The sequence below is a fragment of the Streptomyces sp. NPDC111520 genome, assembly GCF_055635295.1.
On sequence record NZ_JBVKBW010000023.1, the window covers coordinates 1 to 54,470 of the forward strand.

General features: G+C 72.1%; 59 protein-coding genes and 1 rRNA gene (1 of these 60 running past the window's edge). 32 read left to right on the forward strand and 28 right to left on the reverse strand.

The features are described 5' to 3' along the window. Both rrf and ACZ7MY_RS36500 read left to right on the forward strand, forming a co-directional pair. Positions 1–91, forward strand: a 5S ribosomal RNA gene (rrf, locus tag ACZ7MY_RS36495); the annotation flags it as partial. Positions 92–159: 68 nt separating this feature from the next. Continuing rightward, a complete protein-coding gene (locus ACZ7MY_RS36500; protein WP_499608874.1) occupies positions 160–669 on the forward strand; it encodes a GNAT family N-acetyltransferase in 510 nt (169 codons plus the stop codon). Positions 670–677: 8 nt separating this feature from the next. Here the strand turns inward: ACZ7MY_RS36500 and ACZ7MY_RS36505 are convergent, their stop codons facing one another. The 6 genes from ACZ7MY_RS36505 to ACZ7MY_RS36530 all read right to left on the reverse strand — a co-directional run bounded on the left by ACZ7MY_RS36505 (position 678) and on the right by ACZ7MY_RS36530 (position 7,914). Continuing rightward, positions 678–2,276 carry a type IV secretory system conjugative DNA transfer family protein gene (locus ACZ7MY_RS36505; RefSeq protein ID WP_499608877.1) on the reverse strand — a complete coding sequence of 533 codons (1,599 nt, stop codon included), beginning with the start codon at positions 2,274–2,276 and terminating at the stop codon, positions 678–680. Between the two features lie 14 nt (positions 2,277–2,290). After that, entirely contained in the window at positions 2,291–3,676 is a 1,386-nt protein-coding gene (locus ACZ7MY_RS36510; RefSeq protein ID WP_499609086.1) for an ATP-binding protein, read from the reverse strand. A gap of 157 nt (positions 3,677–3,833) precedes the next feature. Continuing rightward, a complete protein-coding gene (locus tag ACZ7MY_RS36515) occupies positions 3,834–5,384 on the reverse strand; it encodes an SCO6880 family protein (protein ID WP_499608879.1) in 1,551 nt (516 codons plus the stop codon). Then, on the reverse strand, positions 5,381–6,664 hold the full coding sequence (locus ACZ7MY_RS36520) for a hypothetical protein (RefSeq protein ID WP_499608881.1): 1,284 nt from the start codon (positions 6,662–6,664) through the stop codon (positions 5,381–5,383). Before ACZ7MY_RS36520 ends, ACZ7MY_RS36515 begins: the two co-directional genes overlap by 4 nt. After that, entirely contained in the window at positions 6,654–7,475 is an 822-nt protein-coding gene (locus ACZ7MY_RS36525; protein WP_499608882.1) for a DUF8175 domain-containg protein, read from the reverse strand. The genes ACZ7MY_RS36520 and ACZ7MY_RS36525 overlap by 11 nt, the downstream gene beginning before the upstream one ends. Before the next feature lie 130 nt (positions 7,476–7,605). Next, positions 7,606–7,914, reverse strand: coding sequence for a DUF8827 family protein (locus ACZ7MY_RS36530; protein WP_018559685.1), 309 nt, complete (start codon positions 7,912–7,914; stop codon positions 7,606–7,608). Between the two features lie 391 nt (positions 7,915–8,305). Here ACZ7MY_RS36530 and ACZ7MY_RS36535 point away from each other — a divergent pair, with 391 nt between their 5' ends. Both ACZ7MY_RS36535 and ACZ7MY_RS36540 read left to right on the forward strand, forming a co-directional pair. Next, positions 8,306–9,244, forward strand: coding sequence for a C40 family peptidase (locus tag ACZ7MY_RS36535; RefSeq protein WP_499609089.1), 939 nt, complete (start codon positions 8,306–8,308; stop codon positions 9,242–9,244). Between the two features lie 200 nt (positions 9,245–9,444). Next, positions 9,445–10,134 carry a phosphatase PAP2 family protein gene (locus ACZ7MY_RS36540; protein ID WP_499608883.1) on the forward strand — a complete coding sequence of 230 codons (690 nt, stop codon included), beginning with the start codon at positions 9,445–9,447 and terminating at the stop codon, positions 10,132–10,134. Positions 10,135–10,158: 24 nt separating this feature from the next. Here ACZ7MY_RS36540 and ACZ7MY_RS36545 read toward each other — a convergent pair whose 3' ends face one another. After that, complete coding sequence (locus ACZ7MY_RS36545) at positions 10,159–11,718, reverse strand: FAD-binding oxidoreductase (RefSeq protein ID WP_499608885.1); 1,560 nt, start codon at positions 11,716–11,718, stop codon at positions 10,159–10,161. A 133-nt stretch (positions 11,719–11,851) separates the two neighbouring features. Beyond that, positions 11,852–12,007: a hypothetical protein gene (locus tag ACZ7MY_RS36550; RefSeq protein WP_499608888.1), complete on the reverse strand. Its 156-nt coding sequence runs from the start codon at positions 12,005–12,007 to the stop codon at positions 11,852–11,854. A gap of 93 nt (positions 12,008–12,100) precedes the next feature. Here ACZ7MY_RS36550 and ACZ7MY_RS36555 point away from each other — a divergent pair, with 93 nt between their 5' ends. Further along, positions 12,101–12,955, forward strand: coding sequence for an SCO4651 family lipoprotein (locus ACZ7MY_RS36555; RefSeq protein WP_499609092.1), 855 nt, complete (start codon positions 12,101–12,103; stop codon positions 12,953–12,955). 70 nt (positions 12,956–13,025) lie between these two features. Next, positions 13,026–13,232 (forward strand): hypothetical protein, encoded by a 207-nt coding sequence (locus ACZ7MY_RS36560; RefSeq protein WP_499608890.1) that lies wholly within the window; start codon positions 13,026–13,028, stop codon positions 13,230–13,232. Here ACZ7MY_RS36560 and ACZ7MY_RS36565 read toward each other — a convergent pair. Then, on the reverse strand, positions 13,229–13,639 hold the full coding sequence (locus ACZ7MY_RS36565; protein WP_499608892.1) for a metal-sensitive transcriptional regulator: 411 nt from the start codon (positions 13,637–13,639) through the stop codon (positions 13,229–13,231). The two genes, ACZ7MY_RS36560 and ACZ7MY_RS36565, sit on opposite strands and share 4 nt — an antisense overlap. A gap of 194 nt (positions 13,640–13,833) precedes the next feature. Between ACZ7MY_RS36565 and ACZ7MY_RS36570 the strand changes: the two genes are divergently transcribed. Further along, positions 13,834–14,454 carry a DUF47 domain-containing protein gene (locus ACZ7MY_RS36570; RefSeq protein WP_026251102.1) on the forward strand — a complete coding sequence of 207 codons (621 nt, stop codon included), beginning with the start codon at positions 13,834–13,836 and terminating at the stop codon, positions 14,452–14,454. Positions 14,455–14,459: 5 nt separating this feature from the next. After that, a complete protein-coding gene (locus ACZ7MY_RS36575) occupies positions 14,460–15,458 on the forward strand; it encodes an inorganic phosphate transporter (RefSeq protein ID WP_499608894.1) in 999 nt (332 codons plus the stop codon). Between the two features lie 193 nt (positions 15,459–15,651). Here the strand turns inward: ACZ7MY_RS36575 and pstB are convergent, their stop codons facing one another. From pstB to ACZ7MY_RS36620, 9 genes are all read right to left on the reverse strand, one after another. Continuing rightward, the gene (pstB, locus tag ACZ7MY_RS36580) at positions 15,652–16,428 is read right to left on the reverse strand and encodes a phosphate ABC transporter ATP-binding protein PstB (RefSeq protein ID WP_499608896.1); all 777 of its coding nucleotides are present in this window, start codon (positions 16,426–16,428) and stop codon (positions 15,652–15,654) included. Between the two features lie 43 nt (positions 16,429–16,471). Continuing rightward, a complete protein-coding gene (gene pstA, locus ACZ7MY_RS36585; RefSeq protein WP_499608898.1) occupies positions 16,472–17,545 on the reverse strand; it encodes a phosphate ABC transporter permease PstA in 1,074 nt (357 codons plus the stop codon). Beyond that, positions 17,542–18,531 (reverse strand): phosphate ABC transporter permease subunit PstC, encoded by a 990-nt coding sequence (pstC, locus tag ACZ7MY_RS36590; protein WP_499608900.1) that lies wholly within the window; start codon positions 18,529–18,531, stop codon positions 17,542–17,544. Before pstC ends, pstA begins: the two co-directional genes overlap by 4 nt. A gap of 101 nt (positions 18,532–18,632) precedes the next feature. Continuing rightward, positions 18,633–19,775, reverse strand: coding sequence for a phosphate ABC transporter substrate-binding protein PstS (gene pstS / locus ACZ7MY_RS36595; RefSeq protein ID WP_499608902.1), 1,143 nt, complete (start codon positions 19,773–19,775; stop codon positions 18,633–18,635). 213 nt (positions 19,776–19,988) lie between these two features. Beyond that, the gene (locus ACZ7MY_RS36600) at positions 19,989–20,366 is read right to left on the reverse strand and encodes an NUDIX hydrolase (protein WP_499608904.1); all 378 of its coding nucleotides are present in this window, start codon (positions 20,364–20,366) and stop codon (positions 19,989–19,991) included. A gap of 112 nt (positions 20,367–20,478) precedes the next feature. Beyond that, a complete protein-coding gene (locus tag ACZ7MY_RS36605; protein WP_499608907.1) occupies positions 20,479–21,753 on the reverse strand; it encodes a CHAD domain-containing protein in 1,275 nt (424 codons plus the stop codon). Further along, a complete protein-coding gene (locus ACZ7MY_RS36610) occupies positions 21,716–24,022 on the reverse strand; it encodes an RNA degradosome polyphosphate kinase (protein ID WP_499608909.1) in 2,307 nt (768 codons plus the stop codon). Before ACZ7MY_RS36610 ends, ACZ7MY_RS36605 begins: the two co-directional genes overlap by 38 nt. Positions 24,023–24,385: 363 nt before the next feature. Beyond that, positions 24,386–25,330 (reverse strand): mycothiol synthase, encoded by a 945-nt coding sequence (gene mshD / locus ACZ7MY_RS36615; RefSeq protein WP_499608911.1) that lies wholly within the window; start codon positions 25,328–25,330, stop codon positions 24,386–24,388. Continuing rightward, positions 25,327–26,523, reverse strand: coding sequence for an MFS transporter (locus ACZ7MY_RS36620; protein ID WP_499608913.1), 1,197 nt, complete (start codon positions 26,521–26,523; stop codon positions 25,327–25,329). Before ACZ7MY_RS36620 ends, mshD begins: the two co-directional genes overlap by 4 nt. 259 nt (positions 26,524–26,782) lie before the next feature. On the opposite strand from ACZ7MY_RS36620, the gene ACZ7MY_RS36625 reads away from it, so the two are divergent. The 4 genes from ACZ7MY_RS36625 (at position 26,783) to ACZ7MY_RS36640 (ending at position 32,032) form a co-directional block, all read left to right on the forward strand. After that, positions 26,783–28,582, forward strand: a complete 1,800-nt coding sequence (locus ACZ7MY_RS36625; RefSeq protein ID WP_499608915.1) for a bifunctional metallophosphatase/5'-nucleotidase — start codon at positions 26,783–26,785, stop codon at positions 28,580–28,582. A gap of 154 nt (positions 28,583–28,736) precedes the next feature. After that, entirely contained in the window at positions 28,737–29,033 is a 297-nt protein-coding gene (locus tag ACZ7MY_RS36630; protein WP_499608916.1) for a hypothetical protein, read from the forward strand. Next, entirely contained in the window at positions 29,033–30,217 is a 1,185-nt protein-coding gene (locus tag ACZ7MY_RS36635) for a glutathionylspermidine synthase family protein (RefSeq protein ID WP_499608918.1), read from the forward strand. Before ACZ7MY_RS36630 ends, ACZ7MY_RS36635 begins: the two co-directional genes overlap by 1 nt. 171 nt (positions 30,218–30,388) lie before the next feature. Continuing rightward, the gene (locus ACZ7MY_RS36640) at positions 30,389–32,032 is read left to right on the forward strand and encodes a ricin-type beta-trefoil lectin domain protein (protein WP_499608921.1); all 1,644 of its coding nucleotides are present in this window, start codon (positions 30,389–30,391) and stop codon (positions 32,030–32,032) included. Here the strand turns inward: ACZ7MY_RS36640 and ACZ7MY_RS36645 are convergent. The 6 genes from ACZ7MY_RS36645 to ACZ7MY_RS36670 all read right to left on the reverse strand — a co-directional run bounded on the left by ACZ7MY_RS36645 (position 32,029) and on the right by ACZ7MY_RS36670 (position 37,567). Beyond that, positions 32,029–33,492, reverse strand: coding sequence for a sensor histidine kinase (locus ACZ7MY_RS36645; protein WP_499608924.1), 1,464 nt, complete (start codon positions 33,490–33,492; stop codon positions 32,029–32,031). The genes ACZ7MY_RS36640 and ACZ7MY_RS36645 overlap by 4 nt on opposite strands. Then, positions 33,492–34,229 (reverse strand): response regulator transcription factor, encoded by a 738-nt coding sequence (locus ACZ7MY_RS36650; protein WP_499608926.1) that lies wholly within the window; start codon positions 34,227–34,229, stop codon positions 33,492–33,494. The genes ACZ7MY_RS36645 and ACZ7MY_RS36650 overlap by 1 nt, the downstream gene beginning before the upstream one ends. Before the next feature lie 70 nt (positions 34,230–34,299). After that, positions 34,300–34,485, reverse strand: a complete 186-nt coding sequence (locus ACZ7MY_RS36655) for a hypothetical protein (protein WP_089227694.1) — start codon at positions 34,483–34,485, stop codon at positions 34,300–34,302. A gap of 29 nt (positions 34,486–34,514) precedes the next feature. Then, positions 34,515–35,540: a S1C family serine protease gene (locus ACZ7MY_RS36660; RefSeq protein WP_499608928.1), complete on the reverse strand. Its 1,026-nt coding sequence runs from the start codon at positions 35,538–35,540 to the stop codon at positions 34,515–34,517. Between the two features lie 176 nt (positions 35,541–35,716). After that, on the reverse strand, positions 35,717–36,739 hold the full coding sequence (locus ACZ7MY_RS36665) for a LacI family DNA-binding transcriptional regulator (RefSeq protein ID WP_499608930.1): 1,023 nt from the start codon (positions 36,737–36,739) through the stop codon (positions 35,717–35,719). Between the two features lie 66 nt (positions 36,740–36,805). Continuing rightward, entirely contained in the window at positions 36,806–37,567 is a 762-nt protein-coding gene (locus tag ACZ7MY_RS36670; RefSeq protein WP_499608932.1) for a response regulator transcription factor, read from the reverse strand. A 177-nt stretch (positions 37,568–37,744) separates the two neighbouring features. On the opposite strand from ACZ7MY_RS36670, the gene ACZ7MY_RS36675 reads away from it, so the two are divergent. The 8 genes from ACZ7MY_RS36675 (at position 37,745) to ACZ7MY_RS36710 (ending at position 42,549) form a co-directional block, all read left to right on the forward strand. Next, a complete protein-coding gene (locus ACZ7MY_RS36675; RefSeq protein WP_499608934.1) occupies positions 37,745–38,587 on the forward strand; it encodes an alpha/beta hydrolase in 843 nt (280 codons plus the stop codon). Positions 38,588–38,720: 133 nt separating this feature from the next. Next, positions 38,721–38,984, forward strand: a complete 264-nt coding sequence (locus ACZ7MY_RS36680) for a MoaD/ThiS family protein (protein ID WP_018559654.1) — start codon at positions 38,721–38,723, stop codon at positions 38,982–38,984. Between the two features lie 4 nt (positions 38,985–38,988). Beyond that, entirely contained in the window at positions 38,989–39,870 is an 882-nt protein-coding gene (locus tag ACZ7MY_RS36685; RefSeq protein ID WP_499608937.1) for a hypothetical protein, read from the forward strand. A gap of 45 nt (positions 39,871–39,915) precedes the next feature. Then, positions 39,916–40,629 (forward strand): LmeA family phospholipid-binding protein, encoded by a 714-nt coding sequence (locus ACZ7MY_RS36690; protein ID WP_499608939.1) that lies wholly within the window; start codon positions 39,916–39,918, stop codon positions 40,627–40,629. A 160-nt stretch (positions 40,630–40,789) separates the two neighbouring features. Further along, entirely contained in the window at positions 40,790–40,870 is an 81-nt protein-coding gene (locus ACZ7MY_RS36695) for a putative leader peptide (RefSeq protein WP_354797803.1), read from the forward strand. Positions 40,871–41,015: 145 nt separating this feature from the next. Then, entirely contained in the window at positions 41,016–41,861 is an 846-nt protein-coding gene (locus tag ACZ7MY_RS36700; protein ID WP_499608941.1) for a sulfurtransferase, read from the forward strand. Positions 41,862–41,901: 40 nt separating this feature from the next. Next, positions 41,902–42,192: a DUF1416 domain-containing protein gene (locus tag ACZ7MY_RS36705; protein ID WP_499608943.1), complete on the forward strand. Its 291-nt coding sequence runs from the start codon at positions 41,902–41,904 to the stop codon at positions 42,190–42,192. Between the two features lie 123 nt (positions 42,193–42,315). Next, on the forward strand, positions 42,316–42,549 hold the full coding sequence (locus ACZ7MY_RS36710; protein ID WP_499609096.1) for a hypothetical protein: 234 nt from the start codon (positions 42,316–42,318) through the stop codon (positions 42,547–42,549). Positions 42,550–42,607: 58 nt separating this feature from the next. On the opposite strand, the gene ACZ7MY_RS36715 is transcribed toward ACZ7MY_RS36710, so the two are convergent. Next, a complete protein-coding gene (locus ACZ7MY_RS36715; RefSeq protein WP_499608945.1) occupies positions 42,608–42,970 on the reverse strand; it encodes a DsrE family protein in 363 nt (120 codons plus the stop codon). Positions 42,971–43,360: 390 nt separating this feature from the next. On the opposite strand from ACZ7MY_RS36715, the gene ACZ7MY_RS36720 reads away from it, so the two are divergent. The 7 genes from ACZ7MY_RS36720 (at position 43,361) to ygfZ (ending at position 49,146) form a co-directional block, all read left to right on the forward strand. Next, positions 43,361–43,849 (forward strand): hypothetical protein, encoded by a 489-nt coding sequence (locus tag ACZ7MY_RS36720; RefSeq protein ID WP_499608947.1) that lies wholly within the window; start codon positions 43,361–43,363, stop codon positions 43,847–43,849. Between the two features lie 83 nt (positions 43,850–43,932). Next, positions 43,933–44,727, forward strand: a complete 795-nt coding sequence (locus tag ACZ7MY_RS36725) for a hypothetical protein (RefSeq protein ID WP_499608949.1) — start codon at positions 43,933–43,935, stop codon at positions 44,725–44,727. Beyond that, a complete protein-coding gene (locus ACZ7MY_RS36730) occupies positions 44,724–45,665 on the forward strand; it encodes a hypothetical protein (RefSeq protein WP_499608951.1) in 942 nt (313 codons plus the stop codon). The genes ACZ7MY_RS36725 and ACZ7MY_RS36730 overlap by 4 nt, the downstream gene beginning before the upstream one ends. Beyond that, positions 45,662–46,816: a hypothetical protein gene (locus ACZ7MY_RS36735; RefSeq protein ID WP_499608953.1), complete on the forward strand. Its 1,155-nt coding sequence runs from the start codon at positions 45,662–45,664 to the stop codon at positions 46,814–46,816. Before ACZ7MY_RS36730 ends, ACZ7MY_RS36735 begins: the two co-directional genes overlap by 4 nt. Before the next feature lie 249 nt (positions 46,817–47,065). After that, the gene (locus ACZ7MY_RS36740; protein ID WP_499608956.1) at positions 47,066–47,629 is read left to right on the forward strand and encodes a heme-binding beta-barrel domain-containing protein; all 564 of its coding nucleotides are present in this window, start codon (positions 47,066–47,068) and stop codon (positions 47,627–47,629) included. 73 nt (positions 47,630–47,702) lie between these two features. After that, the gene (locus ACZ7MY_RS36745; RefSeq protein WP_499608958.1) at positions 47,703–48,155 is read left to right on the forward strand and encodes a Fur family transcriptional regulator; all 453 of its coding nucleotides are present in this window, start codon (positions 47,703–47,705) and stop codon (positions 48,153–48,155) included. Positions 48,156–48,165: 10 nt separating this feature from the next. Beyond that, positions 48,166–49,146 (forward strand): CAF17-like 4Fe-4S cluster assembly/insertion protein YgfZ, encoded by a 981-nt coding sequence (gene ygfZ / locus ACZ7MY_RS36750; protein WP_499608960.1) that lies wholly within the window; start codon positions 48,166–48,168, stop codon positions 49,144–49,146. A gap of 43 nt (positions 49,147–49,189) precedes the next feature. Here the strand turns inward: ygfZ and dtd are convergent, their stop codons facing one another. After that, the gene (gene dtd, locus ACZ7MY_RS36755) at positions 49,190–49,615 is read right to left on the reverse strand and encodes a D-aminoacyl-tRNA deacylase (RefSeq protein WP_499608962.1); all 426 of its coding nucleotides are present in this window, start codon (positions 49,613–49,615) and stop codon (positions 49,190–49,192) included. Positions 49,616–49,828: 213 nt separating this feature from the next. On the opposite strand from dtd, the gene ACZ7MY_RS36760 reads away from it, so the two are divergent. Together ACZ7MY_RS36760 and ACZ7MY_RS36765 are read left to right on the forward strand one after the other, a co-directional pair. After that, entirely contained in the window at positions 49,829–50,359 is a 531-nt protein-coding gene (locus ACZ7MY_RS36760) for an RsiG family protein (RefSeq protein WP_499609098.1), read from the forward strand. Between the two features lie 58 nt (positions 50,360–50,417). After that, a complete protein-coding gene (locus tag ACZ7MY_RS36765; protein WP_499608964.1) occupies positions 50,418–51,659 on the forward strand; it encodes a GNAT family N-acetyltransferase in 1,242 nt (413 codons plus the stop codon). Between the two features lie 6 nt (positions 51,660–51,665). Here ACZ7MY_RS36765 and ACZ7MY_RS36770 read toward each other — a convergent pair whose 3' ends face one another. Together ACZ7MY_RS36770 and ACZ7MY_RS36775 are read right to left on the reverse strand one after the other, a co-directional pair. Then, positions 51,666–51,845 carry a hypothetical protein gene (locus ACZ7MY_RS36770; protein ID WP_499608966.1) on the reverse strand — a complete coding sequence of 60 codons (180 nt, stop codon included), beginning with the start codon at positions 51,843–51,845 and terminating at the stop codon, positions 51,666–51,668. Positions 51,846–51,903: 58 nt separating this feature from the next. Beyond that, positions 51,904–52,071, reverse strand: coding sequence for a hypothetical protein (locus tag ACZ7MY_RS36775; protein WP_179280085.1), 168 nt, complete (start codon positions 52,069–52,071; stop codon positions 51,904–51,906). A 384-nt stretch (positions 52,072–52,455) separates the two neighbouring features. Between ACZ7MY_RS36775 and ACZ7MY_RS36780 the strand changes: the two genes are divergently transcribed. The 3 genes from ACZ7MY_RS36780 to ACZ7MY_RS36790 all read left to right on the forward strand — a co-directional run. After that, complete coding sequence (locus ACZ7MY_RS36780) at positions 52,456–53,268, forward strand: GntR family transcriptional regulator (protein WP_499608969.1); 813 nt, start codon at positions 52,456–52,458, stop codon at positions 53,266–53,268. Beyond that, positions 53,217–53,936, forward strand: a complete 720-nt coding sequence (locus ACZ7MY_RS36785) for an HAD family hydrolase (protein ID WP_499608971.1) — start codon at positions 53,217–53,219, stop codon at positions 53,934–53,936. Before ACZ7MY_RS36780 ends, ACZ7MY_RS36785 begins: the two co-directional genes overlap by 52 nt. 87 nt (positions 53,937–54,023) lie before the next feature. Further along, a protein-coding gene (locus ACZ7MY_RS36790; protein ID WP_499609101.1) for an HAD family hydrolase crosses the window boundary here: on the forward strand, positions 54,024–54,470 show its 5' portion. The gene runs 270 nt beyond the window's last position; 447 of the gene's 717 nt are visible here — the first part of the coding sequence; it begins with the start codon at positions 54,024–54,026; its stop codon lies off the right edge, out of view.

Below are 54,470 nucleotides of genomic sequence, written 5' to 3' on the forward strand. Positions count from 1 at the left end.
GCCCGGTTACATTCCGAACCCGGAAGCTAAGCCTTTCAGCGCCGATGGTACTGCAGGGGGGACCCTGTGGGAGAGTAGGACGCCGCCGAACAATTATTGAGCCCCGGCTCCCGAGTTTAATCACTCGGGAGCCGGGGCTTTTTTGCGTACCATCGCGGTATGAGCAGCTACACCATACGTGCATCCCGTCCCGATGAATGGCGTGCCCAGCGGGCCCTGCGGCTCGAGGCGCTCAAGGACCCCGCTGCCGGCGTGGCCTTCGTCAACACCCATGACACCGAGGCCGCGTTCGACGACGCGGTGTGGCTGGAGCGGGCGCGCACGCAGTCGTTCATCGCGGAGGACGAGGCCGGGGAACGCGTCGCCAATGTGGCCGTACTCGTGGAGACGGGCGAGGAGTTCGCCGTCCCGCAGACGCACCTGGTGGGTGTGTACGTGCGACCGGAGTTCCGGGGCGGCGGACTGGCCGCGGAGTTGCTCGGTGCGGCGATCGCGTGGTCGTGGGAGCTGCCGGAGCAGGTGCGGCGTGTACGACTGTGGGTGCACGAGGACAACAACCGCGCGCAGGCCTTCTACAAGCGGCTCGGCTTCGTCGGGACGGGGAGGACGATGGCGTTCCCGCTGGACGAGTCGCGGACCGAGTACGAGATGGAGCTCGAGCGGCCGTAGTCGGTGCGCTAGGGCAACCGCACTGCGTCCGGGACCTCTTCGAGGAGGGCGGGGGGCTGGGTGCCGAGGACGAGGCGGGTGTCGGCGCGGTGCCAGAGCGGGGCGCGCCAGTGGTCGCGGGCCTGTTCGGGGGAGCGCAGTACGGCCAGGGTGGGCAGCCCCGCGGAGGTGCCGGTGGCCAGGAGGTCGGGGAGCTCCGGGATCGGGGCGAGGGCGGCGATGTCGTCCAGCACCAGGGTCATTGGTGGGTCGAGCCGACCGGAGGGTGACCCTGCGGCCATGCGCCGGCCGTGCTCGACCACGCTGGAGACGAGTGCGGTCAGCAACGGCATCGCACCCGGGTGGGTTCGCGGGTCCTCGTTGGGCTCGCCCACCACATAGAGCGTGCCCAGATCCTTGAGGAATGACTCCAGCTCGAGGCCGTCGGCGCGTCCCGGATTGCAGGCGTCCCGGATGTGGACGGAGTTGAGGGACTCCAGGGCGCGGTGGACCAGGGCCTGGGCGGCGTCGCGGCGGTGGACGTGGGCGTGGAGGACGGACTCGAGCTCGCCGCTCCAGCCGGAGGCGGCCCGGGGATGCGTGCGCAGGATGCGGACGGCGTCCTGGCCGGAGGAGCCGCCCGCCCAGCGGTGCACCTGGCGGAACGGCTGGCCGTCGACGGCGGCGGCGTGCAGCCAGCAGCGCAGCAGGGTCTCGGCGGCGTCGAACATCGCGGCGTCGACCGCGGCGCGCGGCCGCACCGGGAACAGCAGGGCGCGGGCGCGGGTGACGGCGGTGGGGACGTCCTCGCAGCCCGAGTGCGGGGCCCAACGGAGCCGGGCCGGGGTGTCGACGAGGTGGGCCGGGTCGTAGACGTGGACCGGGCCGAGCTTGGCGCGGTTGCCGACGGTCTGGTGGAAGGTGTCCGGGTCGGCGGTCGTGACGAGGACGGGGCCGGCCGCGTTGAGGACGGCCGGCTGGACGAGGCGCTTGCCCTTGTCGCTGCGGAGGGCGGCGAAGGCGGCGCAGGTGCGGGTGAGTTCGCGGTCGGCGGTGACGGAGGGGCCCGCGGGACCGGCCGTGGGGGCGGGGTCGGGCGCCGGCGGCGCGGCGGCCGGGCCCAGCGGTACGGGTTCCGGCTCGGGGGCGGCCGTCTCCGGGGTCTCCACGGGCCGCTGCGGGGCCTTCGGGCCCCGGACCGGGGTCGCTGCCTCCTCGGCCGCCTCCGCGGCCTTCAGGGCGGCCGTACGGCGTGCCGTGCGCCGTGCCGCGCGGCGCAGCCGGGTACGGGCGATGGCGCCCATCACGAAGACCGTGAGGACGAAGAGCACCATCAACTGCCCGATGAACACCCCCCAGAACAGCCCGGAGCCGGGCAGCCCCTCCGGCGGGGCGGGCCGCCAGGCCCCGGCGATGTCGTGGGGCTCGGCGATGAGGTGGCGCATGGCGACGGGGGTGCGCGTGAAGTGCACCTCGGCGGGCCACGCCCCGTGGGAGACGAGGCCCGCCACCCCGGTGCCCGTCCACACCAGGATCGTCATCCCGAGCAGGAAGCCCATGACGCCGAGGATCAGCCCGTCGGGGATCCCGCCTTCGCTCTCCTGTCCGTGGTGCTGCGCTCTCGCCATGGTCAGGTCCCCGTTCAGGCCACCGCGTCGTCGGCCATGTGCTTGTCGAGGGAGACCCGGGACTCGTCGAAGCCGCCCGTCCCGTCGTCCTCGTCGGCCGAGGCCTCGGTCATGGCGCGGTCGGTGTAGACCAGCGGCCGTTCGGTCTCGGTGATGAGGTGCTTGACGACCTGCACGTTGCCGTTGACGTCCCAGACGGCGATGCCGGGGGTGAGGGTGGGGATGATCTCCACCGCCCACCGGGGCAGGCCCAGTACCCGGCCGGTGGCGCGCGCCTCGTCCGCCTTCTGGGCGTAGATGGTGCGCGTGGAGGCCATCTTGAGGATCGCCGCGGCCTCCTTGGCGGCGGCGCCGTCCACCACGTCGGAGAGGTGGTGGACGACGGCGACGAAGGACAGGCCGAGCCGGCGGCCGAACTTCAGCAGCCGCTGGAAGAGCTGCGCGACGAACGGGCTGTTGATGATGTGCCAGGCCTCCTCGACCAGGAAGATGCGTTTCTTCCGGTCGGGGCGGATCCAGGTGTGCTCCAGCCAGACGCCGACGATCGCCATGAGGATCGGCATGGCGATGGAGTTGCGGTCGATGTGGGACAGGTCGAAGACGATCAGCGGGGCGTCGAGGTCGATGCCGGCCGTCGTGGGGCCGTCGAACATGCCGCGCAGGTCGCCGTCGACGAGCCGGTCCAGGACGAGGGCCACGTCCAGGCCCCAGGCGCGGACGTCCTCCAGGTCGACGTTCATCGACTCGGCGGAGTCGGCCATGGGGTGCCGCAGCCGGTCCACGATGTCGGTGAGGATCGGCTGCCGGTCGGTGACCGTGTCGTGGACGTAGGCGTGGGCGACCTTCAGCGCGAAGCCGGAGCGCTCGTCCAGGCCGCGGCCCATGGCGACCTCGATGATCGTGCGGAGCAGCGCGAGCTGGCCCGTGGTGGTGATCGCCGGGTCGAGCGGGTTGAGCTTGATGCCCCCGTCGAGGGCCGCCATCGGGTCCAGGCGGATGGGAGTTATTCCGAGCGCCTTGGCGATGAGGTTCCACTCGCCGACGCCGTCCTCGCCCTGGGCGTCCAGGACGACGACCTGGCGGTCGCGGAAGCGCAGCTGCCGCAGGACGTAGGTCTTCTCCAGGGCCGACTTGCCGTTGCCGGACTCGCCGAGGACCAGCCAGTGGGGGGCCGGGAGTTGCTGCCCGTACAGCTGGAAGGGGTCGTAGATGTAGCCCTTGCCGGAGTAGACCTCGCGGCCGATGATCACGCCGGAGTCGCCCAGGCCGGGGGCGGCGGTCGGCATGTAGACGGCCTGGGCCTGGCCCGTGGAGGTGCGGACGGGGAGTCGGGTGGTCTCCACCTTGCCGAAGAGGAAGCTGGTGAAGGCGTCGGTGATCGCTGCGAGGGGGTCCAGCATGGCCATGGGTGGAGCGCCTCCTCGGCGTCAGCGGTCGTCGCGCCTGGGGCGCAGGCTCCGGCGTGGCATCGTTGTCCCTGTCGTCCTTCCCATTAGCGCCGTCCCTGGGGACGGGGCGTCAAGTGCGCACAGGCGCATGGTGCTACCTCCCGGCCCCTCAGCGGCGGATGCCGGTCGCGAACGGGAGCGTGTTGACGAACGCCCGGTGGTGCTCCCGGTCGCACCACTCCAGCTTGAGGTACGACTTGCCCGCCGAGGCGCGGATCGTGCGCTTGTCGCGGGCGAGCGCCTCCGGGGACCGGGAGGAGACCGTGATGTAGCCGACCAGGTTCACGCCCGCCGCGCCGGAGGCGAGGTCCTCGCCGCGCTGGTCGATGCGGGTGTGGTGGGCGATGTCGCGGGGGTCGACGACCCGGTTCATCTTCGCGGCGCGGCTGGCCTCGGCGTCGTCGTTGGTCTTCTCGGTGAGCATGCGCTCGATGGCGACGTCGGTCGGCTCGAGGTCCATGCAGACCGCGACGGTGCGGATCACGTCCGGGGTGTGGACCAGCAGCGGCGCGAGGAAGTTGACGCCGACGGGGGTCAGCGGCCACTCCTTGACCCAGGCCGTGGAGTGGTTCCAGGGGGCGCGGGTGGCCGACTCGCGGGTCTTGGCCTGGAGGTAGGTGGGCTCGGTGGCGTCCAGTTCGGCCGGCCAGGCGTTGCGGCGGGTCATCGCCTGGATGTGGTCGATCGGGTGGTCCGGGTCGTACATGGAGTGGATCAGCGACGCCAGCCGCGCCTGGCCGAGCGGCTGCCGGACCCGGATGTCGGCCTCGGTGAGGCGGGCGCAGATGTCGGTGAGCTCACGGGCCATGACGGCGGCGATACCGGCGTCCTTGTCCAGGGACTTGCGGCCGCCGCCGGCAGCGCGGGCGATGGCGTTGCCCTCGGCGGCGAGCTCGCGGCTGTAGTGCATGCACGCGACGAGGTAGGCGCGGTGCTGCTCGGACGAGGTCGACACCATCGACTGCAGCTGGTCGTAGGAGTCCTTGAGCCACTGGTCGGCCCGCTCGTCGCCGCGCTGGGTGACGTCCTTGGCGTGGGCGTCGGGGTCCGCGGGCAGGGTGCGGGCGAGCATCTGCAGCCGGGTGACGAAGCCGTCCCCGTTGGCGACGTGCTTGAGGAGCGTGCCGAAGCGCTCGACCAGGGCCTCCTGGTCCTCGCTGTCGCGCAGTCCGACGCCGGGGCCCTCGATCTCGATGGCGGCGGTCACGGTGCGCCGGTCGACGTGCAGCAGCACGGCGATCTCGTCCGGGCCGAACGGCGCCGACAGCCAGGTGATGCGGCCGATGCCGGGCGGCGGGCCGATCTCCACCTCGCGGCCGTCGAGCCGGGTGCCGGCCTCCGCGGCGGAGGATCGGTAGGCCCCGGCGGAACGCAGCGTACGGCGGTAGCTGCGGTTGATCTCGAACCAGCGGTAGAAGGTGCGGCGCCGGTACGGCATGTAGACGGCGGCGAACGCGAGCAGCGGCCAGCCCGTCAGGCCCAGGATGCGCAGCGGCAGCACGGGGATCAGCAGGCCGCACATCATGCCGAGGAACGCGCCGACGATGATCAGCGCGATCTCGCCGGTCTCGCGGTTCTTGCCGACGATGGCGTTGGGACGGGCCTTGCCGATCAGGTACGTGCGGCGCTGCTGCGGTGCGGCGTAGGGCTGGGACGTCACCGGCTTTCGCCTCCTGCTGTCTTGCTGCTGGGTCCGCCGCCGTTGCCGCGGTCAGGGTTCGTGCGCGGCGCGGGGGCCGGTGCCGGGGCGGTGCCGGTGCGGCTGCTGTGCGCGGCGATGCCGCTGGGCACGGCGTTCGCGGGCTGGGCACCGCCGCCCGAGGCCTGCTCCTGGGGGCCGCCGCGGGTGCTGTGCGTCTTGATGCCCTGCTTGACCAGCGCGGCCGGGGAGGAGATGACGGCGGCGGCCTGGGACTCGGCGCTCGCCTTGCGGTTGCTGCGCAGGCTCGCCACGTCGTCGCCGAAGCCGGGGACGAAGCGGTAGATCATCGCGCTGGCGAAGATGGCCAGCAGGATGATGGCCAGGCCCGACACGACGGCGCCGAACGCGGTGGGCCCGTCGGAGCCGCTGAGCGCGCCCGCGAGGCCCAGCACGACCACGATCACCGGCTTGACCAGGATCACCGCGATCATGATCCCGGCCCAACGGCGCACGTGGTGCCACATGTTCTTGTCGACCAGGCCCGAGTAGACGGCGGTGCCGAGCAGCGCGCCGACGTACAGCAGGGCGGCGCGGATGACGAGTTCGAGCCACAGGACGCCGGCGGCGAGCACGGACACCAGGGAGACGACGATCAGCATGATCGGGCCGCCGCCGATGTCGGAGTCCTTGGTCAGCGCGTCCTGGAACGAGCCGAAGAAGGTGTCGGTGTCGGCGGCCGTGCCCGAGGCGATGACCTCCGTGATGCCGTCGGTCGCCGACACGACGGTGTAGAGGATCAGCGGCGTGAAGGCGGAGGCGATCACGGTGAGCCAGAGGAAGCCGATCGCCTCGGTCAGGGCCTCCGTCAGCGGCACCCCGCGTACGGCGCGCTTGGCGACGGCCAGCAGCCACAGGAGGAGCGTGAGGAAGGTGGAGGCGGCGAAGACGACGGCGTACTGGGTGAGGAACGCCTTGTTGGTGAAGTCCACGGCGGCGGTCTTGTTGACGGCCTTGGAGAGGCCGTCGATGACCCAGGAGGCGGCGTCGGCGCAGCCGCGCGCGAGTGAGTCCAGGGGGTCGAGCGGGTCCGCGACGCTGGGGGTGCGGCCGGAGCCGTTGCCGCTTTCGCAGTAGTCGCGTGCGGGGCCGACGATGAGTTCGCACTCGTCCTTGCCGCCCGACGGGGAGGGGGTCGGGGAGGGTGCCGCGAAGGCGCGCGCGGAGAGGAGCACCGCCGCAGTCTGCAGGGTGACCAGGGCGGCGCCGATCGTGGTGGCACGGCGCTGGCTACCGGGCATAGGTGAACCCCCCGTACTGCTGAACGGCGTTGGCGATCTCATCGGCGGTCGATGCGGTCCGGTCGCTGTTGACCGGTGCGGGGCCGTCCTTCTGGGAGAAGCTCTCGACCTTCCAGTCATTGTCCGCCCAGCGCAGCCTGAGCGTCATCGTGAACCAGTCGTTGACGACCGGGTTGGTGGAACCCTCGCCGGCGGTACCGAACACTCCGGTGCACCAGACCTCCACCGTCGCTGCGTCGCCTTGGAAGCCGGTGGTCGTGGTGCCGACGGGGACGGTCCGCGAGACGTAGGTCATGCCCTCCGCCGCGTTGCCGTTCTCGTCGAGGCCGAGCTTCGAGAGGAAGTCGGTCGAGTAGGCGTTGTCGAGTTTGGCCTGCAGATCGTTCACGGTGCCGTCGGTGAAGAGCCGCTGCACGATCTCGTGCCGCCGGTCCGGATTGAGGATGTCGGCGGAGACCAGGGCCACCGCGTAGTTGGCCCCTGCGGATTCCGCGCCCTGGTCGGTGCGGGCGAATCCCGTGGGGATGCCCGCGTTCTTGCCGTCCACCGGCTTCGTGCCGGTGGGCGATGTGGGTCGGCTGCGGGCGCCGTTGGAGGTGCCGCCGTCCTGGCCGCCGCTGCCGGCGGAGCCGGACGGGGAGCCGCCGCCGCGGTTGGCGAAGGCGATGGCGGCGATGAGGAGCACGACGACGCCGACGACCGTGACGAGGTTGCGGCTGGAGCGCTGCGGACGGCGGGAGGGCCCGCCCGTGCCGGGAGGGGGCTCCGGGAGACGGGTACGGGTCGGGGGGCCGTCCTGGCCGAGGCTCATCGGGGGCTCGCCCCCTCGGGGGTCAACGGGTGAGTGGGCATCAGCAGACAGCCTCGGGTGGGGTGCGGGGCCGGGACGGGCCCCTCGGGGACAGTGCGCGGGGGATGGTGCGGAGTCCGACGCGTGGTCGCTAGACCGCCATCCCGTAGACGATGGTGAAGAGCGTGCCGAGGGAGCCGATGATGAACACGCCGGTCAGGCCGGCGATGATCAGTCCCTTGCCCTGCTCCGCACTGAAGGTGTCGCGGAGCGCCGTCGCTCCGATGCGCTGTTTCGCCGCGCCCCAGATCGCGATGGCCAGGCAGAGCAGGATCGCCACTGCCATGACCACCTCGATCATGACGCGTGCTTCGTTCCCCAGGGAACCGAAAGGCCCCCAGTCCGGGGCGATTCCACCGATGATGGTGTTGATATCGCCCTTCTCGGCCGCCAGGAACATGAGAACTCACCACCACGCTAGATCAGTTGACGTCCTCGCCGGGGCGCAAGGAGCCAAGGTCTATCTTGGCGGAGGATGCCGCCGACGTATGTCGACTCAGCGACTTTCTCGGCCGATTCCCCCGTGTGATCCGGGCCGCAACCGTCAGACTGGACACACTGGCGTGCGATCCGGTGTTCGATGAGACATTGTTGACTACTCTGTGTATCACGGTGGTGAGCGGAGGGCAACGATTGGCGGCGCTGTGGGTGGGGATGCTCCCCAGGGCCTGGCGCACCGTCACCTTCCGTGCCGGGCAGGGTGAAGCGACGAAGGGGTGGGGCGGGTGACGGCGGCTTCGCGGACCGCGCGGAAGGCCTGGCTGGTGTCGGGGGTCGTGGGTGGCCTGTTCATGTCGTTCGTCATGCTGCTCGTCGTCGGCACGTACCTGGTCGCGGCGAAGCTGACGGGCGGCGGCGGCGCGGTGACGCTCGCCAGGGGGGCGGTGCCGTCGGCGTACCAGGACCTGGTGCAGAAGTGGGGGAACCTCTGCGACGCCATCGACCCGGCGTTGCTGGCGGCCCAGCTGTACCAGGAGAGCGGCTGGAACCCGCGGGCGCAGAGCCCGGCGCAGGCGCAGGGGATAGCGCAGTTCATCCCCGGCACCTGGGCGACGCACGGCGTGGACGGCGACGGGGACGGGGACCGCGACGTGTGGGACCCGGCGGACGCGATCCCCTCGGCGGCATCGTACGACTGCGAGCTGGCCCGCTACGTCAAGGACGTCCCCGGGGACCCGACCGAGAACATGCTCGCCGCCTACAACGCCGGCGCGTACCGGGTCATCCGGTCCGGCGGGGTGCCGAGGATCCGGGAGACGCAGAACTACGTCCGGATCATCACGACGCTGCAGAAGAGCTTCGCGGCCCCGGTGGGTCCGGTCGGGCCGTCGCGGCAGGCCGCGGGCGCGATCTACTACGCCCAGGAGAAGCTGGGCACGCCGTACTTGTGGGGCGGCAACGGCACGCCGGAGCACGACGGCCGCTTCGACTGCTCGGGCCTGACGAAGGCGGCCTACCACTCGGTGGGCATCGAGCTGCCGCGCGTGGCCAACGACCAGTGGAACGCCGGACCGCACCCGAAGCGGGACGAGCTGCTCCCGGGTGACCTGGTCTTCTTCGCGTACGACCTGACCGACCCGCGGTCCATCCACCACGTGGGGATCTATGTCGGCGGCGGCTACATGATCAACGCTCCCTACACGGGCGCGGTGATCCGCTTCGACAAGATCGACACCCCGGACTACATCGGGGCGACGCGGGTGACGGCGGCGGGCGCGGCGGCGGTGTGACCGCCGCGCGCCCGCCGCGGCGTCGCCCTGGGGGAACACCGGGTCCCGGCATGCGGGAACGTGTCTCCCTTCGATAACGCCTTGGTGATCATCCGGTGGAGACCGGAACGCGACGTACCGTGCCGCCCGTTGGACGGGGGAGAATCGACTCCCACGCGGATGTGCACGGGGGTGCGGCGGAAGACAGTTAGGGGACACCGGTGGCAGAGCTCTCGCTGGACGGCTCGAACCCCGACGTCAGCCTGCTCCGCGACATCAACGGGCTCGCCAAGGACGCCCCGCGCTGGTTCGACCGTGTGATGGAGGCCGTCGGCGAGTACGGCCTGATCGTGCTCATGGTGCTGATCGCCGGCTGGTGCTGGTGGCGCGTGGCGCGCCGCAGCGGCGCCGAGGCGCCGACGGCCGTGGCGGGCGTGATCTGGTCCGGGCTGGCGGCGGCGATCGCGCTCGTGCTCAACGTGCCGCTGCGCAACTTCGTGGACCGGCCCCGGCCCTTCGTCGAGCACAAGGGCATCGACGTCCTGGTGAAGGGGAAGACCGACTTCTCCTTCGTCAGCGACCACGCCACCTTGACGATGGCCGTCGCGATGGGCCTGTTCATGGTCAGCCGCAAGTGGGGCCTGGCGGCCGTCGCGGTGGCGCTGGCCGAGGGTTTCTGCCGGGTCTACATGGGCGTGCACTACCCGACCGACGTGCTGGGCGGCTTCGCCCTCGGCACGGCCGTGGCGCTGCTGCTCGCCCCGGCGGCGCTGGCCCTGCTGACCCCGCTGGCCAAGGCCCTGGCCGACTCCCGGCTGGGCGTGCTCGTGCAGGCGCCGGGCCGGCCGGAGGCCCGCCGCGGCGAGCCCTACCCGGAGCCGTCGGCGGTCGAGAAGGACCTGGCCGCCTGACGGCTCCGCCGGCGTGCGGACGGCTCAGAGCGCCTGCTGGAAGCTGAACAGCCGCGAGGGGTCGTAGCGCGCCTTCAGGCGGGTCAGCTTGTCGGCGGCCGAGCCGTAGTAGGCGGAGCGCCAGTCGGTCAGCGCGGCGTCGGTGTAGTTCTGGTACGCCGCGCCGGAGGCGTGGCGGCGCATGGCGGCGTGGAGCCCGGCGAGCCAGTTCGTGGTGCCGGGGGACTCTATGTACTGGGCCAGGAAGCGCGAGCGCCGGTGCACGAAGGCGGTGGCCGTGGGCGCGACGCGGTTGACGGCGCCGCCGAGCGCGGTGAGCGAGACGCTGCCGGAGCCGGAGCGGAGCCCCTCCACCTGGGACAGGAGGGTCTGGATGCCCGCGGCGGACAGCGAGCGGTCGTAGAAGTCGGAGCGTGCCGCGTACGTCTCCCGCCCGAGGCGGCCGGAGGGGCTGCGGCCCGGGGTGGTGCCGGGCAGGTGGCACTGGGCGGTGCTCAGGTTCGAGCAGCCCGCGTAGGCGAGGGCCGCGTCGAGGTAGCTGCGCGGGTGCAGGGAGACGCTGGTCGCGGAGGCGCCGATGGTGTCGGCGAGCCGGTCGACGGCGTTCGCGAGTCCGTCGCGCGAGGTGATGCCCACGGTGGCGATGCTGATCTGCGGGGAGCCGGTGCCCGACTTGTCCAGGTGGAGCGCGGACCAGATCTCGTCGGGCTGGCCGGGCCCCCATTCCTGCCAGGCGCGCAGGACGGCGGCCGCCTTGCTCCAGGGCCAGCTCAGGTAGCCGGTGACGACCTGCGGCGAGGCCTGCGTGTCGAACGTCAGCTTGGTGACGACGCCGAACTGGCCGCCGCCCGCGCCGCGCAGCGCCCAGAACAGCTCCGGGTTCTCGTCGGCGCTGCAGCGCAGCACCCGGCCGCCCGCCGTGACGATCTCGGCGCCGGTGAGGCTGTCGCAGGTCAGTCCGTACGCCCGGCTGAGCACGCCGTGCCCGCCGCCGAGGGTGAGACCGGATATGCCGACCGTCGGGCAGGAGCCGGCCGGCAGGGTGCGCCCGCTCGCCCCGAGCCGGGTGTAGACGTCGATGAGCTTCGCGCCGGCCCCGACGGTCGCCGTCCCACCGGACACGCCCACCGAGGACATCGAGGAGACGTCGAGGACGAGCCGGCCCTTGCCGCCGGAGTAGCCGGCGTACGAGTGCCCGCCGTTGCGGACCGAGACGGGGACGCCGGTGCGGCGCGCGAAGTCCAGGCACTCGCGGACGTCCTCGGTACCGGAGACGTACGCCACGGCGGCCGGGCGCTGTCCGTCGAAGCGGGTGTTGTACAGCAGGCGGGCGGTGGCGTAGTCCGCGTCGTCGGGCATGACGAGGCGGCCGTCCAGGGCGCCGCCGAGGGCCTTCCAGTCCGGGCGGGCGGTCGGCGAGGCGCTGGGCGGGGCGGCGCCTGCGGACGTCGCGGGGGTGCCGGGGGTGCCGGGGGCGGGGCTGTTCGCGTGCGCGGGGCGGCCGCCGTCCGGGGTGCAGGCCGCGGTCAGCCAGCCCGCCGCGGCGATGCCTGCGCCGCCGCGGATCAAAGTTCGTCGGTTCAAAATGGGGCCTCCCGCTCCGCTTCCCCCGTGTGGTCGTCCGTGAGGACGGTGGGGAACAGGTGACCGGTTGCGGAGGAGGGATGTGACGTCCGCCGGGGACGTCCGCCGGGGACGTCCGCCGGGAAGGCGGCGGTCAGTCCCGCTCGTGCTCGGTGGCGTCGCGTCGGGCGCGGTCGCGGGCGCGGCGGGCCGGGCCCCGCCAGCCGCAGACGCAGGTCGCGTGGGAGAAGGCGCCCTTCTCCGTGGTGCCGGCCCGGTGCTCGGGCGCGGGCGGGTCGTTGGGAGGCACGGAACAAAGCTACCGGCCGTGACGCGGTGCCCTGACCCTCGTTATGCCCGACGACGTCCGAGGCGCGGCAAATGGTGCAGGGGGTTGGCGGAGATGGGGCAGCTCGGCCGGGCGACCGCGGCAGCCGTGGGTCTCGGGTTGTGCGTGCTGGCGGTGGCGGGGTGCTCGGCCCGCGGGCAGGCCGCCGAGGTGGACAGCCTCCCTGGCGACCCCGGGGAGACGCTGCGGCAGGCGGTGGACTCGCTGGCCGCCGGGGGCACCTCGAAGGTCCGCACGTCGATGGAGATGGCCAGCGGCGGCACGAAGATCGCCATCACGGGAACCGGGGTCTTCGACTACGCCGAGCGGCGCGGCAGGCTCCAGGTCGTCCTCCCGCCGGACGCGGCCGGGGACGCGGAGCACGAACCGGTCACGGAGCTGCTGACGCCGGGCGCCCTCTACATGAAGAACCGCGGCGAGGGCGTGCCCGCCGACAAGTGGGTGCGGGTCGACACGACCCGGCTGCCGGACGGCAACCTCGTCACGGGCGGCGCGACCGACCCCCTGGTGGCCGCGGAGTTGCTGCGGGCGGCGCGGGAGGTGCGCCGGACCGGGACGGAGACCCTGGACGGGGTGCGGGTGCGCCACTACCGGGGGGTCACGGACATCGCGGACGCCGCACGGCTCGCCTCCCCGCTGGTACGGGCCGAGCTCGCGGCCGCGGCGCAGGGCTTCACCGTGACCCGGGTGCCGTTCGACGCCTGGCTCGACGAGGAGGGCCGACTGCGCAAGGTGCGGCAGCGCTTCACCTTCAGCAACGGGGCGGGCGCCGGCGCACGCAGCGCGCCGACCCAGGTCACGGTGGTCTCGACCACCGGGATGTATGGTTTCGGGGCGCCGGTGCGGGTCACCCTGCCCCGCGGGACCGACATCTACACGGGGAAGATCGTTTCTGCGACCGGCCCCTGAGGCTTGCCGAAATGGCCCGTCCGTGTCATGCACGGACCGTGCACCGGTCCCTACGCTGGGCGGGGAGGAGGTGGTGCACGTGGCGGTGTGGCTCCTGGACCAGGACGACCAGGTCCACGTGGCCCTCGCGGAGATCGAGCTGTGCTGCGAGCTGATGATCGCGGCGTCGGCGACGACCGAGGAACGGCTGAGTCCCGAGCGCATCGACGAGGTGCTGAACGTGGGCCCCCGCGTGCCCGCGCAGGGGACCAGGCGGTCGGCGGGGGCCGGCCGCTAGCTCCGGAGCAGCCGGGCTATGGCAGCGGTGGCCTCGGCCACCTTGTCGTCGGCCTCCGGTCCGCCCTTCGCCGCGGCGTCCGCGACGCAGTGCCGCAGGTGCTCCTCCAGCAACTGGAGAGCGAAGGACTGAAGAGCCTTCGTACCGGCCGACACCTGGGTGAGGATGTCGATGCAGTACACGTCCTGCTCCACCATGCGCTGCAGACCGCGGATCTGCCCCTCGATGCGGCGCAGCCGCTTGAGGTGCTGGTCCTTCTGCTTGGCGTAGCCGTGCTGGTGCGCTTCGTGCCCGTGCGCCTCGTGCCCGTGCTCCGGGGAGCTGTCCCCGGCCGTGTCGGCGTGCCCGGCGGCGTCCGCCGGCGACTGCGCCTGCTCCTCGGCGCCACCGGTCTCGGTGACCGTCATGATGTCCCTCCTGCCCCCTATACCCCGGCCGGGTATATCGTACCGAATTCGCCCCCATGTGCGAGGGTGCGCGGAGAACCCCTGCTGGGGCGCACCCTCGCCGATGAGCGACACTGTAGGACGCCGGTTAGCTGTGGCCGGATGATGCGCCTAGCATCAATGCGACCGAAACCGATGTATTCCGAGGACTTCACGTGCGCTTTCGTCTGACCCCCAGGGAGACGAGCTTCTACGACATGTTCGCCGCATCCGCGGACAACATCGTCACAGGGTCGAAGCTCCTCATGGAACTGCTCGGGGCCGATTCGGCCACCCGCTCGGAGATCGCCGAAAGGATGCGTGCCGCGGAGCACGCGGGCGACGACGCGACGCACGCGATCTTCCACCAGCTGAACTCCTCCTTCATCACGCCCTTCGACCGTGAGGACATCTACTCGCTGGCCTCGTCCCTCGACGACATCATGGACTTCATGGAGGAGGCCGTCGACCTGGTCGTGCTGTACCAGGTCGAGGAGCTGCCACGGGGGGTCGAGCAGCAGATCGAGGTGCTGGCCCGGGCGGCCGAGCTGACCGCCGAGGCGATGCCGCACCTGCGCACCATGGACAACCTCACCGAGTACTGGATCGAGGTCAACCGGCTGGAGAACCAGGCGGACCAGATCCACCGCAAGCTGCTGGCCCACCTCTTCAACGGCAAGTACGACGCCATCGAGGTGCTGAAGCTGAAACAGATCGTGGACGTCCTGGAGGAGGCGGCGGACGCCTTCGAGCACGTGGCCAACACCGTGGAGACCATCGCGGTCAAGGAGTCCTGACCGCGGTGGAGACCTTCTCTCTGGTCGTGACCATCGCCGTCGCGCTCTTCTTCACGTACACCAACGGCTTCCACGACTCCGCGAACGCCATCGCCACCTCCGTGTCCACCAGGGCGCTGACCCCGCGGGCCGCGCTGGCGATGGCCGCGGTGATGAACCTCGCCGGCGCCTTCCTGGGCACCGGCATCGCCAACACCGTCAGCGAGGGCCTGATCGAGACGCCGCACGGGCAGACCGGCATGGCCATCCTCTTCGCCGGGCTGGTCGGGGCGATCGTCTGGAACCTGATCACCTGGTACTACGGCCTGCCCTCCTCCAGCAGCCACGCGCTGTTCGGCGGTCTGGTCGGCGCGGCGATGGCCGGCGGCACCGGGGTCATCTGGTCCGGGGTGGTGGACAAGATCATCCTGCCGATGTTCCTCTCGCCGATCGTCGGCCTGGTCGTCGGCTACCTGGTGATGCTGGCCATCCTGTGGCTCTTCCGGAGGGCCAACCCCCACAAGGCCAAGCGCGGCTTCCGCATCGCGCAGACCGTGTCGGCCGCGGGCATGGCGCTCGGCCACGGGCTGCAGGACGCGCAGAAGACGATGGGCGTCGTGGTGCTCGCGCTGACCATCGCCGACGTCCAGGAAGAGGGCGACGGCATCCCGCTGTGGGTGAAGTTCGCCTGCGCCGCGATGCTCTCGCTCGGTACGTACGCGGGCGGCTGGCGCATCATGCGGACCCTCGGCCGCAAGATCATCGAGCTGGACCCGCCGCAGGGCTTCGCCGCGGAGACCACCGCGGCGTCGATCCTCTACACGACGGCCTACATCTTCAAGGCGCCGATCTCCACGACCCACGTCATCACCTCGGCGATCATGGGCGTGGGCGCGACGAAGCGGGTCAACGCGGTCCGCTGGGGCGTCGCCAAGAACATCGTGACCGGCTGGTTCATCACGATGCCGGCCGCGGCGCTGGTGGCCGCGCTGGTCTACGCCGTGGTGCACGCGGCCTTCGGCTGAACCGGGCGCACGGCCCGGAGCACACCGGGAGCAGTACGAGGAGGAGGCGGCGGCCGGGCACCGGCCGCCGCCTCCCGCCGTTCCCGGTCACGACGCAAATGGGCCCGCCCCCCGAACGGGGAGCGGGCCCTTCGCCTTGCGGTGGCACCGCCATGCAGCACCGCAGGACGCTGTGGGGCGGCTGCGGGACCGATCAGCCGAAGCGGCCGGAGATGTAGTCCTCGGTCGCCTGGACGGAGGGGTTGGAGAAGATCCGCTCCGTGTCGTCGATCTCGATGAGCTTGCCGGGCTGTCCGACCGCCGAGAGGTTGAAGAAGGCGGTGCGGTCGGAGACGCGCGCGGCCTGCTGCATGTTGTGGGTCACGATGACGATGGTGAAGCGCTCCTTGAGCTCGCCGATCAGGTCCTCGATGGCGAGGGTGGAGATCGGGTCGAGCGCGGAGCAGGGCTCGTCCATGAGCAGGACCTGGGGCTCGACCGCGATGGCGCGGGCGATGCACAGACGCTGCTGCTGACCGCCGGACAGGCCCGAACCGGGCTTGTTGAGGCGGTCCTTGACCTCGTTCCAGAGGTTGGCGCCGACCAGCGACTTCTCGACGATCGCGTCGAGGTCGCTCTTGCGCTTGACGCCGTTGAGCTTCAGGCCGGCCGCGACGTTGTCGTAGACCGACATGGTCGGGAACGGGTTGGGGCGCTGGAAGACCATGCCGACCGTGCGGCGCACGGAGACCGGGTCCACGCCCGCGCCGTACAGGTTCTCGTCGTCCAGCATCACCTTGCCCTCGACGCGGCCGCCGGGGGTGACCTCGTGCATGCGGTTCAGGGTGCGCAGGAAGGTGGACTTGCCGCAGCCGGAGGGGCCGATGAAGGCCGTCACCGTGCGCGGCTCGATGTTCATCGAGATGTCGTCGATCGCCTTGAAGCCGCCGTAGTAGGCGGACAGTCCGCTGACATCGATTCGCTTGGCCATGGTGGTGTTGCTCGCAATCCTTGGGTCGCTGATGTTGGCCGCGTCAGCGACCGGTCTTCGGGGCCTTCCAGCGCGCGATGCCGCGGGCCAGGAGGTTCAGGATCATGACGAAGGCGATCAGCACGAGTGCCGCCGCCCACGCCCGGTCGTAGCTGGCGTCGTTGCCGTTCTGGTACTGCTGGTAGATGTAGAACGGCAGCGAGGCCTGGGGGCCGTTGAACGGGTCGTTGTTGATCAGGTTGTTGCCGAAGACCAACAGCGCGATGGGGGCGCTCTCACCGGCGATGCGGGCGACCGCGAGCATGACGCCCGTGGTGATGCCGCCGATCGCGGTCGGGACGACCACCTTCACGATGGTGCGCCACTTGGGGACACCGAGCGCCAGCGAGGCCTCGCGCAGCTCGTTCGGGACGAGCTTGAGCATCTCCTCGGTGGAGCGGACGACCACCGGCATCATCAGGATGGCCAGGGCCATCGAGCCGGCGAAGCCCGAGGGGCCGAAGCCCAGCAGCAGGTTCCAGGTCGACAGGATGAACAGACCCGCGACGATCGACGGGATGCCCGTCATGACATCGACGAAGAAGGTCACCGCCTGGGCGAGCCGGCCCTTGCCGTACTCGACCAGGTAGACGGCGGTCAGCATGCCGATCGGGGCCGCGATGGCCGTCGCGATGCCGACCTGCTCCAGGGTGCCGATGATGGCGTGGTAGACGCCGCCGCCCTCACCGATGGTCAGCACGCCGTTCATGGAGTGCGACAGGAAGGCGCCGTCGAGGATCTTGACGCCCTTGCTGACCGTGGTCTGGATCAGCGAGTACAGCGGGAGCGCGGCGAGGACGAAGGACGCCCAGATCACGCTGGTGGCGACGCGGTCCTTGGCCTGGCGGCGGCCCTCGACCGCGGCGGCGATCGCGTAGGTGCCGAGGACGAACAGCAGGACGGCGATCAGGCCCCACTGGATCTTGCTGTCCAGGCCGCCGCCGAGGCCGATGCCGACGGCGAGCACGATCGCGCCGACCGCGATGCCCGCGGGGGCCCACTTCGGGAGCCGGCGCTGGGCCAGGGCGCGCTGCGGCACCACGGGGGCGGAGCGCTTGTCTGCGACTGCGTGGCTCATGCGTTGGCCCCCGAGTATTCCTTGCGCTTGGCGATGATCGCCCGGGCGGCGCCGTTGACGAGCAGCGTGATGACGAACAGCACCAGACCGGAGGCGATCAGGGCGTCACGGCCGAACTCGTTGGCCTCGCCGAACTTGGCGACGATGTTCTGGGAGAAGGTGCCGCCGACCGGGTCCAGGACGTGGATCGACAGGATGGGCGCGGCGGACAGCACCGTGGCCACGGCCATCGTCTCGCCGAGGGCGCGGCCGAGACCGAGCATCGAGGCGCTGATGATGCCGGACCGGGCGAAGGGGAGCACCGACATGCGGATGGTCTCCCAGCGGGTCGCGCCGAGGGCCAGGGCGGCCTCCTCGTGCATCCGCGGCACCTGCCGGAAGACCTCACGGCTGACGTTGGTGATGATCGGGAGGATCATGATCGCCAGCAGGATGCCGACGGTGAAGATCGAGCGGGCGGCGCCCTGCGGGTCTTCCTTCTCGAAGACGACGGTCCAGCCGAGGTAGTCATCCAGCCACATGTTCAGGCCGGTCATGTGCGGGACCAGGAAGAGCGCGCCCCACAGGCCGTAGATGATGCTGGGCACGGCGGCGAGCAGGTCGACGATGTACGACAGCGGGGACGCGATGCGGCGCGGCGCGTAGTGCGAGATGAACAGCGCGATGCCGACCGCGATCGGGACCGCGATGGCCATCGCGATGATCGAGCTGACGATCGTGCCGTAGGCCAGCACCGCGATGCCGAAGACCGGCGGGTTGGCGTTGGCGTTCCACTCGAAGGTGGTCAGGAAGTTGCCGTGGTCCTTGGAGATCGCGTTGATCGCGCGGATCGTCAGGAAGACCGCGATCGACGCCATGATCACCAGCAGCAGGATGCCGGACCCTCGGGACAGTCCCGAGAAGACCTTGTCGCCGATGCGCGTGACGTTGGCCCCGGCGTGCCTCGCGGTCGTTGGCGGGGTGGGGTTCTGTGCAGTTATAGCCATCGGTTTCTACTCCGGTCTGGGTGGGGGATCGCTCCCCCGGCGGCGGTGCACCGGAAGTGCGACCGGCCCCGCGACGTGTGTCGCGGGGCCGGCCGACTGGGTCAGGACAGGGCGTCCACGGTGGAGCGGACCTTCGTGGCGATCTCGGCCGGGAGCGGCGCGTAGCCGGCCTCGGACAGGATCGCCTGGCCCTCCTCGGAGGCGGTGTAGCCCAGGAAGGACTTGACCAGCGGGAGGGTCTCGGCCTTGTTGCCCTTGTCGCAGGCGATCTCGTAGGTCACCAGGACGATCGGGTAGGCGTTGTCGGCCTTGGTGGTGTACGCGGCGGACATGTCCAGGGACAGGTCGGCGCCGGTGCCGACGACCTTGGCCTGCGCGATGCCGGCGGAGGCGTTGTCGGCGGTGGCCTCGACCGGGGCGGAGGCGCCGGTGTCGATCTTGACCGTCTTGATGCTGTTGGCGGTCGCGTAGGAGAGCTCGAAGTAGCCGATCGAGCCGTTGACCTGCTTGACCTGGGCCGCGACACCGGCGGACTTGGCGGCGGACTGGCCGCCCTTGCCCGCCCACGCCTTGGCGTGCTCGTACGGCCACGCGTCCTTGGCGGCACCGTTGAAGTACTTGGTGAGGTTGTCCGTGGTGCCGGACTCGTCCTGACGGTGGAACGTCTGGATCTTGCTGCTGGGGAGCTTGGCGTCCGGGTTCAGCTTCTTGATGGCCGCGTCGTCCCAGTTGGTGATCTTCGAGTCGAAGATCTTGGCCAGGGTCGGGGCGTCCAGGACCAGGTTGTCCACGCCGGAGACGTTGTAGCCGATGGCGATCGGGCCGCCGACCATCGGGATGCTGATGCCGGTGCCGGTGGCGCAGATCTTCTTGGAGGCCTCGACCTCCTCGGGCTTCAGCGGCGAGTCGGAGCCGGCGAAGCCGTCCGTGCCGTTGTTGAAGTCGATGATGCCCTCGCCCGAGGACGACGCCTTGTAGTTGATCTGGGCGCCGGAGCAGGCCTGCTGGTAGTTCTGGACCCAGGCGTCCATGGCGTTCTGCTGCGCCGAGGAGCCGGAAGCGAGGAGCTGGCCGCCCTTGTCCGCGCACTTGATGCTGCTGGACGACGTGGAGGGCGCCTTGCTGCTGTCGCCGCCGGCGTTGGTGTTGTCGTCCGAACCGCACGCAGTGAGCATGAGAGCACCGGAGACCGCGACCGCGCCGACGGCCAGGGCGCGGAGCCCGCTCTTACGCTGAAGCTTCACCTTTGGTGATTCCTTCCTGAAGCCCGCCGGTGGACGGCGAAGCAGAGGTATGGATTTCTGCATCCACCCGGCGGCTGCTCGCTCACCGGTAAGGCCGAAATTAGGCAGATCAGGTGAAGTGGTCGACGGCCGAGGGTGAACGCAAGGTGAACCTCGCATATCAGTGCGGTGCTGTAGCCCACACCGAGTGGCATACGTCTCAGCGTGCCAGGGTCACATGCCCGTTCCGCGCAGGAACGCGTCGAGCACGACGCGGTCCCGCTCGTGGGTGAGCCGGTTGCGCGAGGCGGTCGGCGGCAGCCAGACCATCCGGTCGACCTCGCGGTTGGGGGCGAAGGAGCCCTCGCGCGCCTCGGCCGCCCAGTAGCGCACGATCTTCGTGCGCCCCTCGACGAGGTAGGTGGAGGAGGGCAGTACCCGGCCGGGCACGCAGTCCAGTCCGGTCTCCTCCCTGACCTCGCGCAGCGCACCGTGCAGGGCGGTCTCCCCGCGCTTCAACTTGCCCTTGGGGAGCGACCAGTCGTCGTACTTGGGACGGTGGATCAGCGCGATCTCCAGGCCGCCGTCGACCGGGGAGCGGCGCCACAGCACCGCCCCGGCGGCGAGGATCGGGGTGCCCGCGGTACCGGTGGCGGCGATGGCGGTGCTCCTTTCCGGGCTGCGGGTCGCGGGTCGGGCCGCTTCCGCGGACGGGCCGGACGCGTCAGCGCGCCCACAGGTGGGCGAAGGCGTACCGGGCCGCCTCCGCCTCCAGGCGCTGGTCGGCGTGGAGCACGCCCAGCGCGTAGGCGGTGGCCGGGGCGATCCGCGGGGTACGGGCGGCGGCGGTGACGGCGGCCGCCGCCTCCGCGGCCTCCCGGTGCTGTTCCAGCACCCGCGCCGCGGCGGACAGCCGGGCGGCGGAGTCCCCGTCCTCGTACGCGAGGACCTCCTGGGCGTAGCGGCGCAGCCGCAGCAGGACGCGCACCCGGTTCCACGCGGCGTCCTGGCGCTCGGCGGACAGTTCGCCGGCGAGCGCGGCATGGAGCGTCTCGCCGTTGTACGGGTGGCGTGCGCGGGTCAGCGGCAGCGCCGCCGCGGCCTCGTTGAGCCGGGCGTGGGCCTGCTCCGCCAGCAGGGGCAGCACGGTGGCGGCGGGCTTGCGCGCGCCCGGGAGCAGCGGCACCTCGGAGGCGAGCACCGCCACCGCGTCCACGACGGCGTGGAAGCGCGAGGAGCCCATGGCCTGGAGGGCCGCGGAGTGTGCCCGGGTCCGGGCGAGGGTGAGCTGACGCTCCAGCAGGGCGCCGGCCCGGGCGGCGCCCACGGCGAGCGGACCGCTCCCGGCGCCGCCGCGTTCGCCGGCCTGGGCGGGGGCGGGGGAACGACGGGCCCCCGCGGCGAGGGCCGCCGCGCCCACCGGTTCCGGGATCTCGGTGGCCGCGGGCGCGGTCGCCGTGCCGCGCGGGGTGTCCGCGACGCCGTTGAGGCGCTCGCGGGAAGCTTCGGGGGCCGCCGCCGGGTCGGGCGCACCGGGCACCGGCAGCCACAGACCGAGGTCGTCGTCGGCGGGGACGGGGGCGGCGGGGATGCCCCCGGCGTCCTCGGCGGAGGCCAGCCGCTGGAGAGCGCCGATCAGCCGGCCGAGCCGGGCGGCGTAGCGGTGCTCGCGGCCGAGGGTGTCGGTGAGCCAGCCGAGCTCGCCCCGCAGCGGGTCGGCCCAGCCGGGATCGGTGAGCGAGCCGAAGGTGTGCAGGGTGCCGGCGATGCGGCGGGCCGAGCGGCGCATCTGCCGGCCGGTCTCGGCGGTGTCGTCCTGGGGACGGCCGGGTTCGCCCTCGCGTGGTGCCAGCGCGCGCAGAAAGGCCGTCGCCTCGTCCCGCAGGTACTGTCCGAGGACCGCACCGGCCTCACGGTCGGGGAACCCGCCGGCGGCCGGGCCGGCGGGCGTCGCTGCCGTGTCAGGGTGTCGCTGGGCCACGCCGGCGCCTCCGCGCATCGATGAGCATCTCCTGGATGTGGGGCAGCGGACGCCCTTCGGCGTCGGTGCTGTGCCGGGTCCAGTCCCCGTCCGGACCGAGCCACCAGGACGAGGTGGAGTCCGAGGTTCCGGTCTCCAGCAGCCGGTTCAGCGAGGCCCGGTGCGCCGGGTCGGAGACCCGGACCAGCGCCTCGATCCGGCGGTCGAGGTTGCGGTGCATCATGTCGGCGCTGCCGAGCCACACCTCGGGGTCGCCTCCGTTGCCGAAGACGAAGACCCGGGAGTGCTCCAGGAAGCGGCCGAGCACACTGCGCACCCTGATGTTCTCCGACAGGCCCGGCACTTCCGGGCGCAGTGCGCAGATGCCGCGCACCCAGACGTCGACGGGCACGCCGGCCATGGAGGCCCGGTACAGCGCGTCGATGACCGCCTCGTCGACCATCGAGTTGGCCTTGATCCGGATGTACGCGGGCCGGCCCTCGCGGTGGTGGGCGATCTCCGCGAGGATCCGCGAGACCAGCCCGTCGCGCAGGCTGCGCGGGGCCACCAGCAGCCGGTTGTACGTCTCGCGGCGCGAGTAGCCGGAGAGCCGGTTGAACAGGTGCGACAGGTCGGCGCCGACCTGCGGGTCGGCGGTCAGCAGCCCGAGGTCCTCGTAGAGCCGGGCGGTCTTCGGGTGGTAGTTGCCGGTGCCGACGTGGCTGTAGCGGCGCAGGGTGTCGCCCTCCTGGCGGACCACCAGCGACAGCTTGCAGTGCGTCTTCAGCCCGACCAGGCCGTAGACGACGTGGCAGCCCGCCTCCTCCAGCTTGCGGGCCCACTTGATGTTGGCCTGCTCGTCGAAGCGCGCCTTGATCTCGACCAGCACCAGGACCTGCTTGCCGGCCTCGGCGGCGTCGATCAGGGCGTCCACGATCGGCGAGTCGCCGGAGGTGCGGTACAGGGTCTGCTTGATGGCCAGGACGTCCGGGTCCTGCGCGGCCTGCTCCAGGAACCGCTGCACGGAGGTGGAGAAGGAGTTGTACGGGTGGTGCAGCAGCACGTCCCGTTCGCGCAGCGCCGCGAAGACGTCGGTGGCGTGCGCGGACTCGACCTCGGCCAGGTCGGGGTGGGTGCCGCCGACGAACTTCGGGTACTTCAGCTCCGGACGGTCCTGCCCGGCGATCGCGAACAGCCCCGTCAGGTCGAGCGGCCCGGGCAGCGGGTAGACCTCGGCGGCCTCTATGTTCAGCTCCTGGGCCAGCGTGTCCAGGGCCTGCGGGGCGATCGACTCCTCGACCTCGAGGCGGACCGGGGGCCCGAAGCGGCGCCGCAGCAGTTCCTTCTCCAGTGCCTGGAGCAGGTTCTCCGCGTCGTCCTCCTCGACCTCCAGGTCCTCGTTCCGGGTCACCCGGAACATGTGGCTGTCCAGCACCTCCATGCCCGGGAACAGCTCCTCCAGGTGCGCGGCGATGACGTCCTCCAGCGGGACGAAGCGCTGCGGGCCGGCCTCGAGGAAGCGGGACAGGATCGGCGGGACCTTCACACGGGCGAAGTGGTCGTGCCCGGAGACCGGGTTGCGCACGGTGACGGCCAGGTTCAGCGACAGGCCGGAGATGTACGGGAACGGGTGCGCCGGGTCGACGGCCAGCGGGGTCAGGACCGGGAAGATCTTGTTCCTGAAGAGCGTGAAGAGCCGGGCCTGCTCCTTCTCGGTGAGGTCGTTCCACCGGATGATGTGGATGTCCTCCTCGGCGAGCGCCGGGGCCACGTCGTTCTGGAAGCAGGCGGCGTGCCGCGCCATGAGCTCGCGGGCGCGGCTGAGGATGTTCTCCAGCACCTTGGTGGGCGGCAGGCCGGAGGCCGAGCGCTGGGCGACGCCGGTGGTGATGCGGCGCTTCAGGCCGGCGACCCGGACCATGAAGAACTCGTCCAGGTTGCTGGCGAAGATGGCGAGGAAGTTGGCCCGTTCGAGGAGGGGCGTCTCCGGGTCCTCGGCGAGTTCCAGCACCCGCTCGTTGAAGGCCAGCCAGCTCTGCTCGCGGTCCAGGAAGCGGTTCAGCGGGAGCTCTTCCGCCGGCTCCTCGTCCTCCGCGGCGTCGGCGGGGCGGGCCTCGCCGCTCTTCTCCGCGGGACGCGGCACCGTCGACAGGCCGTCCAGGCGCTTCAGTTCGGGGTGCAGGGGCGGGACGACGTGCGGCCGGCCGTAGGCCGGGGACTGCTCCTCCGGCGTTTCGGACTCGGCCGGGGTGGTACCGGAGCCGGACCGCTCGGTCCGGGCGTTCGTCGGGAAATTCATCGAGGCCATGGGTGCGAGCCCTCCTCCGGATCCGGCACGTCGTTCAGGTGGACGGCGGCGCGCGGAACCCGGCCACCGACCATGCCTCCATTGTCCCCGGCGAGCCGGGATACCGGCAGGTCGAGAGGGGGGAGGTGGGTGGCGGCGGGCGTCTGCATTCACAGATGCTCGCAAGCGAGTTTGAATCGCCGGTAACGGGCAGGTGGCGGTCAGGAAATCGCCGTACGTACCGGCCGTGACCGGGCGGTCACCACGACGGCCCCGCCGGGGCTCCCCGGCGGCCCCCGCGCCGTCCCGCCGCGGATCCGCCGCGGACCGGGCCCCGGCAGGGCGATGGCCCGTCCGGGGGGGCGGGCCGCCCGGCGGCGGGGCTCAGGTCTCCGTGCGGTACATGAGGTCGACCTCGTGCGTGGTGAAGCCGAGGCGTTCGTAGACGGCGAGGGCGGGTGCGTTGTCCGCGTCGACGTAGAGCATCGCGGTGGGCAGGCCGCGGTCGTGCACGAGGTGCCGCAGCCCGGTCAGGGTGAGCGCCCGGCCCAGGCCGCCGCCCTGCTCCTCGGGGTGGATGCCCAGCACGTAGACCTCGCCGAGGCGCTCGCGCGCGTGCACCTTCGTCCAGTGGAAGCCGGCCAGCCGGTCGCCGCGGAAGGCGAGGAAGAAGCCGGCCGGGTCGAACCAGGGCTCGGCCTTGCGGTCGTCCAGGTCGCGCTGGGTGAGGCTGCCCTGCTCGGGGTGGTGCGCGAAGGCGGCGGCGTTGACCGCCAGCCAGGCGGCGTCGTCCCGGCCGGGGACGAAGGTGCGCACGGTGACGCCGGCGGGGTACACGGGCTCGCCCAGCGGGGGCGCGCCGGCTCCCTCCGCCAGCGGGCGGCGCAGCTGCCGCAGCTCGCGGAAGAGGGCGAGACCGAGCAGTCCGGCCAGGTGGCGGGCGGCGGGGTGGCCGCCGTGCGCCCACACCCGCAGCCGCTTGCCGGAGGTGGCGAGCAGGGCGTGGCCGAGCGCGCGGCCGTGGCCCTGAGCGCGGTGCGCCGGGTGGATGACCATCTCGGCGGCGGGGGCCTCGACCGGGTCGGTGTCCTCCAGTTGGGCGTACCCGACGAGCGCGCCGTCGCTCTCGACCAGCAGGTGGGTCACGCCCTCACGGACGCCGCCGCGCAGGTGGAGCCGGCCCTGCTCGGAGACCGCGGCCTGGCCGTCGACCTCCGCGGCCGCCTCGATCAGGGCGAGGACCGCGTCGGCCCGGCCGGGGCTCAGCTCGTCGAGGGTCTCGATCCGGCGGGGGCCCACGGCGGTCTGCTGTGCTGCTGCGTCGGTCATGGGACCGAGCTTACGACCGCGGGGGTGCGGGAGGTGTCCATCGGCACCAGTGCCGCCGCACCGCAGGCCACGACCGCCGCGGCGGCGAGGGCGGGCCAGTAGCCGGTGGCCGAGATGAGGGCGGCGCTCAGCGGAGGGACGAGGGCGGCGGTCAGGTTCTGGCCGGTGTTGTGGACGCCGAGGGCGCGACCGGACCAGGACGGGCCCGCCCGTTCGGCCGTGGCGGTGAAGGACAGCCCGTTGGTGCCGGCGGTGATCCCGACGGACAGCACGAGGGCGGCCGCGGTCAGCGGCGAGGGGAAGGCCGCGGTCAGGGCGGCCGCCGAGACCACCACGGCGGTGAGGACGGCCAGTTGCCGCATCGGCCGCAGCCGGCTGCCGACCCGGTCCGACCAGCGTCCGGCGGCGATCCGGGTGCAGGCCCCCAGTACCTGCGCGAGGGCGATCAGCCGCCCGGCGCCGACCGCCGACCAGCCCCGGGTGTCCACCAGCAGCACCAGGGCGAAGGCTCCCGCCGTGAACTGCGGTACGACCAGCAGCGCGCCCGCGCCGTGGATCCGCCACAAGGTGGCCGAGCCCCGGTAGGGGTTGACGGCCGGGGAGGCCCCGGGAGCGGCCTGCGGGCGTGCCGGGTCGGCGGCGAACAGCGCGACCATGCAGGCGACGGCCCCGCACACCGCGGCCAGGAAGCCGAAGGCGCCGCGCACCCCGTACGCGGCCGCGAGCGACGGCATGGTCAGCGCGGCCACGCCCATGCCGAGCGGGGTGGAGGTCTGCCGGATGCCCATGGCCAGTCCGCGCTCCCGGGCGGAGAACCAGCCCATGACGAGGCGTCCGCTCGCGGAGTACACCGAGGCCCCCGCGGCTCCGGCCAGGGCGAGCAGCGCGCCCAGTGCCGTCGTGCCGCGCCCGGCGCCCACCGGGCCGGCCGCGAGGGCGAGCAGCACGGCGGCGCCACCGAGACCCGAGGCGATCACGACGCGTTCGCCGTACCGGTCCGCGGCGGCGCCCCAGGCGACGAGGGCCGCGACCAGCCCGGCGGTGGGGCAGGCGATGAGGAGCCCGATCTGCGGCAGGGTCAGGTGTGCGGTGTCCCGCAACGCGGCGGCCAGGTAGGGGACTCCGTAGACGAAGGCGCAGGCGGCGGTCTGCGCCCCGGTGCCCAGGGCGAGCATCAGCCAGCGGCGGCGCATGGCGTGCACCTCCTCGGTCGGTGGTGGATCCAACTATGCAGCTGGTTCGAATGGCGAGACAGATCCTTCCGAGATGTGAGACGTCATCCCTGGAGATCCGACATGTACCGATCAGTCGAAACCTGCCCGTAACCGCAAAGCCACTGACAACTACGCGCGTTGACCATAGGCTGCCGCCGTCCTCCGTCCTCCGTCCTCCGTCCCACGTCCATCGCCCACGTCCATCGCTCACGTCCACCGCTCACGTCCAAGGGGACCCATGTCTGTGACCCACCCGCGTCACCGTGGCGCACGCCGCGTCGCCGCCGCGACCGCCGGCCTGGCCGCGGTCGGTGCGCTCGTCATAGCGAGCCCGACCGCCCAGGCCCACGAGACCCACCACGGGGGTCACGGCCACGGCAGCCGGACCGTCGACCTCCAGCTGCTCGCCGTCAACGACTTCCACGGCAACCTGGAGCCCCCGGCCGGTTCCTCCGGCCGCGTCACCGAGCTCCAGGCGGACGGCACCACCAAGACGATCGACGCCGGCGGCGTCGAGTACCTGGCCTCCAGCCTGCGCACCGCCCGCAAGGGCCAGGCGCGTTCGCTCACCGTCGCCGCGGGCGACATCGTCGGCGCCAGCCCGCTGCTGTCCGGCCTGTTCCACGACGAGCCCACCGTCGAGGCCATGAACAAGCTGGGCCTGGACGTCACCGGCGTCGGCAACCACGAGTTCGACGAGGGCAAGGACGAGCTGCTCCGCCTGCAGAACGGCGGCTGCCACCCGGTCGAGGGCTGCTACGAGAAGGGCCGCAAGTTCAAGGGCGCGGACTACCCGATCCTCTCGGCGAACGTCGTCAACGAGAAGACCGGCCGCCCGCTGCTCAAGCCGTACACCATCGAGAACGTCAAGGGCGTCCGCGTCGGCTTCATCGGCGTCACGCTCGAGGGCACCCCCAACATCGTCTCCGCCGAGGGAGTCAAGGGCCTGAAGTTCCTCGACGAGGTCGAGACGATCAACAAGTACACCAAGGAGCTCAAGCGCAAGGGCGTCAACGCCGTCGTCGCGCTCGTGCACGAGGGCGGCTTCCCCGCCTCCTCCGCGTACAACTACAACTGCGACGCGGGCGGCGCCGGCACCGGTCTGTCCGGCCCGATCGTCGACATCGCGAAGAACACCTCGGCGGACGTCGACGCGCTGGTCACCGGCCACACGCACAACGCGTACGTCTGCACCGTCCCGGACCCCAAGGGCCACGACCGCCTGGTCACCAGCGCGGCCTCCTTCGGCCGGCTCTTCACCGAGCTGGACATGAAGTACGACCTGCGCACCCACGACATCGTGCGCGCCTCGGTGCGCGGCTCGAACCACGTCGTCGACCGCACCCAGAGCAAGGCCGCGGACCTGACGGCGCTGATCGGCCGCTGGCAGACGCTGGCCGCCCCGGTCGCGGGCCGCACCGTCGGCTACATCTCCCAGGACATCAACCGGGCCGGCAACGAGTCGCCGCTCGGCGACCTGATCGCCGACGCGCAGCTCGCCTACGGCAAGTCGCTCGACCCCGACACCGACCTCGCCCTGATGAACCCCGGCGGCATCCGCACCGACCTGGTGCACAAGGCCACCGGCAGCGAGGGCGACGGCGTGGTCACCTACGCGGAGGGCTTCGCGGTCCAGCCGTTCAGCAACACGGTCAACCTGCGGAACCTGACCGGCGCCCAGCTGGTCACCGTGCTGCAGCAGCAGGTCAGCGGCGCCAACGCGGCCGCCCCGAAGATCCTGCAGATCTCCGCCGGCCTGACCTACACGCTGGACCTCACCAAGTCCGGCGCCGACCGCGTCGTCGCGGGCTCGATCCGCCTGAACGGTGCCCCGATCGACCCGGCGGCCACCTACCGCGTCGCGATGAACAACTTCCTCGCGGGCGGCGGCGACGGCTTCGCCGAGCTGGCCAACGGGACGAACGAGCTCGTCGGCGGCGACGACCTGGCCGCGCTCAACGCCTACCTGACCGCCAACTCCTCGGCCTCCGCGCCGCTGGCGGCCCCGGCGGCCGACCGCATCACGATCGTCCAGTAGTACGCGGCGGGAGCGGGCAGGGCCCGCGACCGCACACCGCACCGGGGGCGGCCGTCGACACCGACGGCCGCCCCCGGCCGTTCCCGGCCGTTTTCGCCAGGGCGCCCGCGACCCCGCCCTCGTGCTGTGGGCCTCCGCTGCCTACGCTGTGGACATGACGACAACGGGGCGACGGCGGTTCAGGTCCGGCACGGTGATCCTCGGCGGCATGGGTGTGCTCGCCGCGGCGCTGACCGCGTGCGGCTCCGAACCCGACAAGCGTTGCGTCGACCCCGAGACCTACCGGACGCTTCCTTCCAAGGAGTGCGAGGACGATCACGGCCACGGCCGCTACTACTACGGCGGCAGCGTCCGGAGCGGGAAGGCCAAGGGCGGCAGCTTCGACAAGTCGTCGGTGAAGACCGGGGGCTTCGGCGGCCACGGCTCGGGCCACGGGTCCGGCGGCGGCTGATGCGCCGGCACTCCGTCGAGCCGCGGCCCGGCTGGCAGCGGACCGTGGAGGAGCAGGGCGTCGTCTACCCGCTGACCCGCTACCCCGACGGCTCGCTGCGGCCGTACTGGGACGAGAGCGGCTACTACGAGTTCTCGCTCCCCGAGGTCGAGGCCCTGGAGGAGACCGTCGAGGAACTGCACGCGATGTGCCTCGCCGCAGCGGAGCACATCGTCGCCGAGGACCGCTTCGCCGAGCTCGGCGTCCACGACCCGCGCCTGGCCGGGCGGATCGCCGAGTCCTGGCGGCGGCGCGCGGAACTCCCCTCCCTCTACGGCCGTTTCGACCTGCGCTACGACGGGACCGGCCCGGCGAAGCTGCTGGAGTACAACGCCGACACCCCCACCTCGCTGGTCGAGGCGGCCGGCGCCCAGTGGTTCTGGATGGAGGACCGCTTCCCCGGCGCGGACCAGTGGAACTCCCTCCACGAACGCCTCGTCGACGCGTGGCGGCGCCAGGCCCCGCTGCTGCCGCCCGGCCCGGTGCACTTCGTGCACACCGAGGCCGACGAGCTCGGCGAGGACCTGATGACGGTGGCCTACCTGCGGGAGACCGCGGAACAGGCCGGTCTCGACACCCATGCCCTGTCGGTGGAGGCGATCGGCTGGGACGAGCTGTCCGGCCGCTTCGTCGACGACCGGCTGCGCTTCATCCGCAGCTGCTTCAAGCTCTACCCCTGGGAATGGCTGGCCACCGACCAGTTCGGCGGTCACGTCCTGGACACCCTCGACAACGGCGGCGGCACCGGCACGACCTGCTGGATCGAGCCCGCCTGGAAGATGCTGCTCTCCAACAAGGCGCTGCTGGCCGTCCTGTGGGAGCTCTACCCCGGCCACCCCAACCTCCTCGCCGCGTACCTCGACGGTCCCCGTGAGCTCGCCCGGACCACGGGCTGGGTCGCCAAGCCGCTGCTCGGCCGGGAGGGGGCGGGCGTCACCGTGCACCGGGCGGGCGAGGCCGCGGCGCCGCCCGCCGACGAGCCCTGCTGCTACCAGGAACTGGCCCCGCTGCCCGTGTTCGACGGCAACCACGTGGTGCTGGGCGCCTGGGTCGTGGCGGACGAGGCGGCCGGGCTCGGCATCCGCGAGTCGGCGGGCCTGGTCACCGACACGTACGCGCGCTTCCTGCCGCACGTGATCAGCTGAGCCGGAACGGCAGCGCGGGGTGACCCTTCGGCGACCGCGCGTGGGCTGAAGCGCTTACCCCTTCCGGCGCCGGGGAGTTACCGGCGGGAACACTTTCCTCGGCAGTAACTTGTGCTTCACCATGGGCAGCCCCGTCCCTCCAGACCCATCGATGTGTCCGGGTGGTCCGCCGTGTCCCAGAAGCACCAAGCGCCCGTGTACGAGGAGTTGTCCGACGCCGCCCTCACCGAGCGGGTACGGGCCGGCGCGCCGACCGCCTACCCGGCGACCGAGGAACTGCGCCGCCGCCACCTGCCCGCCGTCGCCTGCTACGCCCGGCTGTGCACCCGTGACGGGGCCGCCGCCGACCAACTCGCCGCGCAGGCCTTCGCGCTGGCCTGGCAGGAGGTGCACCGCGGCGTCGACCCCCGCGGCCCCTGGCGGCACCGGCTGCTGATGCTCGTCCACCAGGCCGCCGCCGTGTGGGCGGCCGGCAGCCGCCGCGAACGGCTCGGCGACGCGTACGCCGCCTTCATCGACGACATCCGCGGCGCCGAGCAGCGCCTTCCCGGCCTGCCGGGCCTGCCCGTCCACCCCCGGCTCCACCTGGCCGAACGCTCCGTGCCGGCCGGTGCCTTCGCCGCCTTGCCGCAGCACACCCAGGGCGTGCTGTGGCACGCCGTCGTGGAGCGGGAGAGCGCCGCCGGCGTCGCCCTGTGCACCGGCGACCGGCCCCCGGAGGTCGCGGACCTGACCGCCAGGGCCCGGGACGCGCTGCGCGAGGCCTACCTGCGGACGTACCTGGACCGCAGCCAGGACCCCCGCTGCAAGGGCTTCGGCCGGCTCCTCGACGCCGCCGCCCGCCGCGACGACGCCCGGCAGAACGCGGACGTGGACCGGCACCTCGCGCACTGCCCGGGCTGTTCCGGCGCGCTGGAGACGCTGATCGCCCTCGAACGCGACCCCCGGCCGCTGCTGGTCGCGGCCCTGCTCGGCTGGGCGGGGCCCGCCTACCTGGCGGCCCGGTCCGCCCCCGAGCCGCCCGCCACCGCGCCCGCCCCGCCCGCGGCGCCCGGCACCTCCCGCCGGCGCCGGCGGCCCGGCCCGCTGGAGCGGCTGCTGAGGCTGCGCACCCGCTACCCCTCTCCGCTGGTCTCCCTGCTGCTCGTCGCCGTCGCCGCCCTGGCCGCCACCGGTCTGGTCTACGCGACGGGCGACCACCCCGCCCCGACCGGTAACGGCGGGGCGCTGCCCAGGCCGCCGGCGGTCACGGTCACCGCGACCGCCACGCAGACCGTCACCCCGAGCCCCACCGCGACGCCGGGCCCCTCCCGTACGGCGGGCGGCTCCGGCGGCCCGGGCGGGACGGCGACCCGGTCGCCCGCGCCGCCGACGCGCACGCCGGGCACCCGGCCGCCGCGGAAGGTGCCGGGCAGTGCCTACGCCCAGGTCGTCAACGACGCGTCGGGTCTCTGCCTGGACGTACGGGACGAGGAGTTCGACAAGGGGGACGACGTCATCGTCGCCGGCTGCGACGCGGGCTCGGCCTCACAGAAGTGGCGGGTGGACCCGCGCGGCCTGCTGGTCAACGGCGCGGACCCCGCCTTCTGCCTGGACTCGCGCGGCGACACCGACCGCGGCCTCGGCATCTGGGCCTGCTCGTCGGTCGAGGGCGGGAACGCGGCGAACCTGCTGTTCCTGGTCGACTCGCTGGGCCGGGTCCGCCCGCAGATCGACCTCGGTACCGCGATGCGGCCGGACGGCTCGATCCCCGGCTCCACCCTCTCCTTCACCACCGTCGGCACCGCCGACGCCCAGCGCTGGCACGCCGGTTAGCCGGCCGGCGTGCCCTCCGGCGCCTCGGGGGGCGGGGTCCGCGCCCCGGGCAGCCGGACGACCGCCACGGTGCCGCCGCCCTGCGCGGGCTGCAGCGCGACGGTGCCGCCGAGCTGCTGCACCGTACGGGCCACGATCGACAGGCCCAGGCCCGAGCCGGGCAGGCTGCGGGCGGAGGCCGAGCGCCAGAAGCGCTCGAAGACGTGCGGGAGGTCCTCCGGGGGGATGCCCGGACCGTGGTCCCTGACGGTCAGCTCCCCGCCGTGCAGTTCCACCTCGACCGTGCCGGCCGGCGGGCTGAACTTCACCGCGTTGTCCAGGAGGTTGATCACCGCCCGTTCCAGGGCCGACGGCTCGGCCCGCAGGTACCAGGGGGCCAGGTCGGCGGTGATCTTCAGGTCGGGGCCGGTACGCCGCCGGGCCCGCTCCAGCGCGGCCTCCACGACCTCGTGCAGCGCCACGGTCTGCGGGGGCGCGCCGCCGTGCGCCGCGTCCGGCCGGGACAGCTCCTGCAGGTCGCCGATGAGCGCCGCCAGTTCGCCCATCTGCGCCTTCACCGACAGCATCAGCTCCCGGCGGTCCTCCGCGGGCAGCTCCCGTCCGGTCAGCTCGCTGCGTTCCAGCAGTTCGATGTTGGTGCGCAGGGAGGTGAGCGGGGTACGCAGCTCGTGCCCGGCGTCCGCGATCAGCTGCTGCTGGAGTTCACGGGAGGAGGACAGCGCGGCCGTCATCGAGTTGAAGGACGCCGACAGCCGCGCGATCTCGTCGCGGCCCTCGACCGGGATGCGGACGCTCAGGTCCTCGGTGCGCGCCACGTGCTCCACGGTGTCGGTGAGCCGGTCCACCGGCTTGAGCCCCGCGCGGGCCACGCCGAGGCCGGCCGCGCTCGCGCCGAGCACCCCTATGCCGCTGACGGCCAGCAGGATCAGGGCGAGGGTGTTGAGCGGGCCGGTCACCTCGTCCAGCGGGCGGCCGACCGAGATGGCGGCCTGCTCCGTCCGCTGGCGGGAGTACTCGATCTGGGCGGGCCGCGTCAGCACCCGCATCTCCGTGCCGTCCTTCGTGGTCACGGTCTGCAGGGACTCCGAGGACTGCCCCCGCACCACGGCCAGGTCCGCCTCCGTCACCGGGAGCATCTCGTCGCCGAGCACCCAGCAGCCCGTGCCGTCCTCGGTGACGAGCAGCACGGACGAGTGGTTGGGGTTGAAGGAGAGCGGCCCGTCGGACGTGTCGCTCTGCGGTGAGCTCAGGCACCCGTAGTCGCCGAGCACACTCCGGGCGGCGGGGGCCGCGTTGCCCGGCGCGCGCAGCGACTCGTCGAGCTGGTCCATCAGCTGCTTCTCCACGATGAACCAGCAGGCCAGTGCACACGCGGCCACGGCGACCGCCACGGCGGCCGCGGTGAGGATCGCCAGCCGGGACCGCAGCGGCAGCGAGCGGAAGCGCGGGATGCGCCGCATCAGCCCTTGCCCTCCGCGGAGCGCAGTACGTAGCCGACGCCCCGCACGGTGTGGACCAGCCGCGGCAGGCCCCCGGCCTCCGTCTTGCGCCGCAGGTACATCACGTACACGTCCAGGGAGTTGGAGCTCGGCTCGAAGTCGAAGCCCCAGACCGCCTTGAGGATCTGCTCGCGGGTGAGCACCTGGCGCGGGTGGGCGAGGAACATCTCCAGCAGGGTGTACTCGGTGCGGGTCAGCTCGACCGGCACACCGGCCCGGGTGACCTCCCGGGTCGAGGTGTCCATCCGCAGGTCCGCGAAGGACAGTGCGCTCTCCTCGCCGGTGGCGCCGCCCGTCACCGTCGCGTACGCGCTGCGCCGCAGCAGCGCCCGCAGCCTGGCCAGCAGTTCGTCCAGCTCGAAGGGCTTGACCAGGTAGTCGTCGGCGCCGGCGTCGAGACCGGTGACCCGGTCGCCGACCGTGTCGCGGGCGGTGAGCATGAGGATCGGTGTGGTGGTGCCGCCGGACCGGAGCCTGCGGGCGGTGGTGAGGCCGTCCATGCGCGGCATGAGGACGTCGAGGACGATCGCGTCCGGCCGGTAGGAGGCGACCTGGTCCAGAGCGGCCAGGCCGTCCTCCGCCAGCTCGGTCTCGTATCCCTCGAAGGCGAGGCTGCGCCTGAGTGCTTCGCGGACCGCGGGTTCGTCGTCCACGATCAGGATGCGGGCGGGGGCCTCGCCGTTCTCGCCGGGGCTCATGGTCTTCCACCTCGCGGGATGAGGGTTGGGGGCGGTGGGTGCCGCCTGGGGGTGCGGGGTGCTCCGGTTCTTAGCCTCGCACGGCGGCGAGGCGGTGGGCCGCAATCGCCCGGCGCGCGTAGCGGCGCGCGTACCGGCGGGTGGTCGCGATCTCGGGCTCGCGGGCGGCCGGCTCCCGGTAGGGGATCAGCGCGCGGTCGGCGGGGCCGGAGGGGACGGTAGCGGGGTGGAGGGAGGTGCTGAGGAAGACGTTCATGGTGCCCACATCCCTTCGATGCGGTGCGGTCAGCTGTCGCTGTCGCCGTTGCGCAGGGTGCCGAGGTCGGACTTGAGGGTGTTCACCGGGATCGCGAAGCCGAGGCCGACGCTGCCGGCCTGGCCGCTTGCGGAGGAGGCGGCGGAGTACATGGCCGAGTTGATGCCGATGATCTCGCCGCTCATGTTGATCAGGGCACCACCGGAGTTGCCGGGGTTGAGGGAGGCGTCGGTCTGGATCGCCTTGTACGTGGTCGTGGACGGGCCGACGTCGCCGTTGTACTGGCCGCCGCCGAACTCGAACGGCCACCGGCCGGTCCCGCCGCCGGGCCGCTGCCCCTGGCCCTCGCCGGTGGAGACGGTGACGTCGCGGTCGACCGCGGAGACGATGCCGCTGGTGACGGTGCCGGTCAGGCCCTCGGGCGAGCCGATGGCGACGACCTGGTCGCCGACCGCGACCCGGCTGGAGTCGCCGAGCGAGGCGACCGGAAGACCACTCACGCCCTCGGCCTTCACCAGCGCGAGGTCCTTGCCGCTGTCGGTGCCGACGACGCTGCCGGTGACCGTCTTGCCCGAGCTGAAGGTCACCTTGACCGAATCGGCCCCGGAGACGACGTGGTTGTTGGTGACGATCTCACCGTCGCCGGTGACGACCACCCCGGAACCCGTCGACTCCCCGGCGGCCGAGGTCGCGCTGATCTCCACGATGCTCGGGCTGACGGCGGCGGCCACGGCCGAGACACCGGTGCTGCCCGAGCTGCTGGTGCCGATCACCTTCGTCGAGGTGCCCGCCGTGGAGGTCGGGGTGGTCGCCCGTCCCACGAGGGCGGCCGTGCCGCCGCCGATCAGCGCGGACACCAGCGCCACGGAGGCGACCAGGGCCACGGGACGGCGGTTCCGGCGCTGCGACTGCGCCTGGGGCTGCGGCTGCGCGGCGTAGGGCGCGGGGTGCCCGTACGTCAGCAGCGGCTCGTAGGGCGGCCGGGGCGGGTACCCGCCGGCGCCGGAGGACTGCTGCGGGTCGTGGGCGTCGTTGCGACGGGTGCTCTCGTTCATGCCTATGACTGTTCTCGCTGAACATGAGAGCCGCCTGAGTGTGACCTGAGAAGCGGGGCAGAGTTCCGTATGCCCGATATGAGGAACGAAGCCGCAGGTCAGGGCCTACGCTTACACAGCCCGTAGACGGGCCGCCGACCGGGGCGGGGGCGGGCCCGCCGCGGCCGGCGCCGCGGTCAGTGGCAGCCGCAGCTGCGCCGTACGACCAGCCGGGACGGGAACTGCCGCAGCCGCTCGCGCCGCGAGCCGTTCACCCGCAGCCCGTCGTCCAGCACCAGGTCGACCGCCGCGCGGGCCATCGCCTCGCGGTCCGAGGCCACCGTCGTCAGCGGCGGGTCGGTGAGCGCCGCCTCCTTGACGTCGTCGAACCCGGCCACGGCCAGCTCGCCCGGCACGTCGATGCGCAGTTCGCGGGCCGCCCGGAGCAGGCCGATGGCCTGGTCGTCGGTGGCGCAGACGATGGCCGTCGGCCGGTCGGGCCGGGACAGCAGCTCCAGGCCGACCTCGTAGGCGTCGTAGCGGTTGTACGAGGACGAGAACAGGCGGCCGTCGACGGGGATGCCCGCCTCCTGCATCGCCCGGCGCCAGCCCTCGATGTGGTCGGTGACCGGGTCGCCGTGCTTCGGGGTGATCTCGGTGCCGCCGAGGCAGGCCACGTACGAGTGGCCGTGCTCCAGCAGGTGCCGGGTGGCGAGCTGGGCGCCGCCGACGTCGTCCGTCACGACCGCGACGTCGTCGATCGCCTCCGGGCGCCGGTGCATCAGCACGACCCGCGCGTCCCAGGCGTCGATCTCCGTCGCGGCGTGCTCGCTGAGGCCCTGGCTGATCAGGATCAGCCCCGAGACCCGCATGCCGAGGAAGGCCCGCAGGTAGTGCACCTCGCGCTCGTCGAGGTAGTCCGAGTTGCCGACCAGCACCATCTTGCCGCGCTCGGCGGCCGCCCTTTCGACGGCGTGCGCCATCTCCGCGAAGAACGGCTGCCGGGCGTCCGGCACGATCAGGCCTATCAGGTCGGTGCGGCGGCTCGCCATCGCCTGGGCCACCCGGTCGGGGCGGTAGCCCAGCTGTTTGATCGCCGCGAGGACGCGCTCGCGGGTGGCCGGTGCGACCGGCCGGGGTCCGTTGTTGATGACGTAGCTGACGACCGCGGTCGAGGTCCCCGCAAGCCTGGCCACATCGTCACGCGTCACCTTTGCCACGGGCCGAGTCTACGCGGGTACACCCGTGCATCCCACCGTCTGTCCACAGGCGTGACCACCGCGTGATCACCCGTTCCTGGAGGCGGTCACGGCCGTTCCCTGCGCGGGTTCCTGCCCGGTCCGCGCGGGCGCCGTCTCCTCCGCCGCCCGCTCGCCCTTCTCCGGGGTGACGAAGCGGTAGCCGACGTTGCGGACGGTGCCGATCAGGGACTCGTGCTCGGGCCCGAGCTTGGCGCGCAGCCGCCGTACGTGGACGTCCACGGTGCGGGTGCCGCCGAAGTAGTCGTAACCCCAGACCTCCTGGAGGAGCTGGGCGCGGGTGAAGACCCGGCCCGGGTGCTGCGCCAGGTACTTCAGCAGCTCGAACTCCTTGAAGGTCAGGTCCAGGACCCTGCCCTTGAGCTTCGCGCTGTACGTGGCCTCGTCCACCGACAGGTCGCCGTTGCGGATCTCCATCGGGCTGTCGTCGACGCCGATCTGCTGCCGGCCCATCGCCAGCCGCAGCCGCGCCTCGACCTCGGCGGGTCCCGCCGTGTCCAGCAGGACGTCGTCGATGCCCCAGTCCGCGGTGACGGCCGCCAGCCCGCCCTCGGTGACCACCAGGACCAGCGGGCAGCCGGGCCCGGTGGAGCGCAGCAGCTGGCACAGCGAGCGGACCTGCGGCAGCTCGCGGCGGCCGTCGACGAGGATCACGTCGGCGCCGGGCGTGTCCACCAGCGCGGGGCCCTCGGCCGGGGCCACCCGTACGTTGTGCAGCAGCAGCCCGAGTGCCGGGAGCACCTCGGTGGACGGCTGCAGCGCGTTGGTCAGGAGGAGGAGTGAGCTCACCGGCCGCTCCCGTCGTCCACCGTCCGGTCATGCGTGTTCCGCTTGCCCATAGCGACCCTCCTCGGTCCTGCGAGGACGTGTGCGTGCGCCGACGTGTGCGCTCCGGTGCCCCGGAAAGCACGAAAGGACCCGGGGGCGACGCTGCCCGGATCCTCTTGACCAAAGAGAATAGCCCACATGGAGTCCGTGAGTGAGTCCGCCGCCGTGCGGTCGAGTGTCCCGTCGATCGTCTCCGGGGGGCTGCGGGCCGTCCTGACGGCCGAGGACCGGGTGCCGATCGACGCCGCGTACCTGCCCGGGACGACGCCCGGGGGGCTCGCGATCGTCGTGGCGCACGGCTTCACCGGCGCACTGGAGCGGCCGGCCGTGGTCCGGGCGGCGGAGACCTTCGCCCGGGTGGACGGCGTCGGTGGCGTGGTGACCTTCTCCTTCCGCGGGCACGGCCGCTCGGGCGGGCGCTCCACGGTCGGCGACCGCGAGGTCCTGGACCTGGACGCCGCGGTGCGCTGGGCACGGCGGCTCGGTCACCCCGCGGTGGCCTCGGTGGGCTTCTCCATGGGCGGTTCCGTCGTCCTGCGGCACGCGGGGCGCAAACCGGCGCACGAGGGGGCGCACGTTGACGCCGTCGTCTCCGTGAGCGCGCCCGCGCGCTGGTACTACCGCGGTACGGCACCGATGCGCCGGGTGCACTGGGCGATCACCCAGCCCGTGGGACGACTGGTCTCCCGGGGACTGCTGCACACGCGCATCCACGACAGGGACTGGGACCCCGTGCCCGTGCCGCCCGTCGAGGCGGTGCGCTCCATCGCGCCCACACCCCTGCTCGTCGTGCACGGCGACCGCGACGGCTACTTCCCGCTCGACCACCCGCTCTCCCTGGCCGAGGCCGCGGGCGACGCCGCCGAACTGTGGATCGAGCCCGGGTTCGGCCACGCCGAGAACGCCGCGGCGCCCGACCTCCTGCGCCGCATCGCCGTGTGGACGGCCGCCCGCACCCGCCCCGCCGGCCCGCCCGCCTGACCCCGCCGGCCCGTCCGCCTGACCCCGCCGGCCCGTCCGCCGCCGCGCGGACCGGGCCCGGCCGACGTGCCCCGCCCGCGCTGCGCCATCATGGACCGCGGCAGGACCCGCACGGGCGAACGGAAGGACCGCTATGGCGGCACACGGAACCATCCGGTACTGGGCCGCGGCCAAGGCCGCCGCCGGCGCCGCGGAGGAGCCGTACCGGGAGGGCACCCTCGCCGAGGCGCTGGACGCGGCGCGCGAGCGCCACGCGTCCCGCCCCGAGTTCGCCCGCGTCCTGGCGAACTGTTCGTTCCTGGTCGACGGGAACCCCGTCGGCACCCGGGACCACGCCGGGGTGCGGTTGGCCGACGGCGGCACCGTCGAGGTGCTCCCGCCGTTCGCGGGAGGATGAGCACGTGACCGACAACCACGACTGGTACGACCGCGGCGCGGGCCCGATGCCCGCGCACGACACCACCGCCCTCCTCCCGCCCGTGGACGGCGCCCCGGAGCCGCCTCCCGGCGGCGGCCGCGCCGCCCGGCGCCGGCAGGCCTCCCGCGCCGGCTCGCCGATCATCGCCCCCGGCATGCAGCCCGCCCTCGTCACGGCCGCCCTGGCGCTGCTGCTGGCCGGCGGAGCGCTGCTGGGGCGCCCCGCGCTCGCCGCCGCGGGCGTGCTGCTGCAGGCGGTCACCGCGGCCGGCTGGTTCCGGCTGAACGGCATGTGGCCGGCCCGGCAGGGCATCGTGCTGGCCTTCCTGGCGGGTGTCACCGCCGAGGTCGCCGTGCTGGCCGACGGGGTGGACAACGCCCCGGCGGTGATCATCGGCACCCTCGGCGTCTGGCTGCTGCTCGTCCTCGTCCTGCAGCTGCGCCACCGCGGCACCCCCGAGGAGCGGCTCTCCTCGCTGACCGCGACCTCCGCCTCGACGCTCATCACGATCCTGGCCACCGGATTCCTGGCGACGACGGCCGACCCGCGCGGCACCGACGCCGTGGTGACCGCGGTGGTCGCGGTCGCCGTCGCGACGCTCGCCCGGGCGATCCCGCTGCCCGGCGTGGTCTCGGTCCTCGTCGCGCTCGCGGCCGCCACCGGCAGCGGCGTCGCCCTCGGGCAGCTGGAGACCTCCGACGCGGCGCCGGTCGCGCTCGTCGCCGGGATCTGCGCGCTGATCGGCCTGCGGGTGGCCAGCTACGACTTCCCGTCCCGGTTCGTGCACTTCACGGCGGGTGTGGCGCTGCCGCTGACCGCCGCGGCCCCGGCGGTCTACGTGACCGCCCGGGCACTGCTGGGCTGACACACCGACTAGGGTCGGTCCGAACACCGACTCGGGGGTTGTCGCATGCGCACTCTGAAGGTCCTGCTCGTCCTCTTCGTGCTCCTCGGCGGCCTGTTCGTCGCGGCGGACCGGATCGCCGTGCACTTCGCGGAGTCCGAGGCGGCGGACCGGGCGAAGACGACGCTGGGGCTGACCTCCCCGCCGGGGATCGACATCAAGGGCTTCCCGTTCCTCACGCAGGTGCTGGCCAAGAAGCTCGACGACGTCGAGGTGACGGCGGACGGCGTGCAGGCCGCCGGCACCGGGGGCGAGACGCTGCGCGTCGCCCGCTTCCGGGCCGACCTGCACGGGGTGAGCCTGGGCGACGGCTTCAGCAGCGCGGTCGCCGACACGGCCGAGGGCACCGCCCTGGTCAGCTACGAGGACCTGGCCAAGGCCGCCCCCAGCGGCGTGACGATCGGCTACGGCGGCACCTCGGCGAACGGCAAGGGCCAGGTCAAGATGGGGGTGGAGGTCTCCACCCCGGTCGGCACGATCAAGCGCAGCGTGGTGAGCGAGGTCGCCGTGGCCGGCAAGGGCAAGATCAAGCTGACCGCGGGCAAGATACCGGGACTGGACTCGCTGCCCCCGGTCGTGGAGGACCTGATCCGCGAGCGGATCGACTTCACCCGCGCGCTGACGGGCCTGCCGGAGGGCATCGAGCTCACGTCGGTCACCGCGACCGCCGACGGCATCGACATCGCGGCGACCGGCAAGAAGGTCGTTCTCGCCCAGTGAGACGTCGGCGTCCGCTCCGCAGCCGACGCGGCGGCCGGCGGGCCCCGGGCTATCGGGCGGAGGTGCGGCACCCGAAGTTCATCTCGAAGTACGGACAATCTCATCTCGGGATACGGACCGCCGGTGACACCGGCCGGTCCCCTTCCCTACGATCGAGGCCATGAAGCGACAGGCGGACCTCACGAAGCGGCGGGCAGTCGACCTGTGCCGTGTCGCCGCCATGCTCTGTCGCGTCCCCTAGGGGCCCCGCGCCGTCTCCCGGCGCCGCACTCCGCCCCACCCTTCCCCGCGCTCATGCCGTGGCGCGCCCGCGCAGCGCAGCCCGGCCCCCCTGCGCACCCGTCCGTGCGCCGTGACATTCCGCAACTGCCCCGGAGGAGACAGCAATGAGCCGCAGTGACGTCCTGGTGGACGCCGACTGGGTCCAGGCCCGGATCGACGACCCGAAGGTGGTCATCGTCGAGGTCGACGAGGACACGTCGGCGTACGACAAGAACCACATCAAGAACGCCGTCCGGATCGACTGGAAGCAGGACCTCCAGGACCCGGTGCGCCGTGACTTCGTCGACCAGGCCGGCTTCGAGAAGCTCCTGTCGGAGAAGGGCATCGCGAACGACGACACCGTCGTCCTCTACGGCGGCAACAACAACTGGTTCGCGTCCTACGCGTACTGGTACTTCAAGCTCTACGGCCACCAGGACGTCAAGCTCCTCGACGGCGGCCGCAAGAAGTGGGAGCTGGACTCCCGCGACTTGGTCGACGGCTCCGAGGTCCCGTCCCGCCCGGCCACCGAGTACCAGGCCAAGGCCCAGGACGTCTCGATCCGCGCCTTCCGCGACGACGTGATCGCCGCCATCGGCAGCCTCAACCTGGTCGACGTCCGCTCGCCCGACGAGTTCTCCGGCAAGCTGCTCGCCCCGGCCCACCTCCCCCAGGAGCAGTCCCAGCGCCCGGGCCACGTCCCGACCGCCCGGAACATCCCGTGGTCGAAGTCGGCCAACGACGACGGCACCTTCAAGTCGGACGACGAGCTGAAGGAGCTGTACGAGGGCGAGGGTGTGGACCTGGCCAAGGACACCATCGCCTACTGCCGCATCGGCGAGCGCTCCGCGCACAGCTGGTTCGTGCTGCACGAGCTGCTCGGCCAGCCCAACGTCAAGAACTACGACGGTTCCTGGACCGAGTACGGCTCCCTCGTCGGCGTGCCGATCGAGCTCGGCGCCGCGAAGTAAGCCCCGAGACCCGAGACCCCGACCCGGAGGAATCAGCACCATGTGTGGAGCGAAGGCCGGCGGCCCGGACCTGGCCGGCATCGACGTGGCGACCGAGACGATCATCCAGGGTTCCGTGACCCGCGACGGCGAGCCGGTGACCGGTTACGTCCGGCTGCTGGACGGCGGCGGCGAGTTCACGGCCGAGGTGCCGACCTCGGCGACCGGCCAGTTCCGCTTCTTCGCGGCCCCCGGGACGTGGACGCTGCGCGCCCTCGTGCCGGGCGCGACGGTGGACCGCGCCGTCGTCGCCCAGCAGGGCGACCTCACCGAGGTCGCCATCGCCGTCTGACCCACGGCAGCGCGTACGACGAAGGGCCGCACATTCCCACCGGGCCACCGACTGGGAGTGCGGCCCTTCGGGTCGTACGGTGGAAGGGTGTCCACGAGGCGTCGTCGTCGCTGGTATTACGCCATGATGGGCAGTTGCGTCCTGCTCTTCGTCCTGGCGTGGAGTCTCGTGCGCCTGTGGTCGGTGCCGGTGGCGGTCGGGATGTGCGTGGTGGCCATGGTCATCCCGCCGATCGCCGCCGTGGTGGCCAACCGCAGGGGCCCGGACGAGCACTGGTGGGACGAGACCGGCGACGCGACCTCCGACGAGTGGTGGCGCGAGCTGGACCGCCGCGACGACCACCGCGACCAGCGCTGACCCCCGGGGGAGGCCACGCGCCCACCGCACCTGGTGCGCGCACGCGGGGCGCGGCGGCTCAGTAGACGAGTGCCTGCGTACCGTCGGCCATGGCCTCGCTGACGAATACCTGCGCACCGGCGATCCGGACGCCGTCGAGCACGTCCGCCTCCGTGATGTCGCGGCGGGCCGCGCACTGCGTGCACAGCGTGATCCGGCCCCCCGCAAGGATCCCGTCGATCAGCTCGGGCAGCGGCGCGGCGTGCGGCAGCTCGAACTCCGCGGCCCGTCCCGGCAGCGCGAACCACGAGGACTCACCGGTCAGCCAGAGGGACACCTCGACGCCGCTGGCGACCGCCACCGCCGCTACCGTGAACGCCTGGGAGCAGCGTTCGGGAGCGTCGGCACCTGCGGTTACCTTGATCACGAGCTTCTTCGCCATGGCTCATACCTTAGGGTGGCCGGTCTCACAGGAAAAACACTGGGAGCGTTTGCCGACGCTCGACAATAATGCGTTCGCCGCGTAGGCGCGATCAGCGCGCCTGCTGCGGATTTCTGCCCGGGGGGGCTTGTGGAAGCGCGTACTGAATCGCGTACCGGCGTCGTGATCGCCACGATTGCCGGACTTGTTGTGCTCACGACATTGACTGCCGGGGCCGTCGTGGCGTTCGGCTCATCGTCCTCATCGCCGTCCGCGTCCGCGTTCCCGGCCGATACCGCGCCGAGCAGCGCGGATCCGGGAACCACAGGACCGGGGACGCCGTCGCCGACGGCCTCCCCGAGCCGGAGCGCGACGGCCTCGCCCTCGCCCGCCCACACCCTCAAGGGCACCGTGGCGAACGGCAGGCACAGCGGGGACCTGCGCTACTTCCTGCTGACCCCGCCGGCGGACGCCGAGGTCTACGGCGACGAGCAGGGCACCGAGCTGTCCCGCTCGGAGGTCGCGGACTCCGCGGACGTCAAGCGGGCCCTGGCCGCAGGCGGCTTCAAGGCCGCGGCCCAGCGGACCTACCTCACCGCTGACGGCGACTACGAGGTCTCCGCGCAGCTCGTCCGCTTCGCGAGCGCCGGCTCCGCCACGGCCTACTACGACGGCTTCTACTACGAGGGCACCCGGATCACGCTGCCGTCCTCGGGCACCCCCGGCAAGGCCTACCGGCTGTCGTCCTCCTCCGCGGAGAGCACCGGCTCGGTGATCGTCCTGTCCCACCAGGGCGACGTGCACATCACCCTCTCCGTCACCGGGGCGAAGACCCCCGGCAAGAACCTGCTCGCGCGGCTCCTCGACCAGCAGTACCGGCGCCTGAAGACCGGCCGCTGAGCCGAGCCGCACGGCACACCGAACGTACGGGCCGGCCCGCACGCCGGCCCCACCCACCCACGAACACGCCAGTGGAGAACCCCTTGTCCCAGGACACCCCCGTCCCGGAACAGGACGCACCTGTTCCGGACGGGCCCCCCGTCCGCCCGCCGCGCAGACGCGGCCGGACCACCCTGCTGATCGCCTGCGCGGCCGTCCTCGGCGTCCTCGCGGGCGCCGGCACGGGATACCAGATCCAGTACGACCGCCCCGAGACCCCGCTCCCGCCGCTGGCCCAGCACAAGCTCGTGCAGCCCAGGGGCGCCGCCCCCGCGGCGAAGCCGCTGACGGCCGCCGAGGACACGCTGGTCACGTCCGAAGGGGACCTGCGCAAGCTGCTGCTGAAGCGGCCGAAGGGCGCCAAGGACCTGGACGGCCAGACCGGCAACGACCACTGGATGTCGCTGTACGAGTACGCGGACAGCTTCGACCAACCGGACCACATGTTCAGCGAGCTGAACAGCAACGACTTCCGGAGGGCCGCCGTCTCCGTGTGGCGGACGGGCGGTTACGCCACGACCACCACCACCGAGGTCCGCCTGATCCAGTTCCGCGACGAGAGCGGCACCTACACCGACGACATGCTCGACGGGCAGCAGAGCTACATGGCCGAGAAGAAGTACGCGGGCAACACCGGGTCCGCCATCCCCGGCGCCTTCGACGGCAGGGTGTGGGTCTACTCCAAGCCCTGGACGAAGGCGGGCTACCTGCCCCTGTACACGGCCCGCGCCCTGGCCCGGAAGGGCACGGTCATGATGGACATCTGGGTGAACTCGGAACGGCCGATCAAGAAGTCCACCATGATGTCCCTGGCCGAGCGGCAGTGGGAGCGGCTGTGAGCGACGAGAACACCCCTGTCCCCGCGGAGTCGCGGCCGGAGTCACAGCCGGAGCCGCAGTCCGAGGGCCGTGCCGACGCGCCGGCGGCCCCGTCAGAAGCGCAGCCTGCGCCGGTCGAGGGGCCCGAGCCCGTGGACGGGACCACCGCGCCGGAGACCGTCCCCGTGCCCGTTCCTGCGCCCGAGTCCGCACCCGCGCCCCGTCGCGGCCGTCGCGGCCTCGCGCTCGGCATCGCCGCCGCGCTGGTCGCCGTCGTCGCGGGCGGCGGCATCGGCTTCGCCGTGCTGCAGCACCAGAAGGACGACGGCAAGCAGGCGAGCCACCAGACCTGGAAGGCCCCCGAGCCGAAGAAGACCGGCGAGTACGGCACCCAGTCCGGCGGCAGCCACTACGGCACCCTCGGCAAGCTGCTGCTCCCCGTGCCCGACACCTACATGCCGGGCCCGGACGTCGGCGAGTTCGGCAACGACGCCGAGTTCACCGGCAAGGAGGCGGTGGCCGTGTTCGAGGGCGACCTCGCCGGGCTGCCGAAGAAACAGCGCGACCGGCTGCACAAGACCGTGGCGGGGCTGCACATCCAGGGCGTCGGCCTGCGGACGTACCGCGAGGCGATGGGCGCGGCCGTCTTCGAGACGCAGATCGTGCAGATGAAGAACAAGCGCGCGGCGCGCGCCGGAACCGAGTTCTTCACCGAGTTCACCAAGGCGCTCGGAGTCTTCAGGAACGGGCCGAGGATCGAGGGCCACGACAAGGCGCGTTGCGTACTGCCGCCGAAGAAGCCCGGCGCCGAGCTCGACACCATGATCTGCGAGGCGACCGAGGGCGACCTGACCATCCGCATGTCCGTCTCCGGCACCTCGCCGCTGGAGAAGGACGACGCCGCGGATCTGTTCAAGCAGCAGCTCGACCGCGTACAGGACCCGGGAGAGGCCGCATGAGCGAGCAGACCCAGAGAGACGACGTGAAGATCCCGGCGCAGTCCGCCGCCCCGGCGGCGGAGACCCTCCCGGACGCCGGCCCCGTGGCCGCCCCGGCGGAGGGCGCCGAGCCGGCAGCCGAGCCCGAGGCCGTCGCGGCGCAGGCTTCCGCGGAGGCTGTGTCCGCCGAGGCCGCCCCGGAGGCCGTCGAGCCTGAGCCCGAGCCCGCCGACGGGGTGCCGGCCGAAGTCGCCGCCCCGGAGGCCGTCGTGGCGGAGGCGGAGGCCGTGTCCCCGGACGCATCACCGGCAACCGAGCCCGAGCCCGAGCCCGTGCCCGCGGACGGGGTGCCGGCGGAGGCCGCCACCCCCGAAGCCGCCGCCCCCGAGGCCGTCGCCCCCGTTCGGCGGAAGCCGCTGCGGGAGCGGCGGGTCCTGCGGGCCGCCCTGCGGTGGACGGCCGCCGTCGTGGTGTTCGCGGCCCTCGGCGGAGCCGCGGCGTACGCCGTCACGCAGCCCGAGCGGACCGAGATCCCGGGTCTGGAGACCCCGGACGACGGCCGCTGGACGTACCCCGCGCTGAAGCTGCCCAAGCTCCCCGCGGGGGAGCCCCGCGCGCTGGACACGGAGCGGAACCGCCCCCGCCGTCACTACGCGGACGTCCGCACCCTGCTGCTCCCGGCCCCCGCCGGGGCCAAGGTCGACAAGGACTTCCCGGGCGCCACCGGGTGGCTGCCGACCGGCGACTTCCTGGAGCTCTACCCCAAGGGAGACCGCAAGAAGCTGGGCGCGGCCCTGGAGCAGAACACCCTCCGGCACATCGCCGCCCGCGCCTGGACCATGGGCGACGGCACCCGCGCGGAGGTCTACCTGCTGCAGTTCGCAACCGAGGGCTACTCGGGCGACGCCAAGGACACGTTCGTCGTGGACGGCACCCCCGCGCAGGCGGATTCGGCCGACTACGACAAGGAGTGGGAGTCGACCTGGCTCGACGACCCCGAGCTGCACCCCTCCCTCTTCGACGAGGACAAACCGCGCGGCGCCGAGCACGTCCGCTACGGCTACGTCCAGGCCGGCGACGTCCTGGCGGTGGTCGTCCTCTCCAAGGCCGGCACCCAGCCCGCCGTGCCGTTCCACCAGACCGTGCTGCTCCAGGCGCAGCTGCTCGGCTGACCGGGCCCGTACGCGGGCGACCGGGTGCGGGCGCGGCGTGTGGGGAGACCTCACGCGGCCGCGCCCGCACCCGCCCACTAGACTCGTAGCCGGCCCCACCGGGCCGCCGACCGTCCGCGCATGCCCGAGGAGCACGCTCGTGAGCCCCCTTGAGTTCTTCTTCGACACCCTGCTCGTCCTGGTCTGCCTGGGCGTCATCGCGTTCTCGGCTCTGGTCGTCAAGAAGCTCTACCAGGGACAGCGCTGAACATGATCGAGATCCCCTCCGACCTGCACCCCGACCTGGTCCCCCTCGCCTTCCTCCTGGGCACCTGGGAGGGCGCGGGCGTCTTCGACTTCCCGGGCGACGAGAAGTGCAACTTCGGGCAGGAGGTGATCTTCAGCCACGACGGGCGGTCGTTCCTGGAGTACACCTCCAAGACCTGGGTGCTGGACGCCGAGGGCAAGCCGGCGAAGCCGCTGGAGAGCGAGTCCGGCTTCTGGCGCGTCGACAAGGACCGCAAGGTCGAGGTCACCATGACCCGTGACGACGGCGTCATCGAGATCTGGTACGGCGAGCTCGCCGAGGCCAAGCCGCAGATCGACCTCGTCACCGACGCCGTGGCCCGGCTCGCCGACGCGCCCCCGTACAGCGGCGGCAAGCGCCTGTACGGCTACGTCAAGAGCGACCTGATGTGGGTCGGCGAGAAGGCCACCCCCGAGGTGCCGCTCCGCCCCTACATGTCGGCGCACCTGAAGAAGGTCGTCAACCCCAGCGAGTGGGCGAAGGACCTGGGGGACCTCCCGGACGACGGCATCGCCTTCTTCCGCTGAGACGTACGGCCGGAAGGCCGCCGAGGGGGATCACGACGCCGTGATCCCCCTTTCCCTTGCCTAGACTGTCCTCGTGGTCACCACGGACTGGAAGAGCGACCTGAGGCAGCGCGGCTACCGACTGACGCCGCAGCGGCAGCTTGTCCTGGAGGCTGTGGACGAGCTGGAGCACGCCACCCCCGACGACATCCTGACCGAGGTGCGCAAGACCGCCTCCGGGATCAACATCTCCACGGTCTACCGCACCCTGGAGCTCCTGGAGGAGCTGGGCCTGGTCAGCCACGCCCACCTCGGACACGGCGCCCCGACCTACCACCTCGCCGACCGCCACCACCACATGCACCTGGTGTGCCGGGACTGCGAGTCCGTCATCGAGGCTGACGTCTCCGTCGCCGAGCCGCTGACGGCCCGGCTGCGCGAGACGTACGGCTTCGAGACCGACATGAAGCACTTCGCGATCTTCGGCCGTTGCGCGGACTGCGCGGGGCAGCCCCGAACGCCTGAGGGTTCAAGTAACCGGACGTAGGGTGGTGGGCATGCAGCGCCAAACAACGACCAGTCCCCTGCTGTCGCTCCCCGGTGCCGTCCCCGCGGAGGGCCCGGACGAGGGAGTGGCCGCGCACTACGGAGACCTCTTCCGCGAACAGCGCGCGCTGGCGGGCGGCGACGGCTTCGTCGACCTCTCCCACCGGGGCGTCGTCGCCGTCACCGGGCAGGACCGCCTCGCGTGGCTCCACCTGCTGCTGACCCAGCACGTCAGCGACCTCCCGCCGGGCCGGGCCACCGAGGCGCTCGTCCTCTCCGCCCACGGCCACATCGAGCACGCCCTCTACCTCGTCGACGACGGTACGACCACCTGGATGCACGTCGAGTCCGGCACGCAGGGCGAGCTCATCGCGTACCTGGAGAGCATGAAGTTCTTCTACCAGGTCGACGTCTCCGACCGGACCGGCGAGTACGCCGTCGTGCACCTGCCCGCGGGCAGCATCGCCACCGTCCCCGGGGACTGGCCGGTGCGCGAGGTCCCGTACGGCCGCGAGGTGTTCGTGCCGCGCGGCGAACTGGAGGACCTGCCGCGGCAGCTCGGCACCCCGGTGGGCGTGCTGGCCCTGGAGGCGCTGCGGATCGAGGCGCACCGCCCGCGGGTCGGCCTGGAGACCGACCACCGCACCATCCCGCACGAGCTGGGCTGGCTGGACACCGCCGTCCACCTCGACAAGGGCTGCTACCGCGGCCAGGAGACCGTCGCGCGGGTGCACAACCTCGGCCGGCCGCCGCGCCGCCTGGTCTTCCTCCACCTCGACGGCAGCGAGGTCAAGCTGCCCGGCCACGGCGCGCCCGTACGGCTCGCCGCGGACGGGCCCGACGGCCGCCCGGTCGGCACCGTCACCTCCTCCGCCCGGCACTGGGAGCTGGGGCCGATCGCCCTCGCCGTGATCAAGCGCAACACCCCGGTGGACGCGACGCTGCTCGCGGACGGGACGGCGGCGAGCCAGGAGACGGTCGTCGCGCCGTGAGGTGAGGGGCGCGCCGTGAGGGACCGGCCCTGAGGGTCGTGCCTCACATCTCCAGGACGACCGTGAACGGGCCGTCGTTCGTGAGCGAGACCTTCATCTCCGCTCCGAACCGGCCCGTCTCCACATGGGCGCCCAGCGACCGCAGTTGCGCCACCACCTCGTCCACCAGCGGCTCGGCGACCGGGCCGGGCGCCGCCGCGTTCCACGTGGGGCGGCGCCCCTTGCGGGCGTCACCGTAGAGGGTGAACTGGGAGATCACGAGCAGCGGCGCGGCGATGTCCGAGCAGGACTTCTCCCCGGGCAGGATGCGCAGCCCCCACAGCTTCCGGGCCAGTTGGGCCGCCTTCTCGGCAGTGTCGTCGTGCGTCACCCCCACCAGCACACACAGGCCGGGACCCGCGATCTCGCCGACCGTCTCGCCGTCCACCACGACACTCGCTTCGCTCACCCGCTGGGCCACCGCACGCATGCCGCCATTGTCCCGGCCCGGCGGGGGCGCGCGGCACCCGGGCCGTACGCCCGCTTGGACTCACGCACAACTGTCCGGAGCCGCCGTTCGGGTGCAGGTGCCTGCGCGACGCAGCTACTCGGTGGCACGATCGAAGTCTGCCCGACGTGGGGGACGAGGGGACGGACAGCGATGAAGCACAGCATCACGACCGGCACGGCGGAAGGCGATCGCATGCTCAAGGCACCGGGCCCGCGCTCCCCCCTCACCGCCGGCACCCCCCAGCCCGACCTCGTCGGCCTGACCCTCGACGGGCTGCGCACCGCGCGCCGCGAGGCCCAGCTGGAGGAGGCCGACCTCTCCTACCTGCGGCGGCTCCTGCAGGGCCGGATCGACATCCTCCGCGCCGAAGTCGCCCGGCGCACCGCCCCGGACGCGCCCGTGCTCGACCGGCTCTCCGAGATCCTCACCGACACCCCGTCCCGGCACCGCTCCTCCGCCCGCCACGTCACCCTGGGCACCCCGCACAGCGAGCGCTACCGGCAGCTCGCCGAAGAGATGCTCGCCGAGGTCCAGCTCTCCGACCTCGAGGCCCGCACCGACCAGGAACTCCACGACGCGATGGGCCGGCTGGTCCGCCACGAGCAGCAGGTCTCGCGCTGCCGGCAGTCCCTGCAGCGGACGGTGGACGGCTGCAGCACCGAGATCGCCCGCCGCTACCGCGAGGGCGAGGCCCGGGTCGACGACCTGCTGGCGGGCGACTGACGGCAGCGTGGCGAAAACCGGATGCGGCCGGGGCCTGGGTCCGCCTACCGTGCGGGACATGAGCCTTGAGGTCCGTACGATCGGCGAGTCCGACTTCCCCGGCTGGCTGCGCGCCGTCAACACCGGTTTCCACCGGCCGCCGTCGGTGACGGAGGAGGAGATCGCGCTCCGCCGCTCCCAGACGGACCTCGACCGCACCCAGGGCGCCTTCGACGAGGGCCGCTGCGTGGCCACCTTCCGCAGCATGCCCCGCGAACTGACCGTGTCCGGCGGAGCGGTGCTGCCCGCCTCGGCGATCACCAACGTCTCCGTCACCGCCACGCACCGCCGCCGCGGCTTGGCCTCCCGCATGATGGCCGCCGAACTCGACGCCTGCGTGCGCCGTGGCGAGCCCGTCGCGATCCTCGTCGCCGCCGAGTACCGGATCTACGGCCGCTTCGGCTTCGGCCCCGCCGCCGGGATCACCGAGTGGGAGGTCGACACCGCCCGCGCCGGCCGCCCCCAGGGGCCGCCGTCCGACAGCGGCCGCGTCGACCTGTCGGACCCGTCCGAGGTCCTCAAGCTCGGACCGCAGCTCCACGACCGGGTGCGGCTGCGCCACCCCGGCGCGATCAACCGCACCGAGCGCAACTGGGAGTACGCCACCGGGACGGTGGTCAACCCCTCCTTCCCCTGGAAGGAACCGATCTTCGTCCTCTACCGCGACGCCTCCGGCCGCGTGGACGGCCTGGCCGCGTACACGGCCGAGGACACCTGGCACGGGATGTTCCCGAAGGTCCCGGTCACCGTGCGGGAGTTGATCGCCGCGACCCCCGAGGCCGAGCGCGCCCTGTGGCGCTACCTGCTCGCCGTCGACTGGGTCGCGACCGTCCGCACCGGCTTCCGCGGCCAGGACGACGTCCTGCCGCTGCTGCTGGACGACCCGCGCGCCGCCCACGTCCACTCCACCAGCGACTTCCTGTGGCTGCGGCTGCTGGACGTGCCCCGGGCGCTGTCGGCCCGCACCTACGCGGCGCCGGGCTCCGTCGTCCTCGACGTCGCCGACCCGGACGGCTACGCCGCCGGCCGCTTCCGCCTCGAAGCCGCCGCCGACGGCACCGCCACCGCCGAGGCGGCCCCCTCCGCCGCCCCGGACGTCTCCCTCACTGCGGCCGCCCTCGCCTCCCTCTACCTCGGCGAGGAGTCCGCGGCCCGCCTGACCGTCACGGGCGCCGTCACGGAGTCCCACCCGGGCGGCGCGGCCCGCGTCGACGCGCTGTTCCGTACGGCACGCAGGCCCTGGCCGATCGACACGTTCTAGCGGCGGCTAGCGGTGTCCGTACGACATCAGCACCAGCAGGACGAGCACCCCGCCGACGCACATCGCATAACTGGAACGCGCCCTGTGCCCGGCGGCCACCAGCAGCACGCCCAGCCCCATCAACGGCCCGTACTGCCACGCCAGGTACTGCTCCAGCAGCGCCGCCGTCAGATGACCCCACAACATGACCCACCCCCTTCCCAGGTGGCCGACCGAAAGGCGCGGGCCCGCTGCCGCACCGGCCCTACTGGGCCAGCAGCAGCGCGATCACCGCGAGTCCGACGCACGTGAACGTCGTGTTCCGGGCCTTGTGGCCCACCGTGAACAGTCCGACGGCGAAGGCGCCGGCCGCGCCGTACCGCCACTGGACGAGCTGCTCGAACGCGAAGGCGCACAGAGCGAGAGCGGGCATAGCGATTCACTCCTTCGAGGCGCGCGGGATCGTTCCTCCGCGCGTAGAGCACGGAAGGAGACAGAGTTGACCCGTGGGTCGGCAGGTGGCTGAGCGGAAGCGTGGTGCTGCTGATGCGTGCGAAGCGTCGTGGCGCTGCACTCTCAGCCGCGGTCATCCCCGGCGCATCGTCGGGACGGAGAGGCTGCGGCCCCTGGTAGGTGCCAACTGGCCTAAGTTGACTGCTATCTGGGCCAGTTGACTGTGTTCATGTTTATGTTGTCCCCGTTGACTACAGATCCATAAACTCGACGCAGTCAACTCCACTTGCCTGACTTGAAGATGTAGGCTTCTTCTGTGACCGGTGGGCGAACAGCCAATGGCGCCAGGCGTGAGTGGGAGCGCGTGGCCGATTCGCTGCGTGACCGGATCGAGGCCGGCGAGATCCCTGTTGACGGCCAACTCCCCACCCAGGCTGAGCTGGTGAAACAGTTCGACGTCGCCCGCGCCACGGTCCAGAGGGCGCTCAGGGAGCTCCAGGATGAGGGTTACGTAGCGTCAATCCAGGGCAAGGGCGTCTTCGCCCGAAACTGGCGCAACCCGACACCGGCACATGCCAACGGCGCACCGGAGCAGCCTGTTTCGGCCACGGTCAAACTGGCGGACGCCCTGGTGGAGGCCTTCGCGGACGAACACGTCACGATCGACGCCTACTGCCTCACGAGCGAGTCCCTCAACGGCGCGCTCCTGGAACCCGTCGGCCGCATCCTGCGAGGAGAGCTGCGGCCTTCCTCTATCACCGTCAGGCTGCTCCTCCCCAGCCCCCACGCGTTCCTCGCGATCCCGAAGAGCGTCGACGACCCCGAGGATCCCCGTCCGAGAGAGCGCTTGGCGGGATTGATAGACCTGCACATGCGACTGCTGAGCAACCTGCTCACCGATCTCGAGACCCGTGGGTGCGTCGACTCCGTGACGATCGAGACCAGGAAGGTTCCGATCACCCCCACGACCAAGGTCTATCTGCTGAACGGCGATCGCGGCCTGCAGGGTTACTACGCGGTCCAGAAAGGCAACGTCGCCCTCAATGACGGCACGTCGATGGAGATCTACGACGTGCTCGGTGTGGGAGCGGAACTCTACGCCCAGGGATCGGAACAATTCAGTACATGTCGACAGTGGTTCGATTCCCTGTGGAGGACGATCGCCCAATCGAACTGACGTCTGGAGTGGACCGAAATGTCCTGCTGGACTTCGATGGGCCGATCTGTCGCGTCTTCGCTCATCACCCCGCGGAGAACGTGGCCAAGGCGCTGAAAGAGCAGATGCGTTCGTACGCGCCGCTCGCGCCGGCTATCGAGGCTTTTGATGACCCCCACGCACTCCTGGCGGTCGTGGCGAGTGATCCCTCGGCGTATGCGCCGGGCCTGGCCGTCGAGTTGGATCAACTCCTCGCGGAGGAGGAAGTCACGGCGGCGGCGTCAGCGGTGATGACGGAGGGTTTGACGCCGGTGGTCAGGTCCTGGCGAGAGCAGGGGATCCGGCTTGGCGTCGTGACCAACAACACCGAGGCCGCCGTTCGGGTCTTCCTGCGTGCCGCGGGACTGCTGGAGGCCTTTGACGGCCCGATCATCGGCCGTCCTGGGGACGCGCGCCTGATGAAGCCCAGCGGCCACATGCTCCGATTGGCGATGAACAGGTTGGGGACCTCGCCCGAGGGCTGCGTCTTCGTCGGGGACTCCTGGCGTGATGCCCGCGCCGCGCGCAGTGTCGGGATGAGGTTCGTCGGTTACTCGCGTGACGAGGAGCGAAAGCGGGTTGAACTTTCCTCGGAAGGTGTCGGGACGGTGATCTCTCACATGGCGGAGCTGGAGGGCATGAAGTGGTGAGGGTCTCGCGTCAAGTGCGGGTGCACTCTGGCGCAGGGCGAGGTGCGGAATCACACTCACTGAGTGACCTCTGACGGCGGGCCGCGGATGACGCGTGCTTCTTGTTCCCCACGCCAGGCCTTGCACGATGTGGCGGGCGTTCTCTTCGACTTCGACGGCCCATTGTGTCATCTGTTCGCCACGGTATCCGCCCCAAGCGTGGCTCGTGAACTCTGGACGTTCATCGAGCGGGAGCGACTCCCGGCCCTGGACACCGTTCCCATCGGGAAGCGCCAGAGCCCTGTGGACATATTCAAGGGTGCGGTCGACAAATGGGAGGATCCCCGTGACGTAGCACGGCTCGAGCGGCGTCTCACGAAATGGGAACGCCGGGCCGTTGAGGGGGCCAAGGCGACGGACGGGGCCGTGGAGCTCGTACGATCCCTGCACGGGAGGGTGCCGATGGCGATCACCACAAACAACTCCGAGAAGGCGGTTCGGCGGCATCTCGAAATATGCGACATCGCCAAGGAGTTCGGGGAGCGCATTCATGGC

Bases quoted from the DNA above. Each gene is read 5' to 3' on its own strand.
- ACZ7MY_RS36715 (WP_499608945.1), bottom strand. From the start codon at position 42,970: ATGGCGAAGAAGCTCGTGATCAAGGTAACCGCAGGTGCCGACGCTCCC.
- pstB (WP_499608896.1), bottom strand. From the start codon at position 16,428: ATGGCCAAGCGAATCGATGTCAGCGGACTGTCCGCCTACTACGGCGGC.
- ACZ7MY_RS36530 (WP_018559685.1), bottom strand. From the start codon at position 7,914: ATGTTCCTGGCGGCCGAGAAGGGCGATATCAACACCATCATCGGTGGA.
- ACZ7MY_RS36695 (WP_354797803.1), top strand. From the start codon at position 40,790: ATGAAGCGACAGGCGGACCTCACGAAGCGGCGGGCAGTCGACCTGTGC.
- ACZ7MY_RS36525 (WP_499608882.1), bottom strand. From the start codon at position 7,475: ATGAGCCTCGGCCAGGACGGCCCCCCGACCCGTACCCGTCTCCCGGAG.
- ACZ7MY_RS36630 (WP_499608916.1), top strand. From the start codon at position 28,737: ATGACGACAACGGGGCGACGGCGGTTCAGGTCCGGCACGGTGATCCTC.
- ACZ7MY_RS36705 (WP_499608943.1), top strand. From the start codon at position 41,902: ATGTGTGGAGCGAAGGCCGGCGGCCCGGACCTGGCCGGCATCGACGTG.
- pstC (WP_499608900.1), bottom strand. From the start codon at position 18,531: ATGGCTATAACTGCACAGAACCCCACCCCGCCAACGACCGCGAGGCAC.
- ACZ7MY_RS36645 (WP_499608924.1), bottom strand. From the start codon at position 33,492: ATGCGGCGCATCCCGCGCTTCCGCTCGCTGCCGCTGCGGTCCCGGCTG.
- ACZ7MY_RS36520 (WP_499608881.1), bottom strand. From the start codon at position 6,664: ATGCCCGGTAGCCAGCGCCGTGCCACCACGATCGGCGCCGCCCTGGTC.
- pstA (WP_499608898.1), bottom strand. From the start codon at position 17,545: ATGAGCCACGCAGTCGCAGACAAGCGCTCCGCCCCCGTGGTGCCGCAG.
- ACZ7MY_RS36535 (WP_499609089.1), top strand. From the start codon at position 8,306: ATGTCGTTCGTCATGCTGCTCGTCGTCGGCACGTACCTGGTCGCGGCG.
- ACZ7MY_RS36735 (WP_499608953.1), top strand. From the start codon at position 45,662: ATGAGCGAGCAGACCCAGAGAGACGACGTGAAGATCCCGGCGCAGTCC.
- ACZ7MY_RS36565 (WP_499608892.1), bottom strand. From the start codon at position 13,639: ATGACGGTCACCGAGACCGGTGGCGCCGAGGAGCAGGCGCAGTCGCCG.
- ACZ7MY_RS36680 (WP_018559654.1), top strand. From the start codon at position 38,721: ATGGCGGCACACGGAACCATCCGGTACTGGGCCGCGGCCAAGGCCGCC.
- ACZ7MY_RS36700 (WP_499608941.1), top strand. From the start codon at position 41,016: ATGAGCCGCAGTGACGTCCTGGTGGACGCCGACTGGGTCCAGGCCCGG.
- ACZ7MY_RS36690 (WP_499608939.1), top strand. From the start codon at position 39,916: ATGCGCACTCTGAAGGTCCTGCTCGTCCTCTTCGTGCTCCTCGGCGGC.
- ACZ7MY_RS36660 (WP_499608928.1), bottom strand. From the start codon at position 35,540: ATGAACGAGAGCACCCGTCGCAACGACGCCCACGACCCGCAGCAGTCC.
- mshD (WP_499608911.1), bottom strand. From the start codon at position 25,330: ATGACCGACGCAGCAGCACAGCAGACCGCCGTGGGCCCCCGCCGGATC.
- ACZ7MY_RS36505 (WP_499608877.1), bottom strand. From the start codon at position 2,276: ATGGCGAGAGCGCAGCACCACGGACAGGAGAGCGAAGGCGGGATCCCC.
- dtd (WP_499608962.1), bottom strand. From the start codon at position 49,615: ATGCGTGCGGTGGCCCAGCGGGTGAGCGAAGCGAGTGTCGTGGTGGAC.
- ACZ7MY_RS36760 (WP_499609098.1), top strand. From the start codon at position 49,829: ATGCTCAAGGCACCGGGCCCGCGCTCCCCCCTCACCGCCGGCACCCCC.
- ACZ7MY_RS36655 (WP_089227694.1), bottom strand. From the start codon at position 34,485: ATGAACGTCTTCCTCAGCACCTCCCTCCACCCCGCTACCGTCCCCTCC.
- ygfZ (WP_499608960.1), top strand. From the start codon at position 48,166: ATGCAGCGCCAAACAACGACCAGTCCCCTGCTGTCGCTCCCCGGTGCC.
- ACZ7MY_RS36785 (WP_499608971.1), top strand. From the start codon at position 53,217: ATGTCGACAGTGGTTCGATTCCCTGTGGAGGACGATCGCCCAATCGAA.
- ACZ7MY_RS36620 (WP_499608913.1), bottom strand. From the start codon at position 26,523: ATGCGCCGCCGCTGGCTGATGCTCGCCCTGGGCACCGGGGCGCAGACC.
- ACZ7MY_RS36765 (WP_499608964.1), top strand. From the start codon at position 50,418: ATGAGCCTTGAGGTCCGTACGATCGGCGAGTCCGACTTCCCCGGCTGG.
- ACZ7MY_RS36510 (WP_499609086.1), bottom strand. From the start codon at position 3,676: ATGCTGGACCCCCTCGCAGCGATCACCGACGCCTTCACCAGCTTCCTC.
- ACZ7MY_RS36710 (WP_499609096.1), top strand. From the start codon at position 42,316: ATGATGGGCAGTTGCGTCCTGCTCTTCGTCCTGGCGTGGAGTCTCGTG.
- ACZ7MY_RS36605 (WP_499608907.1), bottom strand. From the start codon at position 21,753: ATGCGCGGAGGCGCCGGCGTGGCCCAGCGACACCCTGACACGGCAGCG.
- ACZ7MY_RS36650 (WP_499608926.1), bottom strand. From the start codon at position 34,229: ATGAGCCCCGGCGAGAACGGCGAGGCCCCCGCCCGCATCCTGATCGTG.
- ACZ7MY_RS36625 (WP_499608915.1), top strand. From the start codon at position 26,783: ATGTCTGTGACCCACCCGCGTCACCGTGGCGCACGCCGCGTCGCCGCC.
- ACZ7MY_RS36740 (WP_499608956.1), top strand. From the start codon at position 47,066: ATGATCGAGATCCCCTCCGACCTGCACCCCGACCTGGTCCCCCTCGCC.
- ACZ7MY_RS36635 (WP_499608918.1), top strand. From the start codon at position 29,033: ATGCGCCGGCACTCCGTCGAGCCGCGGCCCGGCTGGCAGCGGACCGTG.
- ACZ7MY_RS36610 (WP_499608909.1), bottom strand. From the start codon at position 24,022: ATGGCCTCGATGAATTTCCCGACGAACGCCCGGACCGAGCGGTCCGGC.
- ACZ7MY_RS36555 (WP_499609092.1), top strand. From the start codon at position 12,101: ATGGGGCAGCTCGGCCGGGCGACCGCGGCAGCCGTGGGTCTCGGGTTG.
- ACZ7MY_RS36675 (WP_499608934.1), top strand. From the start codon at position 37,745: ATGGAGTCCGTGAGTGAGTCCGCCGCCGTGCGGTCGAGTGTCCCGTCG.
- ACZ7MY_RS36770 (WP_499608966.1), bottom strand. From the start codon at position 51,845: ATGTTGTGGGGTCATCTGACGGCGGCGCTGCTGGAGCAGTACCTGGCG.
- ACZ7MY_RS36775 (WP_179280085.1), bottom strand. From the start codon at position 52,071: ATGCCCGCTCTCGCTCTGTGCGCCTTCGCGTTCGAGCAGCTCGTCCAG.
- ACZ7MY_RS36500 (WP_499608874.1), top strand. From the start codon at position 160: ATGAGCAGCTACACCATACGTGCATCCCGTCCCGATGAATGGCGTGCC.